Here is a 56,211-nt window from a genome sequence, read left to right on the forward strand (position 1 = left end):
GGGATCAGGTATTCGGCATAGCTGTACGCGGGGTGTCCGCGCGGCGGCCGTCACTCAGTGTGCGGGGCTGACCGCCGCGAGGATGCGGCCTTCCTCGTAGGTGAGGGCGGTCGCGGGCAGCGCGCCCTCCTGTCCGGCTAGCAGCACCGTGACGGTGGAGCGAGCGGGCGCCGCGGGATCGGGCCGCGCGCCGATCCGGCGCAGCGCCTGGGCGGCGACCGCGCCGGCCGAACCGTGCAGGACGAGGGGCGGGAGTCCGGGACGCTGCAGGGCCGCACGGATGCGTTCGGCGACCAGCTCGTAGTGCGTGCAGCCGAGGACGACGGCTCGCACGTCCTTGGGGGTGCGCGCCGCCGCGGCGGTGATGGCGGCGTCGACGGCGGCCTCGTCGGCGTGCTCCACCGCGTCCGCGAGTCCGGGGCAGGCGACCTCGGTGACCTCGACGTCCCCGGCGAACTCCTCGATGAGTCCCCGCTGGTAGGGGCTGCCGGTGGTGGCGGGTGTGGCCCAGATCGCGACGGGTCCGCCGCCCGCGGCGGCGGGCTTGATCGCCGGGACGGTGCCGATGACGGGCACGTCCGGCTCCAGCCGGGCGCGCAGCGCGGGCAGGGCGCGTACGGAGGCGGTGTTGCAGGCGACGATCAGGGCGTCGGGCCGGTGCAGTGCGGCGGCCTCGGCGACGGCCAGGGCGCGGGCGGTGACGTCCTCCGGGGTACGCGGTCCCCACGGCATGCTGCCGGGGTCCGAGGAGAGGACGAGATCGGCGTCGGGCCGTAGTCGGCGCACCACCGCGGCAGCAGCGAGCAGTCCGATTCCGGAGTCCATGAGCGCGATCTTCACCCGGTCACCATAGACGATCCGCCTCGGACGCCTTCCGCGGTGGGGCAGACTGCGGCGGATGAGCGCCCTCGTGTGGATCGCCTTCGGATCGCTGGCCGCGTGGCTGTGGCTGCTCCTCGGTCAGGGCTTCTTCTGGCGTACGGACATCCGGCTGCCCGCGCGCGAGGAGCCGGCCGAGTGGCCCTTCGTCTGTGTCGTGGTGCCGGCCCGGGACGAGGCCTCCGTGCTGCCCGAGAGCCTGCCGTCGCTGCTCGCCCAGGACTATCCGGGCCGGGCCGAGGTGTTCCTCGTCGACGACGGCAGTTCGGACGGCACCGGAGAACTGGCCCGTGAACTGGCGCGGCGGCACGGCGGCCTGCCGCTCACCGTCGGCTCGCCGGGCGAACCCCCGGCGGGCTGGACGGGCAAGCTGTGGGCCGTGCGCCACGGCATCGGTCTGGCCCGCGCGCGGGGGCCCGAATACCTCCTGCTGACGGATGCGGACATCGCGCACGAGCCGGGGAGCCTGCGGGAGTTGGTCGCGGCGGCCCGTACGGGCGGTCTCGACCTGGTCTCCCTCATGGCACGGCTGCGCGTGGAGAGCGTGTGGGAACGCCTCGTGGTGCCGGCGTTCGTCTACTTCTTCGCCCAGCTCTATCCGTTCCGCCGGATCGCGGTGGAGGGGTCGCGGACGGCGGCCGCGGCGGGCGGCTGCGTGCTGCTGCGCGCGGACGCCGCCGAGCGGGCGCGGATCCCGGACGCGATCCGGCACGCCGTCATCGACGACGTGGCACTCGCCAAGGCGGTCAAGCGCGGCGGCGGCCGGATCTGGCTCGGGCTCGCCGACCGGGTGGACAGCGTGCGCCCCTATCCGCGTCTGCACGATCTGTGGCGCATGGTCTCGCGCAGTGCGTACGCGCAGCTGCGGCACAGTCCGCCGCTGCTCGCCGGGACGGTCGCCGGGCTCGCCCTGGTGTATCTCGTGCCGCCGGTCGCGCTGCTGGCGGGGCTCGTCACGGGAGCCGCCTGGGCCGCGGCGGCCGGAGGGCTCGCCTGGGTGCTGATGGCGGCGACGTACCTGCCGATGCTCCGCTACTACCGGCAGCCCCCGTGGCTCGCTCCGCTGCTGCCCGTGACGGCGTTCCTCTATCTCCTGATGACGGTCGACTCCGCGGTGCAGCACTACAGGGGGCGCGGGGCCGCGTGGAAGGGCCGCACCTACGCGCGGCCCGACACCGCCCTCGACGAGAGCTGACGAACATCCGGACGGCGCCGCGCGCTCACTTCCTGCCGGGCGTCCAGTTCATGCCCCAGCCGTAGACGTGGTCGATGGTGCGCTGGGGGCTGACACCTCGCTCGGGGACCAGGTACCGGGCCTCGCGCTGGACGACCAGGTCGGCGCCGTTGCTGGAGATGAGGGCGAGCGCGCAGACGGTGGAGGGGACCGTGCACTCGTCGAGGGAGAAGTCGATCGGTGCACCGTTGAGCGGCTGGAGGGTCACCGTGGCGTGCAGGTCGGCGAAGGAGCGGGCGCCCTCGTAGATGGTCACGAAGATGAGGATGCGGCGGAAGTCCTGTTTGCGGTCGAGGTTGATGGTGAGGTTCTCGCCGGTGTCCACGGCTCCGGTGCGGTCGTCGCCGTCGAGGTGGATGTACGGCGGCTGGTTCAGGGCGCCGAAGGCGTTGCCCAGTGCCTGGACGACTCCCTTGCGCCCGTCGCTCAGTTCGTACAGGGCGCACAGGTCGAGGTCGAGGTCGGCGTGCATGGCGACGGCCCGGCCGCGCTTGCTGCCCCACCCGGAGAACTGCTTGCGCACCTGCCAGTTGAGGTTCACGCGCAGGGCACCGGAGGTGCCGCCCTGCTTGCTGAGCGAGACGGAGGGCGCCTCCTTGGTGAGCGTCACCTTGGACAGGCGGACCGGCGCCGGAGGGGCCGCGGGCTGCCACGGGTTCGCGGGGGGAGCCTGCGGCGGGGGCATGGTCACGGGCGGGGCGACCGGCGGGGCCACGGGAGGCGGCGGTCCCTGCACGCGCGTGGCGGGTGAGGGCGGTGCGGGCGCCGGGGCCGCGTGCTGCGGCTCGTCCACGGAGATGCCGTAGTCGCTGGCCAGCCCTTCGAGTCCGCTTCCGTAGCCCTGTCCGACGGCACGGAACTTCCAGGCGCCCTGGCGCCGGTAGAACTCACCGAGCACGAAGGCGGTCTCCACGGTCGCGTCGGCGCTGTCGAAGCGGGCGATCTCCGTGCCGTCGCGCGCGTCGAGCACCCGGACGTACAGACCCGGGACGCGTCCGAAGGAACCGCCGTCCGCGGAGGCGGCCAGGACCACCTTCTCGATCACGGGCTCGACGCTCGGCAGGTCGACGAGCAGGGCGTCGGTGACCTGGCCGGCCGCGGTCCGCTTCCCCTCGTGACGCACGGCGCCCGAGCTGTGTGCCGGCTGGTTGTAGAAGACGAAGTCGCCGTCCGAGCGGACCCTTCCGTTCACCAGCAGCAGTGCGGAGGCGTCCGCGTCGGGCACCCCGGGGCCCGGACGCCAGCCCAGCTCCACCCGCAGCGTGCTCGTCGGGACAGGAACATTCGATCCCTTGGACATGGTCATGTGCGCCCCCATCGCGTGTCTCCGCGCCGGGTACGAGCCCCGCGCGGCCCGCCGGCTCCGTTCCCGCCCAACCTAATCCCCCGGCCCGCCGAACTCCCCTGACTCGGGCCGGAAGATCCCCGGCCAACCGCCGGTAACCCGCGAGGAACTCGCCCTTTACACGATCTGAACCCGCTTTGGCGTCCTTTTTTGCCGAGTTCGCTCGCATTGGGGATCCCGCGTCACCGCGGACACGGAAAACAACCCTCTTATCGGTCTCCCCAACCAGCACATCGTGGGCTTAACTTATGTGCCATGACCTCCCCCCGCTCCACCTATGGCGGCGGTTACTACTCCGCCTTCCAGGACACCCCGATCTACGACTCCCTCGTCGCTGAGCGGGGCACCCCTCAGATCGCCCCGATTCGCGTTCCCTCCGCGTACGACTCGGGCAGCCACCTCCCCGCACTGCCGTCCGCTCTCCCCGCACTGCCGGCCGGCCCCTCGCACCACCAGGCCTCCTCGTACGGCTATCAGCAGCCCCAGCAGCCCGCTCCGCTGCACCAGGCCCCCGGTCCGTACATCCCGCAGCAGGCCGGTGCCCAGCGCGGCTACCCCGGCCAGCAGCCGCAGCAGCCCCGCCCCATGTCGGGCAACACCGGCTACGAGGCGATGCGGCCCGCCGCTCCCCGCCCCGCGCCGGCTCCGTACCAGGACCCCTACAACGGTCAGCAGTACCGCGGGTACTGACCCCTTGGCACCGGATTGTCGGTGCCTCCTGGCACCATGGCGGTCATGGGGAACGCGGTACTGCACTCGATTCACGTCCATCCGGTCAAGGCGTTCCGGGCCCAGTCGCCCCGGGAGGCCGTCGTGGAGCCCTGGGGGCTGGCCGGAGACCGACGCTGGGTCCTGATCGACGACGGGGGAAAGGTCGTCACGCAGCGCGAGCAGCCCCGTATGGCGCTGGCCGCCGCCGAGATCCTCTCGGACGGCGGCCTTCGTCTGTCCGCCGAGGGCAGCGGCCCGGTGACCGTTCCGGTGCCCGCGCCCGTCGGCACGACGACCGTGGAGATCTTCGGCGACAAGGTGGAGGCGGTGCTCGCCGATGCCGCCGCCCACGCGTGGTGCAGTGCCCATCTCGGTGCCGACGTGCGTCTGGCCCACATGGACGACCCCGCCGTCCGCCGCCCCGTGGACCCGAGGTTCGCGCTGCCGGGCGAGACGGTCAGCTTCGCCGACGGCTATCCGCTCCTCGTCACCACCCTGGGCTCGCTCGACGCCCTCAACGCGTTGATCGCGCGGGGTGACCACCCCGACGAGGGGCCCCTCCCGATGACCCGCTTCCGGCCGAACGCCGTCGTCTCCGGCACCGACGCCTGGGCCGAGGACGGCTGGTCCCGGATCGCCGTCGGGGACGTCACCTTCCGCGTCGCCAAGATGTGCGGGAGATGCGTCGTCACCACGACCGACCAGGACACCGCCCGGCGCGGCAAGGAGCCCCTGCGCACGCTCGCGCGCCACCGGCGCTTCGCCGGCAAGCTGGTCTTCGGGCAGAATCTGGTGCCCGAGTCCCGCGGAACGCTGCGCGTCGGCGACCCGGTCACGATCCTCGAATAGCCCCCGCGGGCCCGCCCCGCCGGAGACCGGTCGCACGGGGAACCCCGGCCGCGGGCAGGATCGTTGAAGGCGTGCGGGACGTTCGCGGAGGCCGTGCGGGAGAGGTGATTTCGCTCTCTCTTCCCCGGCCGACGGCGTGAACGGCTCCGCGGGGGGTTATCACGGACGCGGGAGGGGGTGCGGGACGGTGCGTTCGATCATCGGAATCTGGCGCTGGCGGCACAATCCGCTGCGCCGCACGACGGATCTCGTCGAGGCCTGGCTCGCCCTGGCCACCCTTCTGATCGTCCTTGTCGGAGCGCCCTTCGTCGGAGCCGCCGTCGGCGCCTCGGCGGAGCACGCGCTGCAACGGGCCGTCCGGCACCAGCGCGCCGACCGCCACGTGGTGGCGGCCACCGTCGTCAGGACGCTCACTCGCGGCCCCCTGCAGTCCGATCCCGAGACGTCGACGGCGCGGGACGTCCGCACCCGGGTCATGGCCGCCTGGACGGCCCCGGACGGCACCCGGCAGCGCGGCGTCGTGATCACCCTCCTCAAGTCTCCTCGTCCGGGCGCCCACTTCGCGCTCTGGACCGACCGGCACGGCCGCTTGGTGGGCCGCCCGCTGGACGGTGCCACCGCGGCGACGCACGCCGTTCTGGCCGGTTTCGGCGCGGCCGTCCTGACGGCCGGCTGCGTGGAGTGCGGCAGACGGCTGATCGTCTGGCACATGGTCCGCCGGCGGTACGCGCGCTGGGACCGGGCCTGGGACAAGGCCGGTCCCGACTGGGGCAAGGCGGGCACCGGCAGCTGACGGCCCGCCCTCAGCGGTCAACCGCCCCTGTCCGTGCACGCTACGGTGGACCGGCCGCGCTGACCCGCACCGTCATGAGAGGCTGTCCGGCAGGGGCCGGAATCCCCGCCGACGGGGTATCAGCACGGCCTCGCAGAACCCGCGTACGACGAGGTGGGGGCACGACAGCGCCATGGCACAGGGCACGGTCCAGGTGACGCACACCGGAACCTCGCGGTGGCGGCGCCGCACGGGTGAGTACGCATCGCTGGCCGCCGCCCTGGAGGCAGCGGCCGACGGTGACGTCCTCACGGTCGCTCCCGGCACCTACCGCGAGAACCTGGTGGTGGAGCGGGCGGTGACGTTGCGCGGCCCCGAGGGCTCACCGGGCTCCGTGCGCATCGCGCCGGTCGACGGAGTGCCGCTGACCGTCCGCGCCTCCGCCGTGGTCCAGGACCTGCACGTGGAGGGCCAGGACTCCGCGGCGCCCGCGCTGCTCGTCGAGGAGGGCACACCCGAGCTGCTGGACGTGCGGATCGTCACGCGCTCCGCGGCCGGGATCGAGGTGCGCGGCGGCGCCCGCCCGACCGTGCGCCGTTGCACGGTCGACAACCCCGGCGGCGTCGGCATCGCCGTACTGGACGGCGGCGGCGGGGTGTTCGAGGAGTGCGAGGTCGTCGCGGCCGGCCAGTCGGGCGTCCTGGTCCGCGGGGGCGCGCATCCGCGCCTCGAGCGCTGCCGGGTGCACCACACCTCCGGTGCCGGCCTGTCGGTGACGGGCGAGAACTCGTCGCTGGAGGCGGTGGGTTGCGAGGTGTACGAGGTCAAGGGGTCCGGGGTTCAGGTCACCGCCCGGGCCACGGCCCACCTCACGGACTGCGACGTGCACCGGACCACGGCGGACGGCGTCACCCTGGACACGGACGCGGTCCTCACCCTCGCCGACTGCCGTATCCACGACATCCCGGAGAACGCGGTCGACCTGCGCTCCCGCTCCGTGCTGACCCTGACGCGCACCACCGTGCGGCAGTTCGGGCGCAACGGCCTGTCGGTCTGGGACCCGGGCACCCGCGTCGACGCCAACCAGTGCGAGATCTTCGACAGCACCGGCGACTACCCCGCGGTGTGGGTCAGTGACGGCGCGACGGCGGTGCTCGACTCGTGCCGGGTGCACGACGTGCCGGACGCGCTGTTCGTCCTCGACCGGGGGTCGCGCGCGGACGTCGTCGACAGCGACATCTCGCAGGTGCGCAACACGGCGGTGTCGGTGAGCGACGGCGCCACGGCGCAGCTCGACGACTGCCGCATCCGGGACGCCGCGACAGGTGCCTGGTTCCGTGACCACGGCAGCGGCGGCACGCTCTCCGGCTGCACGGTGGACGGCACCCAGACGGGCGTGATCGTCACCAAGGGCGCCGATCCGACGATCGAGCGCTGCACGGTCACCTCGCCCGCCGAGGCCGGCTTCTACGTGTCGGCCGACGGCCGGGGCAGTTTCCTGAACTGCCGCGTGGCGGACAGTGGCGGCTACGGCTTCCATGTGATCGACGGCTGCCGCGCGACCCTGCGCAAGTGCCGCACGGAGCGGTGCGCGCGCGGAGGGTACGAGTTCGCCGAAGGCGGAGCGCCCGGCGCGGGCCCGGTCGTCGAGGACTGCGCGAGCGACGAGAGCACCGGCCTGCGTGCCCCGGCGCACGAGACGGCCGTCGAGACGTCGAGCCCGTCGACGAGTCTGATCGGGGCGATCCCCGGCCAGCGCACCACCGAGCGGGAGCCGCTCACGACCGGGACGGAGGTCACCCCGCAGGCCCGCGCCTCGAAGGCCGTCCTCGGTGAACTGGACGCACTGGTGGGCCTGGAGAACGTCAAGCGTGAGGTGCGGGCGCTCACCGACATGATCGAGGTGGGCCGGCGCCGGCAGCAGGCGGGGCTGAAGGCGGCGTCCGCCCGCCGGCATCTCGTCTTCACCGGCTCCCCCGGCACCGGAAAGACGACCGTGGCCCGGTTGTACGGCGAGATCCTCGCCTCGCTGGGTGTGCTGGAGAAGGGGCATCTCGTCGAGGTGTCCCGGGTGGACCTGGTCGGTGAGCACATCGGGTCGACCGCGATCCGCACCCAGGAGGCGTTCGACCGGGCGCGCGGCGGCGTCCTGTTCATCGACGAGGCGTACGCGCTGTCGCCGGAGGACTCGGGCCGTGACTTCGGGCGTGAGGCCATCGACACGCTGGTGAAGCTGATGGAGGACCACCGGGAGGCGGTGGTGGTGATCGTCGCGGGGTACACCGCCGAGATGGAGCGGTTCCTCTCGGTCAACCCCGGTGTGGCGTCCCGTTTCTCACGGACCATCACCTTCAACGACTATCTCCCCGACGAGCTGTTGCACATCGTGGAGCAGCAGGCCGAGGAGCACGAGTACCGGCTCGGCGCGGGCGCGGCCGAGGCGCTCCTGAAGTACTTCACGGCGATCCCGAAGGGCGCCGCGTTCGGCAACGGCCGTACGGCACGGCAGACGTTCGAGGCGATGGTGGAGCGGCACGCGGGCCGCGTCGCCCAGCTGGCCGAGCCGAGCACGGACGATCTGACACTGCTCTACTCCGAGGACCTGCCGGAACTGTCCTGAGCGATCCCGTGCGGGCGCTGGCCGGGTACCTCGGTCCGCAGCCGGGCCAGCAGCAGTTCACGCTCGGCGGCGAAGGCCGGGTCCGCCCGGTAGTCGGAGTGGCCGAGGATCGGTGCGGGGAGCGGTTGCCGTGCGGTGCGACCGTAGGCGAGCGGGTCCTTCAGGGGCTCGTGGTCGACCTCGGGTCCGCAGTCGCCGGGCAGCCGGACGGGGCCGCCGATCGGGTCGGTCGGGCGATACAGATTGCGCCAGCAGGCGACCTCGCGATGCAGTGAGGCGAGCGCGGCGGGTCCGAAGTGGGCCGGGAACCAGCGCCCGTACAGGCGCTCCAGCGGGGAGCCGTAGGTGAGCAGCGCGATCCGCCGGCGGGTCGCGGGCCGTAGCTGCCAGGCCGCGGCGGCGGCCAGCACGCTGCCCTGGGAATGTCCGGAGAGCACGAGCCGTCCGCCGGTGGCGCGGGTCCAGGTGGCCATGCGCCAGGTGAGGTCGGGCACGGCACGCTCGGCGTAGCAGGGCGGTGCGAAGGGGTGGGCGGCGCGCGGCCAGAACGTACCCACGTCCCAGAGGATGCCGATGGTGCGGCGGGCCGCGGGGTCCTTGTAGGCGCGGCGGCCCCAGGTGACGAAGAGTATGAAGCCGAGCCCGATCAGCCAGGAGCCGAGTGCCTGGGCGGTCTCGGCCGCGCCGCGGACGACGCCGTACGTCCCTCGCGCGGCCTCGCTCGGTGCGTCGCCGGTGGCGAACGCCCCGGCCACGGCACCCGCTCCGAGCAGGAGCGTCGCGAACGAGACGACGCCGACCATGAACGGCGCCCGGTCGGTGAGGCCGGCCATCACGCGCGTGCTCGCGATGCGGCGGGTACGGGTCGTGTCCTTGGGCTCGCCCGGGTAGTCGCGCTCGACGGCACTCATCTCGCGGCGCCGCAGCAGCCAGGTACGCCGGCCGAGGCGGGCGACGACGGCGAACAGGACGAGGAGGAGCGGCGGGATCGCGGAGGCCTGCCAGGTGAGCAGGACGGGCGGGCCGGGGATCGAGTGCCGGGTTCCGTCCAGCCAGTCGGCGACCCGCTGGGAGACGCCTCCGGACATCACGCCGCCCAGCGCGCAGGCGAGCATGGCGACGGCGGGTCCGGCGAAGCCGCGCATCGCGGTGCGGGTGTCGACGGGGGCGTCCGGCCTCCCCGGGGTGCCCCAGGTCGCGGGGTTCGTGCGGTACAGGGTGTGGGCGACGACGCCGAGTGCGATGACGAGCAGGCCCTGGACGAGGGCGAGGCCGCCGAACGTGGCGTCGCCGGGGAGGCGCCCAGTCGCGTGCCACTCGGGGCGTGACCAGCCCGCGTACACCAGGGCGAGGGCGAGGAGCAGGATCGCGCCCTGGGGCAGCAGGCGGACCGGTGTCCGGTCGCGCCCCCGGTCGATCCGGTTCTCGCTGCGGCCCCGGCGGCAGACCACCCAGAGCACAACGGCCGCTCCCAGCATGAGGGTTGCGTTCAGGAGGGTGCCCAGCGCGTCGAGTGCGCCGGGTCCGCCCGGTCCGCGGTCGTGGCGGGACGCCGAGGCGGTCACGGCGGCGGCGACGGTGAGGAAGCCGGCGGCGGTGTGCGCCGCGCGCAGCCGGGCCACCAGGCGGCGCCCGTACCAGAAGCCGGGGCGGTTGAGTCCGGTGCCGTCGGTCTCCTCGTCGGGTTCGGCCTGGCGGGACATCGGCTGCTGGGACTCGTACGCGCTCCAGGTGCGGTGGGAGAGGTACCAGAGGAGCGCGGTGAGCGCGGCGGGGACCAGGGCGGCCAGGGCGAGGCGGCGGCCCGGCTGGCTCCACCAGCCGGCGTCGGGGCGGTCCGGCGAGAGGAATCCGAGCCACGAGTGGTTGCGGACGCACGCGCGCGTGCCCGCGCACTGCCAGGCGGCCAGGTCGAGCGCCACCTCGCAGGCGGCGGCGACCAGCAGGACGGTGAGGGTGAGCCCGGCGAGCCGGACGAGCAGGCCGTACAGGCGCACCGTGCGCGGGCGGTGGTGGGAGGCCGGGCGCATCCAGTGCGCGAGGTTGACCACCATGAACGGCAGCAGCAGGAGCCACAGGGCGCGGGCGCCGTTGCCGGAGGTGAGGTTGCACCACACGTACGCCTCGCGCACCGGGCCGCCGCGGTGGGTCTCCGGGTGTTCCTCGGCGTCGGCGTCGTCCGCGCGGCGGAAGACGGCCGCGGTCGCGTCGCCGGTGACGCGGACGGTCCGCGGATCGTCCAGCATGTCCTCGGGTGTGGCGCCGCCCACGCCGTGGACGAGGAGTTCCAGGGCGATGTCGTCCGCTTCGGCCCGGGGTAACGCTCTTCCGTTCTCCCCGCCGGCGGTCTGTTCCGGTGCGTGTTCCACTGTTCCGCACTCCCCCGGGCAACGCGTGCCACATCTGTCATGTCCAGACACAAGGATCGCGGCTGGACGGCGCCAGGCACAGCCGAACGCACGGAATCTCCCCGATACGTGTGAAAGTGACGCCTCTGGAGGGTCGGAACGGGCGTGCGGGCAGTGGCGCGACTGGCGGTGGGCCGTGCGAGGATGGGACCTCCTCCAGACCTCGGACAAGGAGAATGTCCACGTGGGAGTGGGTTCGGACGGAGTGTCGGGCAGGCAGCGGCGAAAGGACCGGAGCGGTCGTGAGTGAGAATCAGAACCTCCTCGCGGAGCAGCGTCGCGCCCTGATCCTCGACGAGGTGCGCCGCCGCGGCGGCGTCCGTGTGAACGAACTGACGCGCAAGCTCGGTGTGTCCGACATGACGGTCCGCCGCGACCTCGACGCGCTGGCCCGTCAGGGTGCCGTCGAGAAGGTGCACGGCGGTGCGGTCCCGGTGGCCGAGGCGAGTACGCACGAGCCGGGCTTCGAGGCCAAGTCGGGTCTGGAGCTGACCGCCAAGGAGGACATCGCGCGGGCGGCGGCCGAGTTGGTCGCGCCCGGGTCGGCGATCGCGCTCTCCGGCGGCACGACGACGTACGCGCTGGCACATCGGCTGCTGGACGTCCCGGACCTGACGGTGGTCACCAACTCGGTGCGGGTGGCGGATGTGTTCCACTCCGCGCAGCGCACCGCGGGCCAGCGCCAGGGCGGCGCCACCGTGGTCCTCACGGGCGGTGTCCGCACGCCGTCCGACTCGCTCGTCGGGCCGGTGGCCGATCAGGCCATCGCGACTCTGCACTTCGACGTCCTCTTCCTCGGCGTACACGGCATATCGCTGGAGGCGGGGCTGTCGACGCCGAACCTCGCGGAGGCGGAGACCAACCGGCGGCTGGTGCAGTCCGCGCGGCGCGTCGTCGTGGTCGCCGACCACACCAAGTGGGGCACGGTGGGCCTGAGTTCGTTCGCCGCGCTGGAGCAGGTCGACACCCTGGTGACCGACGGGGGCCTTCCGGCCGGTGCCCGCTCGGAGATAGCGGAGCATCTGCGGCGGCTGGTCGTGGCCGGTGAGCCCGAGGACGATACAGACATCTGACGGGCTGCCAGCTAGGGTGTCGCTGCCCTCGTCGCCGATCGCTCCGCCGGAGCCGTCCGCGGTGCCGGGCGCCGAGGTCATCGATCGCTGCCGACCGGGACTCGTTCCCGCTGGGGGGTTCGCTCATGGCACGCCGTCTGCGTCCGGTGGGAACGGACTTCGTCGAGACCGCTCCGGTGCGTCTGGTGTTCGCTCGGGAGGTGACCGCCGCTCCCGAGGCGGTCTTCCGGGCGCTCGCCGAGGACGTGTCCGGCTGGAGCGACTGGTTCCCTGCGGTGACGCTGGCCCGGCCCTCCGCCGGGGGCGCGGGCCGCGAGGTGCGGCTGCGGGGCGGCACGCGGTTCGAGGAGACGGTTCTGGCCGCCGAGGCGCCCCGGATATACGCGTACCGCGTGGACGCCACGAACGCGCCGGGGATGCGGGCGCTCGTCGAGGAGTGGCGGCTGACGCCCGCGGTCCGGGGCACGCGAGTGCAGTGGACCTTCGCCGCCGACGGTACGGCGCTGTTCCGCGGCGGCCTCACCCTGGGGCGGGCCGGTCTGGGCCGCGCCTTCCGCGGCGCGGTGACGGCACTGGACCGGCGCCTGGCGCCGGCACACGCCTGAACTCCGGCTCCGCGCCGGTCAGTCCGGCCAGACGCCCGTGTGCAGCAGGCTGGTGATCGCCTCGGTGTACGGCGCGATGTCCAGGCCCTGCTCCTCCAGCCACGTGTCCGAGTAGTACTTGTCGAGATAGCGGTCGCCCGGGTCGCAGAGCAGGGTCACCACGCTTCCCGTGCGCCCCGCGGCCACCATCTCGGCGACGATCTTCAGGGCGCTCCACAGGCCGGTTCCGGTCGAACCTCCCGCCTTGCGGCCGATGGCCTGTTCCAGCGCGCGCACGGCGGCGACGCTGGCGGCGTCGGGGACCTTCATCATGCGGTCGACGGCCCCGGGAACGAAGCTCGGCTCCATGCGCGGCCGGCCGATGCCCTCGATGCGCGAGCCGCAGTCGCAGGTGACGTCCGGGTCGCCGGTGGTCCAGCCCTCGAAGAAGCAGGAGTTCTCCGGGTCGGCGACACAGATGCGGGTGTCCGCCTGCATGTAGTGCACGTAGCGCGCGAGGGTGGCCGAGGTACCACCGGTGCCGGCCGTGGCGACGATCCACGCGGGCTCGGGGAACCGCTCCAACTCCAGCTGGCGGAAGATGGATTCGGCGATGTTGTTGTTGCCGCGCCAGTCCGTGGCGCGTTCCGCGTAGGTGAACTGGTCCATGTAGTGGCCGCCGGTCCCGAGGGCGAGGGCGGCGGCCTCCTCGTACATCCGGCGCGAGTCGTCCACGAAGTGGCACCGGCCGCCGTGGAACTCGATGAGGCGGCACTTCTCGGGGCTCGTGGTGCGGGGCATGACGGCGATGAAGGGGACGCCGATGAGCCCCGCGAAGTAGGCCTCGGAGACGGCGGTGGAACCGCTGGACGCCTCGATCACCGGGCGGTCCGGACGGATCCATCCGTTGCACAGGCCGTACAGGAACAGGGAGCGGGCGAGGCGGTGCTTGAGGCTGCCGGTGGGGTGGGTCGACTCGTCCTTCAGGTACAGGTCGATGCCCCAGGCCTCGGGCAGCGGGAAGCGGAGCAGGTGGGTGTCCGCCGAGCGGTTGGCGTCGGCCTGGACCTTGCGGACGGCTTCTTTGAGCCAGCTCCGGTAGCCCTCGTCGGTACGGTCGACGTCGAGGGTCTCACCGGTCCGGATCTGCTGGGGAGTGCTCACGGCAGGGCTCCTAACGCCTGGTGCCGACGCCGTTTGAACTGGTCGGACGCTTCGATCATAAACACCTTCCGCACGCTTCTCACCTGCATAAACACACCTTTGGGTGCCCCAAAGGCACCCCTGGGTACGGCGCGCGGGCGCCTGCGAGGGGGGCGCATACCGGCCTTTGCGCCCGGCGCCCCGACCGCCTCGCCATGCGCACTGGTGCTGGGCGCCACCTGCGGGCAGACTGCCCCACGGGGCGATCGCCCCCGCCGGGACGGACACCGGGAATCACGACGGGGCACAGCCGCGGCGCACAAGGGGGCGGAGCAGCATGGCGGAGCCGGAGTTCACGGCCACGGGCGTGCGGATCGGGAAGCGGCTGCGCTCGCTCACCCGGGCCGGACAGGTCCGGATCAGCGACGGCAGGCTGCAGTTGCTCACCAGCTACGGCAGTGAGATCGACAGTGCCCCGGTGCAGGCGGTGCGCGCGTCGAAACCCTGGTTCGCGCACGAGGACCGGGCGTCGGCGGACGTCAACGGCACCCGCTATTCGCTCACCCTCGGCGAGCACGATCCCGCCCCCGGAAAGCCGGGACCGCCTTCGGCGCGCCGCTTCATCGAAGCGGTCCGCAGGGCGGCGGGAGGCGGCCGCTGAGGCGGCCCACGACGGCCTGGAAGGCACCGCGAGTTGCAGGACGGCGCCCCCTGGGTCACTCTGATGTCACTTCACTACTCTGGGTCAACCGGCGATAACGCTGCGAACCAGCCCGCCGGTCACCACAGCAGGCGGCCGTTCCACTCAGCCACCCTGCTGGATCCGATCTCCGTCTTCTTCCGGACCTCAATTCGGGGAGTCGCAGCCGTGATCAGCCAGCCAAGCAGGCATTGCACGGTGGAGCTCCAAGCCCTGCCGTCGCGGATCGGCCAGGTCCGCAGAATCGTCTCTGCACAATTGCGTTACTGGCATCTGGACCCCTTGATAGACCGGGCCGCGCTCGGAGTCACCGAGCTGCTCACCAACGTGCACCTGCACGCCCAGCCCGACAAACAGTGCACCGTGAAGATCGAGCTGCTGCTCGACACCCTCACGGTCTCGGTGCGCGACCACGACCCGCGACTTCCCGAGGTGCGGGAGGCGGACACCGGCGCGACCTGCGGACGCGGCCTCGCCATGGTCGCCGCGGTGAGCGAGAACTGGGGCGCGCGGCCCGACGGCGAGTCGGGCAAGGTCGTCTGGTTCACGCTCTTGGCGAAGGCGCCCGTGGTGCCGTCCACGCTCCGCGCGCCGTACGAGATCTCCCGCGAGGCACCGCTGCGGCAGACCGTCGACGTGCTCATGCCGGAACATGCTCCCGCCCGGTCGGCCGTTGCCGGCTGACCGGGCGGTGACCCCCGTCGCGTACGCCGCTCCGTCAAGGACGTCGTACGGGTCCGGACGCTTCACTCGGTGGCGATGGCGCGCAGTACGTCCAGTCGCGCCGCCCGCCGAGCCGGACGCAGCCCCGCGAGAGCCCCGGCGGCGAGGCCCACCAGGGCCACCACCACGAGCCGGAGCGGCGGTACCGCGAAGGCGAACGCCGTGTCGGACACCCCGTCGGAGGCCTCGACAAGAACCCAGCCGAGGAAGGCACCGAGGGCGAGACCGCCCGCCGTGCCGAACGCGGCGACGAGGACCGACTCCCAGCGGACCATGGCGCGCAGCTGTGCCCGGGTCTGTCCGACGGCCCGCAGCAGTCCGATCTCCCGCGTGCGTTCGTGCATCGCGAGCGTCAGCGTGTTGGCGATGCCCAGGAGGGCGATGAGGACCGCGAGGGCGAGCAGGGCGTAGACCAGGGTCAGCATCATGTCGATGCCGCCCGCGGAGGACTGCGCGTACTCGTCTCGGGTCTGCACCTCGGGGTTGCCGTAGCGCTCGGCGACCTGTCGCACGGCGGCCTTGCCCTGCGCCGTGCTCACTCCGCCCTTCAGGGAGACGGCCACGAGCGTGTCGGAGTCCTGGGTGCGGTGCGGGGCCCAGGCCGCGCGGGTGATGACGTACTCGCCCGCGAGTTCCGACTGTCCGTAGACGGCGCGGACGGTGAAGTCCTTCTCCCGCCCGTCGGTGAAGGTGAGGCGGGCCGTGTCGCCGGTCACCAGGTGCTGCCGGTCGGCCTCCTTACGGGTGATGGCGATGCCGTCGGCACCGAGGCCGCTCAACGAGCCCCGCACCTGGCCGAGATCGAAGACCTTGCCGAGGGCGACCGGATCGGTGACCGTCAACGCCTCCCCGCTGCCGTTGACTTCGGCGACGCCCTTGCCGAGCCCGACGGCGTTCTCGACCACCGGCACCCGCGCGACGGCGGGGGCCAGCCGGGGGCTCAGCCCGCTGCCGCCCGCGCCGAAGGAGGGCGCGCTGACGGCGATGTCGCCCGCAAAGGAGCGGGAGACCGTCTGGTCCATGGTGGCCTTGAGCGAGGCGCCGAACACGGTGAACAGCGAGACGACGGCGACGCCGATCATCAGGGCGCCTGCCGTGGCCGCCGTGCGCCTCGGGCTGCGCAGCGCGTTGCGCCGGGCGAGTGCGCCGGTGACACCGCGCAGCCTGGCGACGGGTGCGCCGAGGACGCGTACGGCGGTGCTGGACGCGACGGGACCGAGGACGACGAAGGCGGCGAGGGCGAGCACCGCGCCGAGGCCGGCGAGCCAGAGCGAGGGGGTCAGCAGGACGCCGGTCAGGGTGACGGCCATGGCGAGGGCCGACAGCCCCCCGCCGGTGATCGCGCGTCCTCGGGAGGCGCCGGACTCGTCGACTGCGGTCTCCCGCAGGGCGGCGAGCGGAGCGGTGCGTCCGGCCCGCGCGGCGGGCAGCAGCGCGGAGGCGAGGCAGACCACGACGCCGACGACGAGCGGCAGCAGCATGGACAGACCGCTGATCACCAAGTCACCGTCGGGGAAGGGGAATCCGATGGCCGGGAACAGCGCCTGGAGTCCGGCCGCGATCCCGACGCCACCGGCGATTCCGACGGCGGAGGCCGTCACGGCGACGACGGTCGCCTCGGCCAGGGTCGACGCGGTGATCTGTCGGCGTGAGGCACCGAGAGCACGCAACAGTGCGTTCTCGCGGGTGCGTTGGGCGACGACGATGGCGAAGGTGTTGTGGATGGAGAAGGTGGCCACGAGGAGCGCGATCCCGGAGAAGACGAGCAGCAGCGTGGTGAAGATCGTCAGGAACCGGCTGGAGATCATGTCGGTGTTCTCCTGCGCGGACTCCTGTCCGGTTATGGCCTCGACTCCCTCGGGCAGCACGGGAGTCAGGCGGGTGACGAGGTCGTGCTGGCCTACTCCCGGACCGGCCCGCACCCGGATGCTCGCGGCCTCGCCGGGCTTCGGGGTGAGGTACCGCTCGGCGTCCGCCTGGGTCATGCCGGTGAACGTCACCTGCGCCATGCCGTCCTCGCCGCCGAAGGTCGTGAGGCCCACGATCGTCACCCGGACGGGATCGGGGGTGCGCAGGACCGTCGTGTCACCGATCCTCAGGTCGCCCTTCTTCGCGGCGCCCCGGTTGACGACGACCTCGCCGGACCTCGCGGGTGCCCTGCCCTCGGCGAGGCGGTAGGCGTTGAGTTCCGGGTCGTCGATCCAGTTGCCCGCGAGGGTGGGCGGTCCCTGCCCGCCGACGGGCTTGCCGTCGGCGCCGACCAGTTGGCCCGCGCCCTGGATGTCGGGCACCGCGGCGGCGACCCCGGGAGCCCGCTCGATCGTCCGCACCAGGTCGGTGCCGACGGGGCTGCGCACGCCCTGGCTCTCGCCCGGCGCCGTGATGGTCGCGGCGCTGCGGACGACGGCGTCGGTACCCTTGGTCGCGTTGCCGAACATGGTGTCGAACCCGGCGCGCAGGGTATCGCCCATGACGAGCGTGCCGGCCAGGAACGCGACGCCGAGGAACACCGCGAAGAACGTGCCGGCGAAGCGCCGCCGGTGGGCGCGCAGCGACGAGACGCTGAGGCGCAGTGCGGCGTTCATGCCGGGGCCGCCGTTCCGTCGAAGGCCTTCATACGGTCGAGGACCCGGTCGGCCGTCGGGTTCTCCATCCGGTCGACCAGACGTCCGTCGGCGAGGAAGACCACCTCGTCTGCGTGTGCGGCGGCGACCGGGTCGTGCGTGACCATGACGACCGTGCGGCCGGTCCGGCGCACCGTCCGGCCGAGGAGGTTCAGGACCTCTCCGCCGGATCGGGAGTCGAGGTTGCCGGTGGGTTCGTCGGCGAAGACGACATCGGGCCGGCCGGCGAACGCCCGTGCCACGGCGACGCGTTGCTGCTGTCCGCCGGAGAGCTGACTTGGCCGGTGGTGCAGCCGGTCGCGCAGGCCGACGACGTCGACGAGCGAGTCGATCCACTCGCGGGAGCCGCCGGTGCCGGCCAGGTCCAGGGGCAGGGTGATGTTCTCCGCGACGGTGAGGGTCGGGATCAGGTTGAAGGCCTGGAAGACGAACCCGACGCGGTCGCGGCGGAGCAGGGTCAGGCGGCGGTCGTCCAGGGTGCCGATCTCGGTGTCGCCGATGTGGGCCGTTCCCGAGGTGAGGGTGTCCAGGCCCGCGGCACAGTGCATGAGCGTGGACTTGCCGGACCCGGACGGGCCCATGATCGCGGTGAAGCGGCCGGCCGGGAAGCCGACGCTCACCCCGTCGAGGGCCCGGACGGCCGTGTCGCCGCTGCCGTACACCTTCACGGCCTCGGTGACCCGGGCCGCGTCGCGGGCGGTGGTCTCGGCGGTCATGCCGCACCGCCCTTGCCCGTGCGGCCGAACTGCTCGTCGAGGACGGACAGCCGGCGCCAGTACTCGTCCTCGTCGATCTCCCCGGAGGCGAAGCGCCGGCCGAGCACGGCGACCGGCGAGTCGCCCGTCGGGCGGGGGTCACCGGGGCCGAAGCCGCCCACGGCCCGCCACGGTCCACGGCGGCCACGCCAGGCGGTGCGCCGCAGGACGGTCACGACGCCGATCACGACGGCCGCCCAGATCAGCGGGAAGAACAGGATCCACGGGCCGGGGCCGCCGTCCCAGTTCGCCAGGGTCTGCATCTCGGGTCATCTCCTCGGTGGGACCGCGCTGTCGCGCGGGATCTGCTGATGCTTCGAGACTCGCTCCGCGAGGGGGTCCGAGTCGTCGTACGGCCAGCGGCCGTCGGCGTACCTCCGCGGGAGTACCTGCGGCGCCCGCGGCTGCTCCGCACGACTGCCGCCCGCGCCGGGACCCGGTGGATCCGCCTTCCGACCTGGACCGCTGTACCTACTGGTATGTACAGTGCAGGCATGGACACTGCGGACCGGCTGATCGAATCCACGCGGGAGCTGTTGTGGGAGCGCGGATACGTGGGCACCAGCCCCAAGGCGATCCTGGAGCGCGCCGGGGCCGGTCAGGGCAGCATGTACCACCACTTCCGCGGCAAGCCCGACCTGGCGCTCGCCGCGATCCGCCGCACGGCGGCAGGGATGCGGGCCGCCGCCGAGGCCGTACTCGACGCGCCCGGCTCCCCGTTCGAGCGCATCGAGGCCTACCTGCGCCGTGAGCGGGACGTCCTGCGCGGATGTCCGGTGGGGCGGCTCACGATGGATCCCGACGTGATCGCCGACGCCGCGCTGCGCGCACCGGTCGACGAGACGCTCGACTGGCTGCGCGGACGGCTGGCCGCACTCGTCGAAGAGGGCAAGGAGCAGGGGCAGTTCGCGCCCGCGCTCGACGGCGGCGACATCGCTGCGACGATCCTCGCGACCGTCCAGGGCGGCTATGTGCTGGCCCGCGCCTCCGGCTCCCCGGCCGCCTTCGACGCCGGGGTCCGGGGGCTGCTCGCCCTGCTGGGCCCGGCCGCCTCCGACACCGCGCACGGATAAGGACACCGCCATGCACGCCATGCAGTACGAGATCACGCTCCCCGCCGACTACGACATGACCGTCGTCCGCGACCGCGTCGCCCGGGTCGGTCATCTGCTCGACGCGTGGGACGGCCTCGGGTTCAAGGCGTATCTGATGCGCGAGCGCGGGGTCGACGGCTCCCCGGTCAACCAGTACGCGCCGTTCTATCTGTGGAACACCGCCGAGGGCATGAACTCCTTCCTCTGGGGAGGGCCGTTCCAGGGCCTGGTGAACGACTTCGGGCGCCCCGTCGTCCAGCACTGGACCGGACTCGCCCACGAGGAGGGCGGCGCACAGGGATCGGCGGCCGTGACAGCGGTCCGCGCCCGTCGGCCCGTCGCCGAGGGAGTGGAACTGGCGGAGGCGATGGCGGAGGCGGTGCGCGAGACCGCGCGGCTCGCGTCCCTGGACGGGGTGGTGAGCGCGGCTGCCGCCGTCGATCCGCGCCACTGGGAGATCGTCCACTTCTCGCTCTGGGCCGACGCCTCTCCCAAGGCGCCCGGCGAGGTCTTCCAGGTGCTCCATCTCTCGCAGCCGGAGCGGGAGTCGCTCCCCCGTGGACGGCAGTGGTGAGCCCGGCCGCGACCGTCCGCACGGTGCTCGGGGACCTGTCTCCCGAGACCCTCGGGGTGTGCGACGCGCACGACCACCTCTTCTTCGGCAGCCCCCGACTGCCGGGCCAGGAACTGCGGGACGCGTCCGCCGCCCGCGCCGAGCTGGCCGCGTTCCGCGAACAGGGCGGCGCCGGTGTGGTCCAGTGGACGCCGTACGGACTGGGCAGGCGCGCCGCCGATCTGCCGCTGCTCTCCCGCGACACGGGGGTGCACATCGTGGCGGCGACCGGACTGCACCAGGCAGCCCACTACGCACCGGAGTTGCTGCGCCGGCTGCGCGGCGGACTGGCCGCCCTCTTCGTCTCAGAACTCACCTCGGGCATCGGTCCGTCCGGTGTCCGTGCCGGGCTGATCAAGGTGGCGGGCGCCTTCCACGCGGTGGACGCGCACGCCCGCTGGACGATGACGGCGGCGGCCGAGGCCCACCACGCCACCGGCGCGCCGATCGCGGTCCACCTGGAGCTGGGCACCGCCGCACTCGACGTACTCGACCTGCTGTGCGGGGAGTTGGGTGTGCCGCCGCACCGCGTGATCCTGGGACACCTGAACCGTTCGCCGGACTTCGTGGTCCAGCGCGAGGCCGCCGAGGCGGGCGCCTACCTGGCGTTCGACGGCCCTTCCCATGCCAACCACGCCACCGACTGGCGTATGCCGGACGCCGTACACGCCCTGGCCGAAGCCGGGTTCGGAGAACGCCTGCTGCTCGGTGGCGACACGACGACCGCGGCGGCCCGGTCGGTCGACGGCGGCCCGGGTATGCCGTATCTGCTGCGCCGCGTCCGCCCCCGGCTCGAACACGCCCTGGGAAAGGACCTGGTGGACCGGATCCTGACCGGCAATCCGGCACGCGCCTTCGGCGTTGCCTGGCGTTCCTGAGCGGGGCGACGGCCGGCGGTCAGGCGGACAGGGCCGTCAGCGGGTCGTCCAGGACGGGCTGCCACGCCAACTCGGCAGCGCCCACCAGGCTGTTGTGGTCCAGCGTGCAGGCGAGGATCGGCACCACACCGCTGCGGCCCCACAGACTGCGGTCGGCGACGACGGCGCGCAGCCGGTCCGGGTCGGCGTCCAGCAGGCTGCGGTGGAGGCCGCCGAGGATGATGCGGTCCGGGTTGAGGATGTTGACGAGGCCCGCCAGCCCGAGGCCGAGCCGGTCGATGAGCGCCTCGGTGGCGCGGCGCACGGACGGATCGGTGTACTCGTCGCGGATCAGCTCGTTCGACTGCTGGAGCAGCGACACCTCGGGGCCGGGGGCACGGCCCGCGGCCGTGAGGAAGGCCAACGGGTCGGCCTCGACATCGAGACAGCCGCGGCTGCCGCAGTAGCAGGGACGGCCCTCGGGGTTCACGGTGAGGTGACCGACTTCGAGGGCGAGCCCCGAACTGCCGGTGTGCAGGCGGCCGTCGAGAACGAGCGCGCCGCCGACGCCGCGGTGTCCGGTGGCCACGCAGAGCAGATCGCGGGCGCCGCGGCCCGCTCCGTGCCGGTGCTCGGCGAGCGCGGCGAGGTTGACGTCGTTGGCGGCGAACGCGGGTCCCTCGATGCCCGCCGCGCGCACCCGCTCGGCGAAGATCTGCCGGACGGGAGCTCCGGCGGGCCACGCCAGGTGCAGCGGGTTGAGAGCGAGTCCCTCGGGTTCGGCGACGGCGGACGGCACGGCGAGACCGGCGCCGACGCAGCGGCGGCCCGTTGCCCGGAGCAGCTCGGCGCCGGCCTCGACGACCGAGCCGAGCACCTTCGCCGGATCGGCGTCGACCGCCTCGCAGCCGGGCGCGGTGGCCACGATCCGGCCGCCCAGGCCGACCAGCGCGGCACGGAACCCGTCGGCGTGCACCTGCGCGGCGAGCGCGACGGGCCCGTCCTCGGCGACCTCCAGGCGATGCGAGGGGCGCCCCTGGGAGCCGGCGGCGGCGCCGGGCCGGGCGTCGACGCGGATCAGCCCCAGCGCCTCCAGCTCGGCGGCCACGGCGCCCGCGGTCGCCCGGGTGACTCCCAGCTCGGCGGTGAGCACGGCACGCGTCGGCGCACGCCCGGTGTGCACGAGCTCCAGGGCCGGTCCGAGCGCCCCGCGCCCCCGGTCGAGCCGCGTCCGCGTGTTCCCGTCCCCCGCCGTCCGGGGGCCCGCCTTGCCGTTCATGAGGGTGAGTCTCCCATGATCCGCTCCCGCGGTGGCCCGGCCGGTCACCACGGCCCGTGCGGCGCGTGGCGCCGGGCCGAGCCGGACGTCCCCGTCCACCGCTCGCCGCCCGGCCGGCCCGGCGGGCGGACTACACGGCGCCGCGGGCTCCGCTCAGAACCCGCTGACCCGGAGCGTGACGTTCAACCGGCCGGTCAGCCCCAACTCGGGCGGTGCCGTGCCCCCGTACACGCGTGGCACTCCGTGGTACGCGAGCCGTGACGCGCCGCCGAACACGAACAGGTCACCGCTGCGCAGTTCGACGTCCGTGTAGGGCCGGGTCCGGGACTCCGTGTTCCCGAACCGGAAGACGCAGGTGTCTCCGAGGCTGAGGGACACCACCGGGGCGTCGGACGACTCGTCGCTGTCCCGGTGCATGCCCATGCGCGCCTCGGCGTCGTAGAAGTTGATCAGCGCGATGTCGTACGCCGGTCCGTCGGCGCCTGGCACGCTCCCGCCGAGGGCGTCCACGGCCGCCGCGCGGGCCAGCTCTCCGAGTTCGTCGGGGAACGCCTTCACCGGGGAACCGTCACCGTCGACGACCCTGCGGGCATAGCCGTACGGGTACCAGTGCAGGCCCAGGCACACCTGCCGGGAGGTCATCGTGCCGCCGCCGGGGGTACGGACCGTGCGCAGGCCGGCCGGCGGCCTCGCCCAGGCGCGGCAGTCCTCCAGGAGCAGCCGCTGGCGGCCCGCGTCCAGCCAGTCCGGGAGGTGGACCGCGCCGGGCGCGATCTCCCGACGGCTGCGGGGGAAGAGCTCCGCGTCCATCGACATGCCTCCATCCTCGCGCAACCTCCCCCGCCTGTGTCGCTTAGCCTTGACCCACGATGACCGACCGTATGACCACCCCCTGGGGCGACCACGAGCTCGCCCGATTTCCCGAGGACCCCCGCGACCCGCTGCGCGCGTGGGACGCCGCCGACACCTATCTGCTCCGGCACCTCGCGGACAGCGGGACCGCTCTGACGGGTTCCGTCGTGATCGTCGGCGACCGGTGGGGCGCGCTCGCCACCGCGCTGTCCGCGGCCACGCCGACGCAGATCACCGACTCCCACCTGGCCCAGCAGGCGACCAGGGCGAACCTGGCGCGGGCCGGCGCCGACGAGTCGGCGGTCCGGCTGCTCACCACCCAGGACCCGCCGCCCGAGCGGATCGACGTGCTGCTGGTCCGGGTGCCGAGGAGCCTCGCCCTGCTGGAGGACCAGCTGAACCGGCTGGCGCCCGCGGTGCACGACGGGACCGTCGTGGTCGGCACCGGGATGGTCAAGGACATCCACACCTCGACGCTGCAGCTCTTCGAGCGGATCCTCGGCCCCACCCGCACCTCGCTCGCCGAGAAGAAGGCCCGGCTCATCTTCTGCACCCCGCTGCCGGGGATCGCCCGGGAGGCCAACCCCTGGCCGTACAGCTACCGGCTGCCCGAGGACATCGGAATCGTCTCCGGGCGCACGGTCGTCAACCACGCGGGCGTGTTCTGCGCCGACCGGCTCGACATCGGCACCCGCTTCCTCCTTCAGCACCTGCCGCGCAGCCGGGGCTCCGAGCGCGTCGTCGACCTGGGCTGCGGGAACGGAGTGGTCGGTACGGCGATCGCGCTCGCCAATCCGGACGCCGACGTGCTCTTCGTCGACGAGTCGTACCAGGCGGTCGCCTCGGCGGAGGCGACGTACCGGGCGAACGCCGACGGAGACGCCGAGTTCCGCGTCGCCGACGGTCTGGCGGGTGTCCCCGCCGCAAGTGTCGATCTCGTCGTGAACAACCCGCCGTTCCACTCGCACCAGGCGACGACGGACACGACCGCCTGGCGGATGTTCTCGGACGCCCGCGACGCGCTGCGGCCCGGCGGCGAGCTGTGGGTGATCGGCAACCGCCACCTGGGCTACCACCTGAAGCTGCGCCGGCTCTTCGGCAACAGTGAACTCGTCGCCGGGGACGCGAAGTTCGTGATCCTGCGAGCCGTGAAGAAGGACGTCAGCCGGTAGCGCCGCGCAGAACCCGGGGCGGGGCGCCGAGTTCACGCCGGCACGCCTTGTTGAACGCCTGCAGGTCGGGGATGCCGACGGCGGCGGCCACGGCCGGGATGGACAGGGTGGAGGCGCGCAGCAGGTGATGGGCGCGCTCCAGTCTGCGCCGGCGGATGTACGCCACGACGGTGCTGCCCGTCTCGGCGCGGAACAGCCGGGTGAGGTGGTTGTGGGAGATCCCGGCGACGCGCGCGACCTCCGGGATGGTCAGCGGGGCGGCGAGACGGGCCTCGATGTGGGCGATCGCGGTGCCGACGGCGGGGTGCGGTCCGGGTCGCGTCGCGGCGGCCGGCGCGAGGTCGGCGACGCGCCACAGTGCGGCCCAGATCTCCGCCCGGGTGCGGTCGGGCTCCGCCGGGGCCGCCGCGACGGCGTTCAGCAACAAGGCCGAGAGCAGGGGTAGTCCGGGGCCGGCGTCCTGCACGACGGGAACGGTCCTCGGTGGGCCCGTGGGTGTGATCCGCAAGTGCGCGTAGAGGTGTTCGGAGCGACCCCGGTAGCGGAAACGGACCGTGGCACCGGGCGGCACGAGGCTGACCCGGCCGGGCCGGACGACGTGCACCGTGCCGTCGACGGTCAGCTCGGCCTCGTACCGGTAAAGATGCAGTTGCCACAGCTCCGGCAGCCGGAACACGTCCGTGGCACTCGCGACACCGTGCACACCGACGCCGACACCGGCCACGCCGGGCGGCTCACGGAGGTACAGCTCCGTCTCGCGCACGGGGGAAAAGTACCAGTGGCGGTCCGGGGCAACCCGGGCGGCATCGGTCGCGGGAACCACCCACGCCGCCCGGTCGCCCTGCCGTTTCCCCACGTAAGGGGCAACCCCGCGCTTCGCGGTGGCAGGCGGCGCTCCTCCGCTCCGACTGAACCGGTGCACTTTCCGATCTCCGATGAACATGGACTCGCGCGAACGTAGGGTGAGTTCGCCCACTCATGCAACGTCCATGACAACTAGGGGAACCATGTCGCGCCGTGCTGTCGTCATCGGGGGGAGCGTGGCCGGGATGCTCGCCGCCGCGGCCCTGTCCAGGTCCGTGGACGAGGTGACCGTCGTCGACCGCGACGAACTCCCGGACGGGCCACGGCCGCGCAGGCGACTCCCGCAGGCACGGCACGCGCACATCCTGCTGCCCAGCGGCCGCGCGGCCATCGAGGAACTCCTTCCCGGGACCGACATCCGCAAGCAACTGCTCGCCGCGGGTGCGCGCGAGCAGTCCCTCACCGGCATGCTGGGCCTCGGCCCGCAGGGCTGGTTCCGGCGGTGGCCGCAGGTGACCGACGAGCTGCTGCTGACCTGTTGCAGCCGTGACCTGCTCGACTGGACGATCCGTGACGCCGTGCTGAGGACCACCCGGGTCACGGTGCGCCAGGGCGAAGCGGTGGCCCTGCTGGGCGACGCCGGGCGCGTCACGGGTGTACGCGTCGTGGCGGGCGGCGACGAGGAGGAACTGGACGCCGACCTCGTCGTCGACGCGAGCGGCCGGGGCTCACGGGCCGAGCAGTGGCTCGAGACGCTCGGGGTGACGGGGACACCCAGCGACGACGTCGACTCGGGTCTCGTCTACGCCAGCCGTGTGTTCCGCATCCCGCCGGGTGCGGAGACCATTCCCCTGACCCAGGTCGGGGCGGACCCGGTCGACAACCTGCCGGGACGCTCGGGAACCCTCGTGCCGATCGAGGACAACCGCTGGCTGGTCAGTCTCGGAGGCACGCGGGGCGGTGAACCCACCGCGGATCCGGAGGAGTTCACGCGCTTCGCCCTGGATCTGCGGCATCCGGTCATCGGGCGGCTGATCTCGCGCGCCGAGCCGCTCGGCGAGGTGTCCCTCAGCCGCAGCACCCGCAACCGACGCCGTAGCTTCGAGAAGGCGGCCCTGCCCGAGGGGCTGGTGATCCTCGGCGATGCCGTCGCCACCTACAACCCCGTCTACGGACAGGGCATGTCCGTCGCCGCACTGGGCGCGCTGGCCCTGAGCCGCCGGCTTCAGGACGCCGACCTCGCCGCACCCGGCTTCGCCCGCGGAGTCCAGCGCGACGCCGCCCGGTCCGTCGCGGCCGCCTACGCGTTGAGCACCTCGCAGGACCAGTGGTTCCCGGACGTCATCGGCAAGGCCCCGACGCTCGTGGACCGGATCCTCAGCCGCTACATGGGCCGGATGGCGCGCGTGGCCACCACCTCGTACGAGGTGTCCGCCGCCATGTGCGCGGTCACCACTCTGCAGGCCGACGCGAGCCGTCTCGTCCACCCGCGTCTCCTGCTCGCGACCCTCAAGGGGCCCGTCCTGGAACCTCTGTCGGGGCCACCGCTGACGCCCGAGGAGAGTGCCTTCCTCGACGGCGTCGACGCCTCCGGCGCCTGACGGCGAGGCGCCGCGCCGGTCCCCGCCGCGGCGCCTTCCGGTCGGACCCTGCGAACCGCCGGCGAAGCCGGGCCCGTTCAGGGCTGACGCACCGTGGTCCTCCGTGACTGGACCGCGGCGTCGACGATGGGGGTGCGCACGGCCCTGGACAGGCTCAGCAACGACGGCTGCCCCGTGTCCAGCGCCCCTGTTCCGGTGCCGGAACGTCTCATGAACGCGCTCACCGACACCACCACGTCGATGTCGCCGACCGTGATTCCGACCGTGCCGGTCTCCGCGGCACGGGACGGGGCCTCGGCCAGCGCGGCGACGGCGACCATCGCGGCCATACCGATGACTTCGGCGTCCGCGGCACGGAATCCGGCGGCGAGCGCCTCCCGGTAGGCGCATCGCCGGACCTGGTCGTCGAGTTGACCGGCGAGCCGCTTGAGTCCGTCCCGGATGGCTGTCTCCCGGGCGGTGAGCCGCAGATCGACGTCACCGACGGTCCGCCACGACAGGGGCGCGACGAAGCGCCGGCCACCGGTGGGCCCGGCCAACAGCCGGAACAGCGGGCGCAGGCGGACGAAGGTGATGGCCGAGTCGACGCGCGGTCCGACGACGGGAAGGATGTAGCCCGCCGACACCAGGCACGCGCCGACCGCCACCAGGGGTGCGACGCTGGTGCTGAGGCCGTCCCAACGGTGCCCGAGCCAATGAGCGGTCAGGGCGACGAACTTGACGACTCCGTAGGCGCTGGTGAAGAGCCAGCCCACGACGAGCAGGGCCAACGACCTGCGGGCCCAGCGTCTGACCTGCCTGGTCCAGCGCCAGCACAGCACGGTCGTCGTCACCGCGGCCACCAGATGGGCCGCCAGGTAGAGCACGATCATCTCGCGGATGAACGGCGTCGCGGCGTAGTAGGTGTCGAAGTCCGCGCGGCGCTCGACAGGGGTGTCGCCCAGTGCGAACAGGACGCCCTGGGCCGCGATCACCCCCAGGTAGCTGAACAGCCAGGCGCGGGCGGTGCGGCGCACCCGGACGGGATCGGTGCCCCGCCAGTGCACGATGAGGATGAGGGATGCCGCGCTGAAGGCGGTCACCGTCGCATAGGCGAGGGGTGCCGCGACGTTGGGTATCCCCGTCAGACCGTTGACCAGGGCCACGGTGGGCGGCGCGCCGAGTACGAAGCAGAGTCCCGACAGGAGGATGACGGCGCAGAAGGACTGCTTGAGGGGGTCTCTCCTGTGGCGCCACAGGTCGGGCAGCTGAGCCGCGAGCCCCGTCCAGAGGATGGCGGCGGCGAGGTAGTAGATGAGTCCGCTCACGTCAGCCCACTGACCCTGGCCGTGCGGCGACTTCACGCGTCCCGCGATCCAACGTCCCTTCGGAAGCCGCCGGTTCACTGCCGCCATCGGCGCGCAAGTGTCCCGCACCCCCCGCCGATGTGCGGAAACCAGCCACGAGCCGGTCGGTCGACGCCGCAGTCGCGCGCTGGGTCCGGTGTCGGCTCCGCCCTCTACGAATCACCGCCAACTCCTGCTCCTCGCGTCAACGGGGTATGGGGACGCCTGCCCGAGAGGCCTCCAGAAGGGTGCCTCACGCGCGAGCCTGCCGTGCCCTTTCGGCCTTCTCTCATACTTGTTCACACTAGCCACGTTGTCACCCACGCGAACGGCCGCATGCGGAACTCGGTCCGGGCCGGGCACGCGAAAGGGCCTCCCGCGCGGCTCGTGGTGGATCGTCACCCGAGCGGCGGGAGGCCCTGCTTTCGTGTTCGTCGCCCGTCAGGGCGCCGTGCGTCGCCTATCCGTCGAGGGAACCCCGCAGAACGCCGATGAGTCCGGCCACCGTCCGCGCCATGGCCTCCCGCCCCACGCTGAGGTACTTCCGTGAATCCACGGCCTCGGGGTGCGCGGCGAGGAACTCCCGGACGGCGGCGGTCATCGCGATGTTCAGCGCGGTGCCGACGTTGACCTTGGCGATGCCGCCCTCGACGGCCGCCCGCAGTTCGCCGTCCGGCACCCCTGAGGAGCCGTGCAGGACGAGCGGGACGCCGAGCGACGCGCTCAACCGCTTGAGCAGGCCGTGGTCGAGAGCGGCCGTGCGGGTGGTCATCGCGTGCGAACTGCCGATGGCCACGGCGAGGGCGTCGACCCCGGAGTCGCCTACGAAGGCGCGGGCCTCGCCGGGTTCGGTGCGGGCGCCCGGTGCGTGCGCGTCACGCGGCGGCTCGCCGTTCTTGCCGCCGACCTCACCCAACTCGGCTTCGATCCACAGCCCTTGGGCGTGGGCCCAGTCGGCGGCGGCCCGGGTCGCGGTGAGGTTCTCCTCGTAGGGCAGGCGGGACGCGTCGTACATCACGGAGCTGAACCCGGCTCCGGGCGCCTGCCGCAGCAGGTCGTCGCTCTGCACGTGGTCGAGGTGCAACGCGACGGGGATCGCGGCGCGTTCGGCGGCTGCGGTGGCGGCGCGGGCCAGCGGGAGCAGCCGGCCGTAGCGGTAGGTGACGACGTTCTCGCTGACCTGGAGGACGACGGGCGCGTCGGCCGACTCGGCTCCCGCGATGACGGCCTCGACGTGCTCCAGGGTGATGACGTTGAACGCGGCGACGGCGGTCCGCGCCGCCGCGGCCCGGGCGACCAGCTCACCGGTTGCTGCGAGGGGCACAACTCCTCCTTCTCGGTGGGTGAGTGGGTGAGCGTCAGTTGCTCAGGATCACCGAGCGGGTGAGGTGACGCGGCTGGTCGGGGTCGAGGCCCTTGGCCGCGGCGACGGCCACGGCGAGGCGCTGGGCGCCGACGAGTTCGGCGAGCGGATCGAGTCCGCCGCCGACCCACAACGCGCCGGTTTCCCGGACCTGTTCGGCCAGGCCGTCGGGTGCCTCACCGAGCATCCAGGTGGCGGTGCCGCGGGTGGTGACGCTGATGGGGCCGTGGCGGTACTCCATCGCCGGGTAGGCCTCGGTCCAGGCGAGGGACGCCTCCCGCATCTTGAGCCCGGCCTCGTTCGCGAGGCCGACGGTCCAGCCGCGGCCGAGGAAGGTGAACTGCGCGCAGTCGACGAGCCCTTCGGGCAACGGCGTCTCCAGCGCGGTGCGCGCGTCGGCGACGACGGCGTCCGTGTGCAGGCCGAGGTGGGCCCGGAGCAGGGTGAGCGCGGTGGTCGCGAACCGCGTCTGCACGACGGACCGCTCGTCGGCGAAGTCGAGCACGACGATGTCGTCCGCCGCTTCCATCACCGGGGTGTGCGGGTCGGCGGTGACGGCGGTCGTACGGGTGTGTCCGCGCAGGCGACCGAGAAGCTCCAGCACCTCGGTGGTCGTCCCGGAGCGGGTGAGGGCGATCACGCGGTCGTAGAAGCGGCCCCCCGGGTACTCCGAGGCGGCGAAGGCGTCCGTCTCGCCCTGCCCGGACCCTTCCCGCAGCGCGGCCACGGCCTGCGCCATGAAGAAGGAGGTGCCGCACCCCACGATCGCGACCCGCTCCCCCGCCGCGGGCAGCGCGGCCCCGTGTCCGGCCGCCTCTTGGGCGGCGCGGATCCAGCACTCGGGCTGGCTGCTCAGCTCGTCCTCGACATGGGTCATGCCGTACCCCTCCCACTGATGCTTGTTCCTGCAAGATATAGCGACCTTTCAAGCACAATCAAGCATTTGAGGTGAGGTGGGGTGCGCTAAGGTCGCGAAGGAACGAGCAAGGGAGAGGCGGATGTCGCGCGACGCCCGTTGGAAAGTGCTGCTGGAACTGCTGGTGGAGCGGGGCCGCCTCGACGTCGAGGAGGCCGCGACCCTGCTGGAGGTGTCGGCGGCGACCATCCGGCGCGACTTCGACCAGCTCGCGGAACAGCAGATGCTGGTGCGCACCCGGGGCGGCGCCGTCGTCCACGGGGTCTCCTACGAACTCCCCCTGCGCTACAAGACGGCCCGGCACGCCTCCGAGAAGCAGCGTGTCGCCAAGGCGGTGGCCGACCTCATCGCTCCGGGCGAGGCGGTCGGGCTCACCGGCGGCACGACCACGACCGAGGTGGCACGCGCCCTGGCGGTGCGCCCGGATCTGGCATCGGGCTCCCCCGCGCTCACCGTCGTCACGAACGCCCTGAACATCGCGAACGAACTGGCTGTGCGCCCCCAGTTCAAGATCGTGGTCACCGGTGGTGTGGCCAGGCCCCAGTCCTACGAACTCATCGGCCCTCTCGCGGACGGCGTGCTCGGGCAGATCACCCTCGATGTCGCGGTGCTCGGCGTGGTCGCCTTCGACGCGGCCCACGGTGCCGCCGCGCACGACGAGGCGGAGGCCGCGATCAACCGTCTTCTGTGCGAGCGCGCCGAGCGCGTGATCGTCGCCGCCGACTCCAGCAAGCTCGGGCAGCGCGCGTTCGCCCGCATCTGCGCTGCCGAGGCGGTGGGCACACTCGTCACCGACGTGTCGGTGGCGCCGGCGACGGTACGGCAGTTCGAGGAGGCGGGAGTCGAGGTCGTCACGGTCTGACGGCCGGCACGACACCTCGCCGCCCGATCCGAAGCCCCGCACCGCGCCTCCCGTCAGCCGATCCGACGGGCGGCACCACGCGCCTCCTCGCACCGTCCCCTGCCCGGCACCGCGCACGTCGTCGCCCGATCCGGCGCCCGGCAGCGGGCGTTCACCCGACTTTCGTCACGGCCCTCGGCACCCGTCGCGGCCGTGACCGCCCGTCATTCCCCCCGTGGACGCTCGGGACACGCGAGGCCCGGCCGGTCCGGGCCGGCGTGCGGAGGCGGCCTCGGCGGGACGGCCTCGGCGCCTCCGCACCAGTGCTCCCGTTCCCCCCCGCCCCTCAGTTCCCGCGCGGTCCGGCGCCGGACCCCGCGCGGCCCGAGGCACGCAGGTTGCCCACCGTCTTGAGCAGCCGGTCGGCCGGGTCGCGCAGTTCGGGATGGGCGAGAACCGTGTTCCGCAGGCCCCGCACGGGCCGGCGCCACAGCCGGTGCGCCGCCGCCACCGGGTGGGGGCGATAGGCGAAGCCCTCGGCCACGCGCAGCTCGCGCGTCTTGAGCCAGTCCTTGTACTCCTTGTCCCCACGCCCCAGGTCCAGCACGCTGACGCCGTTCCGGCCGGCCGCCTCGGCGGTCCGCAGGTGCATCATCAGGCCGGGCGAGTAGCGGTGGAACTCGGGGTCGTACGCCGTGAACCAGGCCGCGAGAACACTGCGGGACCTGGGTCCGAAGTGGGCGGCGACCGGCCTGTCCCCGGCGTAGAGGACGGACAGCACACCGGTGAAGTGCTCCTCGCGGACGTCGAAGAGGTGATCCACCAGGTCCACGATCCAGGGCCGCGCGAAGCGGTCCATCCGTCCGGTCCTGCGGTACTGGGCGGACTTCCAGCGCATGAGCGTGCGCAGCATCCGGGGATCGCGCTCGTCGAAGACGAACCGCACCTCACCCGCGTCGCGGGCGAGCCGCCGCTCCTTCTTCAGAGTCGTCTTGGCCTGTCCCGGGTAGGCGCTGCGCAGCCACTCCGGATAGCCGCTGTCCCCCGGCTTCAGATCGACGACCGGGGAGGCGAACGTCCCCGTGACGAACCTGCCGAACGGCTTCTGCTCCTCGACGAGATGATCGAACTCGAAGATGGACAACCCGCAGGCGCGCAGCACCTCCTGGGCGTCCCAGGTGATCCCCGGTCTGTGCACCAGTGCCTGACAGTCGGAGAGTCCGAGGCCGATGGCTCTGCCCGCCCCGAGGATGTTGCGCTCGTAGGGCAGGAACCCGACGGGCTCCCCTCCCTCGTGCAGGACGGCGACCTGGGCGCCTTTCCGGAATCTGCCGACCCCCGTCGCGAACTCGGGTGCCAGGAACGGATTGGCGTACTCGGGCGACTCCTCCATCGCCCGGTGCCAGGCCTCGCGCAGCGGGACACTCAAGCCGTCGAGTCTGTGGTTCGTGATCTCCACCTCAGATCAACCGCCCTTCCGTGGGTGCTGCGAGAGACGTACCGGTCACAACACAGGCCGTTGGGGCGTGTGGATCTTCGTTGATGGATCGCATGGGCGACAGCTCCCCCCCATGACGCGCTGTCCGCGTCCTGCCACTTTCCTGATGTCTGCCGTTCCGCGCCGCACTGCGACTCGCCCCCCGGTCGAGCGCCGAGATCCGAATCGACCGGCGGGGCTCAAACGTCGCGAAACAGTACGCACGCTGTCAAGGGTGCCTACCGCAATGAAAGAGTCCAGAACGGCGGACGCGGACTTTCCGCAACCGGCGACCGGCTTTCACGGGATCACCGGCAAGCCGGCGGAGCACCGCCCACCAGGTTCGCGAACGTCACCCCGAGCCCCGGGTTCCGGGCGAGTGGACACCGCGTGAACGATCACCCCGAGAGAGCGGGTTAGCATATGAGCGCCACCTAGCTCGAAAGATGATTCTGTGACTGTCAACGACGACGCGTTCACCAACTGGAAGACTCGAGAAGAGATAGCGGAGTCGATGATCCCGATCATCGGCAGGCTGCACCGGGAGCAGGACGTCACGATCCTCCTGCACAGCCGTTCCCTGGTGAACAAGTCAGTGGTCAGCATTCTCAAGACCCACCGCTTCGCCCGGCAGATCGCCGGGGAGGAGCTCTCGGTCACCGACACGCTGCCGTTCCTGCGGACGCTCAGCGCGCTCGACCTCGGGCCCTCGCAGATCGACCTCGGGATGCTCGCGGCGACCTACCGGACGGACGACCGCGGCCTGTCGGTCGAGGAGTTCACCGCCGAGGCGGTATCCGGCGCCACGGGCGACAACAAGATCGAGCGCCGCGAGGGCCGCGACGTCGTCCTCTACGGCTTCGGCCGGATCGGCCGCCTCCTCGCCCGCCTGCTCATCGAGAAGACCGGCTCCGGCAACGGCCTGCGGCTGCGCGCCGTCGTCGTGCGCCGCGGCGGCGCCCAGGACATCGTCAAGCGCGCCTCGCTGCTGCGCCGCGACTCCATCCACGGCCAGTTCCAGGGCACGATCACCGTCGACGAGGCGAACAGCACGATCATCGCCAACGGCAACGAGATCAAGGTCATCTACGCCGACGACCCGTCCCAGGTCGACTACACGGCGTACGGCATCCGCGATGCCATCCTCATCGACAACACCGGCAAGTGGCGCGACCGCGAGGGTCTCTCGAACCACCTGCGCCCCGGTATCGACAAGGTCGTACTGACCGCGCCGGGCAAGGGCGACGTCCCGAACATCGTGCACGGCGTCAACCACGACATGATCAAGCCGGACGAACAGATCCTGTCCTGCGCCTCCTGCACGACCAACGCGATCGTGCCGCCGCTGAAGGCGATGGCGGACGAGTACGGCGTCCTGCGCGGCCACGTGGAGACGGTCCACTCGTTCACCAACGACCAGAACCTGCTGGACAATTACCACAGTTCCGACCGCCGGGGCCGCTCCGCGCCGCTCAATATGGTCATCACGGAGACCGGCGCCGCCTCCGCGGTCGCCAAGGCGCTGCCCGACCTCGACGCGCCGATCACCGGCAGTTCGATCCGCGTACCGGTGCCGGACGTGTCGATCGCGATCCTGAGCCTGCGCCTGGGCCGCGAGACGACCCGCGAGGAGGTCCTCGACCACCTGCGTGACGTCTCGCTGACCTCGCCGCTCAAGCGCCAGATCGACTTCACCAACGCGCCCGACGCGGTGTCGAGCGACTTCATCGGCTCGCGCCACGCCTCCATCGTCGACGCGGGCGCCACCAAGGTGGACGGCGACAACGCGATCCTCTACCTCTGGTACGACAACGAGTTCGGCTACTCCTGCCAGGTCATCCGCGTGGTGCAGCACGTGTCCGGGGTGGAGTACCCGACGTACCCGGCTCCGGCGGCCTGACCCCGCCGGCGGGACCGCGGTTCGCCGTCCGGGCGGGTGGGACGGCGAACCGCGGACTTCCGGGCGACCCGAGCGGTGACGGCCCGGGCCGCCTTCCGGCTCCCGCCGGTCCGCGCGGAACGCGGTGCCGACCCCGTCGACGCTCCCCTTCTTCCCTTGCTCTGAGCGGAGCAGCGGCCTAACGTGAGTTTGTGCCGCTAATAAACAAAACCCGTCCGCACAGTGTCGTGCCGGATCCCACCCTCACCGGCCTCCGTATCGCGATCACCACCTTCTTCGCCCTCGACGGATTCGTCTTCGCCGGGTGGGTCGTCCGCATCCCGGCCGTGAAGGAGCAGACCGGCGCCTCGGCCAGTTCGCTCGGCCTCGCCCTGCTCGGTGTCTCCGCCGGGGCCGTCGTGACCATGGTCTTCACCGGGCAGCTCTGCCGGCGTTACGGCAGCCGCCCCGTCACGCTCGCCTGCGCCGTCCTGCTCTGCCTCAGCGTCGTCCTGCCGCCGCTGACCCACTCGGCGGCCGCGCTGGCCGCGGTGCTCCTGGTGTTCGGCATGGCCTACGGCGGGATCAACGTCGCCATGAACAGCGCGGCCGTCGATCTCGTGGCCGCGCTGCGGCGCCCGGTGATGCCCAGCTTCCATGCGGCGTTCAGCATGGGCGGCATGATCGGGGCGGGACTCGGCGGGCTGGTGGCCGCCCATCTGTCACCGACGCGCCACCTGCTGGCCCTCGCCCTCATCGGCCTGCTCGTGATCGCCCTCGCGGGGCCCGCCCTGCTGCGGCACGACATGCCCGCACCCCCCGACCGGCCCCGGAGCGACGACAGAGCGGTACCCCGGCGCCTCGAGGGCCGCACCCGTGGCCTGGTCGTCGTCTTCGGCCTGATCGCCCTGTGCACGGCGTACGGCGAGGGGGCGCTCGCCGACTGGGGCGCGCTCCACCTGGAGCAGGATCTGGAGGCCCACCCGGGGATCGCCGCGGCCGGCTACTCCTGCTTCGCCCTCGCCATGACGATCGGCCGGCTGAGCGGGACGACGCTGCTCGAACGGCTCGGCCGCACCCGCACGCTCGTGACGGGCGGCACGACGGCCGCGCTCGGCATGCTGCTCGGCGCGCTCGCCCCGTCCGTGTGGGTGGCACTGCTCGGCTTCGCGGTCACCGGACTGGGCCTCGCCAACATCTTCCCCGTCGCGATCGAACGGGCCGGCGCCCTCGCGGGCGCGAGCGGCATCGCCGTCGCCTCCACCCTCGGATACGGGGGCATGCTGCTCGGGCCGCCCGCGATCGGGTTCATGGCCGACTGGTACTCGTTGCCGACGGCCCTGACGAGCGTCGCCGTGCTCGCCGCAGTGGCGGCGCTGATCGGTTTCGCGACGCGCCGGGCCGCCGTGGGGTGAGCGGCCCGTGGTCGGACCGGGCGCCGCCGCACCCCGCAGCATGCCCTTCACGCACTCCCTCGACCACCTTCCATCGGGCACACTCGCCGCATGAAGACTGCGGAGCACGTGGAAACCCTGGACCGGGAGGGCCGGTTGCTGCTCGATGCCGCCGAGGCGGCGGGCGTCGACGCCGAGGTCGCGACCTGCCCCGAGTGGCAGATCAGGGATCTGGTGCGGCACACGGGCATGGTCCACCGCTGGGCCACCGCATTCGTCGCCGAGGGCCACACCTCGTACCACCCCGACGGCGGGCTGCCCGACCTGGACGGCGACGATCTCCTGGCCTGGTTCCGCGAAGGGCACGGCCGGCTCGTGGAGACGCTCGCCGGCGCCTCACCGGACCTGGAGTGCTGGAGCTTCCTCCCCGCACCCTCCGGACTCGCCTTCTGGGCCCGCCGTCAGGCGCACGAGACGACCGTGCACCGGATCGACGCCGCGTCGGCGCGCGACGGTGAACCGGATCCGATCGCACCGGAGTTCGCGGTGGACGGCATCGACGAGCTGTTGCGCGGCTTCCACGGGCGCCCGAAGAGCAGGGTGCGCAGCGAGGAGCCGCGGGTGCTGCGGGTGACGGCGACCGACGTACCGACGGCCGTGTGGACCGTACGGCTGTCGGATCACGCACCGGTCAGCGACCGTGCCGGGTCCGCGGCGGACGCACCGCCCGCCGACTGCGAACTGGCGGGACCTGCCGCCCTCCTCTACCTCGCACTGTGGAACCGCGCGCCGTTTCCGCGCGTGACCGGCGACGCCTCGCTCGCCGCCCTCTGGCGGGACAAGTCCGGGATCACCTGGAGCTGACGACGCCGGTACGGGACCGGGCCTGCGTCGGTGGCCCCGTTCGGCAGGCCGACACCGGGCGAGAGGCGCCGACCGGCATCGGGGGGAGACGGGTCCGCGCCTCAGTCGCGGCGGCCGGCCGGGCCGGCAGCCAGCATGCGCGTGAGGACGGCACGCTGCAACGGCAGTACCTCGCCGTGGAGTTGGCGCCCTCGGGCGGTGAGGCAGACGCGCACGCCCCGCCGGTCCTCCGCACACATCCCCCGCGTCACCAGGCCGTCCTTCTCCAGCCGTCCGATCAGGCGCGACAGCGCGCTCTGGCTCAGGTGGACCCGCTCGGAGATCTCCTGGACGCGGTAGGAGGAACCGCCGTCCGCCGCCGCGCACCCGGCCAGTACGTCGAGCACCTCGAAGTCGCTGGCACCCAGGCCGTGCCGGTGCAGTTCACGGTCGAGTTCGCACTGCGTGCGGGCATGCACCGCGAGGATGTCGCGCCACTGGTCCACGAGCCCTTGCTCGGCATTCGTCCCCGCCATGGCCGCACCGTAGCAAACGATCCACTTTGTTGCATCGTCATTAAATGCATTTGCATTGAATGCGTGTGCATGTAATCTCTCCTCCATGACCTCTCCGCTCACCCGTCCCACCCTCCAGGACCGCTGGACCCCCCGGCTGTGGGGAACCCTGCTCGTGCTCTGCGCCGCGATGTTCCTGGACGCCCTCGACGTGTCGATGGTCGGCGTCGCCCTGCCGTCCATCGGTTCGGAACTCGACCTCTCCACCTCGACGCTCCAGTGGATCGTCAGCGGCTACATCCTGGGATACGGCGGACTGCTCCTCCTCGGCGGACGCGCCGCCGACCTGCTCGGCCGCCGGCAGGTCTTCCTGGTGGCCCTCGCCGTCTTCGCGCTGGCGTCGGTGCTCGGCGGGCTCGTCGACTCGGGACCGCTGCTCATCGCGAGCCGCTTCATCAAGGGCCTGAGTGCCGCGTTCACGGCGCCCGCGGGGCTGTCGATCATCACCACGACCTTCGCCGAGGGCCCGCTGCGCAACCGCGCTCTCTCCATCTACACCACCTGCGCGGCCACCGGATTCTCCATGGGCCTCGTCCTGTCCGGCCTGCTCACCGAGGCGAGCTGGCGGCTGACCATGCTGCTTCCCGCGCCGATCGCCCTCGTCGCGCTGTTCGTGGGCCTGAAGCTCATCCCGCGCAGCGACCGCGAGAAGAACCACGGCGGCTACGACATCCCGGGCGCCGTCGTCGGGACGGCCTCGATGCTGCTGCTCGTCTTCACCGTCGTCCAGGCACCCGAGGCCGGCTGGGGATCGGCCCGCACGCTGCTCTCCTTCGCCGCCGTCGCCGTCCTGCTCACCGCCTTCGTCGGCATCGAGCGGCGCAGCCCGAGCCCGCTGATCCGGCTGGGCGTGCTGCGTTCCGGCAGCCAGGTCCGGGCCCAGCTCGGCGCGATGGCGTTCTTCGGCTCGTACGTCGGATTCCAGTTCCTGGTGACGCTGTACATGCAGTCGCTGCTGGGCTGGTCGGCCCTGCACACCGCGCTGGCGTTCCTGCCGGCCGGCGCTCTGGTGGCGCTGTCCTCCACCAAGGTGGGCGCCGTCGTCGACCGGTTCGGCACCCCCCGGCTCATCGCGACGGGCTTCGCCCTGATGGTCGCGGGCTACGCGCTGTTCCTCCGCGTCGATCTCCACCCGGTCTACGCGTCGGTCATCCTGCCGACGATGCTGCTGATCGGTGCCGCCTGCGCCCTCGTCTTCCCGTCCCTCAACATCCAGGCCACCAACGGCGTCGACGACCACGAGCAGGGCATGGTCTCCGGTCTCCTGAACACCTCCGTCCAGGTCGGCGGCGCGATCTTCCTCGCCGTCGTGACCGCGGCCGTCACCGCGAACTCCTCGGAAGGATCCTCACCCCAGGCGGTCCTGGACAGCTACCGTCCCGGCCTCATGGTGGTGACCGGCATCGCTCTCGCGGGCCTGCTCATCACCCTCCCGGGCCTGCGCACCCGGCGGCCGCAGGAGTCCGTCGTCGTCGCCCAGTCCGTGCCGAGCGCGGCGGAGCAGGAACGCGTGGTCGTCCGCGACTAGGGCCTCACCCGAACGTCAACGGTGCGGTGCCCGGCGGAGCCTTGCTCCGCCGGGCACCGCACGGTTGACTCCGGGGATGAACAACGACGGGGACCCCATGGACCATCGCCGCGCCGCCGCGGACGACGCGGGCGGGCGGCGCACCCAGGCGGACCGCGATGCCGTCACCGTCGAGATCGGGTACGCCCTGGCCAGCGCGGCGTTCGTCGCCGCCGTCGCCTTCGGGGTCGTCGCCGGACCCGCCCTCTTCCTGGACCTGTCGCGAGGCACCGTACGCGCTCTCGTCACCTCGGGCGGCGGTCTGGCCGTCGCCCTCTTCACCCTCCGGGTGGCCACGGTGCTGTTCCGCTTCACCGGCGGGGACGCGGCCGCTCAGCCCAGCCAGCCCGGGCGCACCAGGCCCGACTCGTAAGCGAGGACGACCAGTTGGGCGCGGTCACGGGCGCCCAGTTTCACCATCGTGCGACTGACGTGGGTCTTGGCCGTGAGGGGGCTGACGACCAGACGGCGGGCGATCTCGTCGTTCGAGAGCCCGATGCCCACGAGCGCCATCACCTCCCTCTCCCGGTCGGTGAGTTCGGCGAGCGAGGCGGCCGGTTCGGGTTCCTTCGAGCGGGCCGCGAACTCGGCGATCAACCGCCGCGTCACTCCGGGCGAGAGCAGGGCGTCGCCGCCGACCACCGCCCTTACCGCACGCAGGAGTTCCTCGGGCTCGGTGTCCTTGACGAGGAAGCCGGAGGCGCCGGAACGGATCGCCTCGAAGACGTACTCGTCGAGTTCGAAGGTGGTGAGCATGACCACCTTCACGTCCCGCAGAACGGCGTCGCCGGTGATGCGGCGGGTTGCGGCGAGTCCGTCCAGAACGGGCATCCGGATGTCCATCAGGACGACGTCCGGGCGCAGTTCACGCACCGTGCGCAACGCCTCCTCACCGTCCGCGGCCTCTCCGGCCACCTCGATGTCCGGCTGCGCGTCGAGCAGGGCCTTGAACCCGGCCCGGACCAACGACTGGTCGTCGGCGAGCAGTACGCGGATCACCGGTCCTCCTTGGCCTTCCACGGCAGCACCGCCAGCACACGGAAGCCTCCGTCGTCGCGCGGTCCCGCCTCGATCGTGCCACCCAGGGCCGCCGCCCGCTCCCGCATCCCGGCGAGTCCGTTGCCGCTGCCGCCCGCGTCCGCGCCGGTGGCCGGTCCGTCGTCGTCGATCAGCAGCCGCAGCACGCCCTGCGCGTGATCGAGCCGCACGCGCGCGTGCCGCGACCCCGAGTGCCGCACGACGTTGGTGAGGGCCTCCTGGACGATGCGGAACGCGGCCAGGTCGGTACCGGGCGCCGACGGGGGAACCTCCCCCTGGACATCGACCGTCAGGCCGGCACGCGCCGCCTGTTCGACCAGCTCGGGCAGCCGGTCGAGTCCGGGTGCCGGAGTGCGCGGTGCCTCGCCCGGCGCGCGCAGCGTGTCGAGCACCTGGCGGACCTCGCCCAGGGCCTCCTTGCTGGCCGCCTTGATGGTGGTGAGCGCGGTCCGCGCCTGCGCGGGGTCGGAGTCGAGGAGGGCGAGACCCACGCCGGCCTGGACGTTGATCACCGAGATGCTGTGGGCGAGTACGTCGTGCAGTTCCCGGGCGATCCGCAGCCGTTCCTCGTCCGCGCGGCGCCGGGCCGCCTGCGCCCGCTCGGCCCGTTCACGGGCCCACTGCTCACGGCGCACCCGGACCAGTTCCGAGAGCGCGACGACCGCCACCACCCAGGTCGCGACGCCGACCTCCTGCGTCCAGGACGGCGGACGGTCCCCCGTCGGCGGCAACCAGCGGTACAACCAGTGGGACACCAGCAGATGCCCGGCCCAGAGCAGCCCGATCGCCGTCCAGGCGGCCCTGCGGTGGCCCGCGACGACCGCGCTGAAACAGCCCACGGCGACAGGCAGGAAGACCGGCCCGTACGGGTAGCCCGCGGCTACGTAGATCAGGGCGACCGCGGCCGTGCCGAACGCGACCGCCACCGGGTACCGCTGCCGCCAGAGCAGCAGACCGGAGCCCGTCACCAGCAGCACCCGCGCGAAGACGTCCAGGCCGACCCGGTCGCCGTGCTGGGCGTGGGCGGCGAAGGTCGAACCGAGCAGCACGAAGGCCGTAAGCAGCAGCGTGGAACGCCAAGGCCACCGCGCCCCGCGCTCCTCCTCGCTCCAGCGGTCCCACCCGGGCGGCCCGTGCCGCCGCGGCGGACCGTCCCCCGCCGGGGCCACGGGCGTGCGCTGCTCTTCCATGACCGTCACGCTAGACGGCGGGGCACACCGGCGGCGTCCGCCGGGCGAGGTGATCACCCGTACTCCCCCGGGAGTACGGCGCGAAGCCCGAACGGGAGCACGGCGTGCCGGAACACGACGGGAGCCGGGCCGGTGCCGGGCCAGTGCCGGGTACGGCCCGGCGCCGGATGCCTTGCCTCGGGCGCCTCAGGCGATGGTGCCCGGCTCCGGATGGACGAGCCCCACGTCGTGCGCCAGCCGGCCCACCGCCTGCCGGAAGAACGGCTCGCGGTCCTCCACGACCCGGTTGAACTGGCCGAACAGCTCGAAACCGATCAGCCCGTGGAGCTGCGCCCACGCGGCGACCAGCGGCACGATCACGTCGGGCGGCAGGTCGGGCGCGAGATCCGCCGACATCCGCCGCGCCTCGGCCGTCAGCTCCGCCGACAGTTTGGTCCGCGCAACGCCCTTGCCGCGGTACGCGTCCCGCACCACGCCGATCAGCAGCAGACCGACCCGGGAAGCGGCCGGCACGGTCTCCTGCGGCGCGACGTAGCCGGGGACGGGCGAGCCGTAGATGAGCGCGTACTCGTGCGGATGATCCAGCGCCCAGCGCCGGGCCGCCAGGCACACGGCAATCCAGCGCTCTCGGGGTCCGGCGTCGCCTACGGCGGCGTGCGCGGACTCGGCGGCCTCGCCGAGGGAGTCGTAGGCGTCGATGATGAGGGCCGTCAACAGGTCGTCACGGCTGGGGAAGTAGCGGTAGAGCGCCGAGGAGACCATGCCGAGTTCGCGGGCCACGGCCCGCAGGGACAGCTTCGCGGCGCCGTCCGCGGCAAGCTGTCTGCGTGCCTCGTCCTTGATGGCCGCGGTGACCTCGATCCTGGCTCGGGCGCGTGCCCCTCGTGCGGTGCTCATGTGGGGCAGTCTCCCACGTTTCCAGAGCAGTGCACACAAACGAGAGCAGCGCTCCGTGATGCGATCGCCGCTCCACACCAGGACAGGTGCTCCAAAACGAGAGCGGTGAACAAAAACGAGAGCGGTGCTCTTGCATTCCATCACCGACCTCCGGCAGACTTACCTCAAGCGAGAGCAGTGCTCACAAAAGAGAGCGGCGCTCCCACCATGGATCTCAAGGGGTCACCGTGTCGACACATGTCCAGAAGCCGGGCTGGTTCACCGTCAACGTCCTCAACCGCGCCGTGGCCTGGGCGACCCGGCGGGGCCTGAGCGTCTGGGGTTCCCGGGTGCTGGCCGTCCGCGGCCGCAAGAGCGGCGAGTGGCGCACGACGCCGGTCAACCTGCTCACGGTCGACGGGAAGCAGTACCTCGTGGCCCCCCGCGGTCACGTCCAGTGGACGCACAACATGCGGGCGGCAGGCGGTGGCGAGCTGCGCCTCGGCAAGAAGGTGGAGACCTTCACCGCCGTCGAGGTCGCCGACGACGACAAGGTCCCGCTGCTGCGCGCCTACCTCAAGCGCTGGAAGGCCGAGGTCGGCGTGTTCTTCGGCGGTGTCGGCCCCGACTCGTCCGACGAGGAGCTGCGCCGCATCGCCCCCGACCACCCCGTCTTCAAGGTCGCGGTCGGGAGCTGATGTCGTCCGGCGCGCTTATCCCTCCGTGCCCTTGGACTCCGTGCCCTTGGACTCCGCGCTCTGCGGCTCGACGTCCTTGACCTCGGCGTCCGAGGGATCCGCGTCCTTGGCCTCCACGCCCTGCGGCGCCCGGTCGAGAGCGGTCAGGGCGCGCCCCACCATCGGGCGCGACCGCACGATCTCGCCCAGTGTCGTGGAGCCGCGGGTGATCCCCGCGAAGGCCTTCCACACGGGGCGGATCCCGGTGAGCCCCGCGTGGAACAAGCCGGGGCGGCGCTCGAAGGCGGCGAGCAGCCGCTTGCCGACGCTCATCTCGACGCCGAGACCCGCCTTGATCGCGAACGCGTAGTTCAGTGCCTGGCGCCGGGCGTCGACGGCGTCGTGCGCCTCGGCGATCCGCACGGCCCACTCCCCCGCCAGCCGGCCGGAGCGCAGCGCGAACGAGATGCCCTCTCGGGTCCACGGTTCGAGCAGTCCCGCCGCGTCGCCGCAGACGAGCACCCGGCCGCGCGACAGGGGCGAGTCGTCGGCGCGGCAGCGCGTCAAGTGACCCGAGGAAATGGCCGGTTCGAAGCCTGCGAGGCCGAGCCGGGCGATGAAGTCCTCCAAGTACCGCTTGGTGGCAGCGCCTTCACCACGGGCGGAGATGACGCCGACGGTGAGGGTGTCTCCCTTGGGGAAGACCCATCCGTAGCTTCCGGGCATGGGGCCCCAGTCGATCAGGACGCGGCCCCGCCAGTCCTCGGCGACCGTCTCCGGCACGGGGATCTCGGCCTCCAGGCCGAGATCGACCTGGTCGAGCTTCACCCCTACGTGTGCCCCTATACGGCTGGCGCTTCCGTCGGCGCCGACCACCGCGCGCGCCAGCACGGTCTCACCGCCCTGCAGGACCACGGCGACGGTGCGCCGGTCCGGCACGGCAGAGCCGTGCTGCTCGACACGGGACACCGTGGCGCCGGTGCGCAGTTCGGCACCCGCCTTCTGGGCGTACTCGACGAGCTGCTGGTCGAACTCGGGCCGGTTGATCAGCCCGAACAGCATCTGCCGGGACCGCCGGGTGCGGGCGAATCTGCCGTCCATCGAGAAGGTGACCGCGTGCACGCGGTCCTTGAACGGCAGTTCGAAGCCGGGTGGCAGGGCGTCCCGGGAGGGGCCGATGATGCCGCCGCCGCATGTTTTGTAGCGGGGCAGTTCGGCTTTCTCCAGGAGCAGGACGCTGCGTCCCGCGACCGCTGCCGCGTAGGCGGCCGAGGCGCCCGCGGGCCCCGCGCCGACGACTACGACGTCCCACACCTGCTGCCCGTCGTCCGCCGCACGCCGCACGTCGTCCGCCGAAGAGTTCTCGCTGCTCACGTTGGTCTACTGCTCCCAGTCCAGCCGTCTGCCGCACCTGTCCCCCGCATCCTACGGCGGGCATCGCCGCAGGCCACTGTGGGAGGATCGGCAGCGCACCCGTCCCGCACACCGGGACGTGTGCACGCATCACCGATCACTTGTACACAGAAGTACAACGTCGGACCTACGAGGAGCGTGCCCATGTCGTCGAATCCGGTCGCCGAGACCGTCGCCTCGCTCATGCCCCGGGCGAAGGCGGAGCTCACCGAGCTGGTGGCCTTCAAGTCGGTGGCGGACTTCGACCAGTATCCGAGGAGCGAGAGCGAGGGCGCGGCGAACTGGATCGCCGACGCGCTGCGTTCCGAGGGCTTCGAGGACGTGGCCCTGCTGGACACCCCGGACGGCACCCAGTCCGTGTACGGCTACCTGCCGGGCCCCGAGGGCGCCAAAACGGTTCTGCTGTACGCGCACTACGACGTGCAGCCGCCGCTGGACGAAGCGGCGTGGGCGACCCCGCCGTTCGACCTGGTGGAGCGCGACGGCCGCTGGTACGGGCGAGGCAGCGCCGACTGCAAGGGCGGGGTCATCATGCACCTGCTGGCGCTGCGCGCGCTGAAGGCGAACGGCGGCGTGCCGGTGCACGTCAAGGTGATCGTCGAGGGTTCCGAGGAGCAGGGAACCGGCGGTCTGGAGCGGTACGCCGAGGAGCACCCGGAGCTGCTCACCGCCGACACCGTCGTCATCGGCGACGCGGGCAACTTCCGGGCGGGTCTCCCGACGGTCACCGCGACCCTGCGCGGCATGACCCTCGTACGGGTTCAGGTGGACACCCTGGAAGGGAACCTGCACTCGGGACAGTTCGGCGGTGCGGCGCCCGACGCGCTGGCCGCGCTGATCCGCCTGCTGGACTCGCTGCGCGACCAGGACGGCTCGACGACCGTCGACGGTCTGGACGGCGACTCCGTCTGGGACGGCCTGCAGTACGAGGACCAGGCGTTCCGTGAGGACGCCAAGGTGCTCGACGGGGTGGAGCTGATAGGTTCCGGCACCGTCGCCGACCGCGTCTGGGCGCGTCCGGCCGTGACCGTCCTCGGGATCGACTGCCCGCCCGTCGTGGGCGCGACGCCGTCCGTGCAGGCGGGCGCGCGAGCGCTGGTCAGTCTGCGGGTTCCGCCGGGCGTGGACGCCGGCGAGGCGACGAAGCTGCTCCAGGCGCACATCGAGACGCACACGCCGTGGGGCGCGCGCGTCAGCACCGAGCAGATCGGCCAGGGCCAGGCGTTCCGCGCCGACACCTCCAGCCCCGCGTACGCGTCGATGGCCGAGGCCATGGCCGTCGCCTACCCGGGCCAGCAGATGCAGGCGTCGGGCATGGGCGGCTCGATCCCGCTGTGCAACACCCTCGCCTCGCTGTACCCGGAGACGGAGATCCTGCTCATCGGCCTGAGCGAGCCGGAGGCGCAGATCCACGCGGTGAACGAGAGTGTCTCCCCGGACGAGCTGGAGCGCCTGTCGGTCTCCGAGGCCCTGTTCCTCCAGAACTACGCGGCGAGCTGACCCACGCGCCGAGACCGGAGGCCCGCACCACACGGTGCGGGCCTTCCGCATGTCCTCCCCGAAGGCACGCGGCACGCCAACCGGCCCCGAACGAGCAGCCGTTGCCCGGGGTCCGCCCGGATCACGGCCGCTCGACACGGGAAGGGTCACCCCACCACTCTGCCGTGGACTTGCGGCGGGGCCGGCCGCTCGTCACGGCCCTGGCCGGGGTGTCAGCCGAGGGGGACGCCGGCCTCCAGGTAGAGCGCGGCGCCGCGCTCGCGGGCGCGCAGGGCCCAGCGGAGCCGTTCGTAGCGGACGGGCGGCAGGAGGTCGGCCGCCTCCTGCTCGGTGACGAAGCGCCACTCGCGCAGTTCGGGGCCGGGCAACAGCAGTCCCCGGGCGGCCCGTTCGTCGAGGTGGCCGCCGTCGAACAGGAGTCGCAGGCCGCCGTAGCCGGGCGGTGCGGGTGACTCCCAGTCGACGACGAGGAGCGTGGGCACCTCGTCCAGGACGAGACCGGTCTCCTCGGTGACCTCGCGCATCCCGGCGCGGGCGGGTGCCTCCCCGGCCTCGACGACCCCGCCGGGGAACTCCCAGCCGGCCTTGTACGTGGGATCGACGAGCAGGAAGCGTTCGTGCTCGTCGAAGAGGAGCACCCCGGCGGCGACCGTCTCGGCGGTGGGTTCCGGGGTCTGCACGATGTCGCACACGGGCGCGTCGCCGGCGCGTACGGCGTCGGCGATGCGGACGGCGGTGTCGTACGGGGTGAGCGCGCTGGTGTCCACGGGGTGGGCGTCGGCGGTGAGCCAGCCGAGCGCGGCCCGGTAGGGCTCGATGTGGTCGTAGGACCACTGGCGCACACGCGTCTCTCCGTCGGGTTCCGGGGGCACCTCGCGCCCGGCTATTCGCTCGCGCAGGATCGTTTCCGCCGGGGCGAGGAGCACGTGGTGCACCGGAATTCGGCGGGCGGCGAGTCCGCCGAAGATCTCGTCCCGGTACTCCTGGCGGAGCAGGGTCATGGGGACGACGAGGACGCCACCGAGTTCGGCGACCATCGCGGCGGCCGTGTCGACCACGAGCCGGCGCCAGATCGGCAGGTCCTGGAAGTCGCCGACCTCGGCGAGGTGTTTGGCGGGGAGCAGGTGCGTGAGTGCGCCCCCGACGACCTCGGGGTCGAAGAGCGTGCTGTTCGGGATCAGCTCGATCAGTTCCCGTGCGGTGGCGGTCTTTCCCGCACCGAACGCACCGTTGATCCAGACGATCACGATTCCCCCTCTTCTGTTGGCCCCCTGAGGCTTGCCCGCTCCACCCTGCCACGGAAACCAGCCGCTGATGAGGGGCACAGACGGCGTGGCGCCGGTGCCCCCGCCCTGGGGTCACCGGCGCCGGAGGTCCGGGTGTTCAGCCGTTCCGGCCGCCCAGGGCCCCTTCGTCGACCGCCAGGCTGTCGCTGCCGACGGTGTGGTCGACGGCGCTGAGCGTGTCGTTGACGTTGAGGTCGCTCAGGGCGTCCGCGTCCAGGGCGTGCGACGGGGTGATCGCCGCGACGACGAACCCGGTGGCGAGGGAGGCGATGGCGAGCATGCTGCGCTTCTTCATGCCCGGTTCAACTACGAAGGCGGGGAGGGGGTCACGGGTGGATGACCTTCCGCGTCGCGCCCCGGTGGCGAGCGGTGCGCACCCTCGGCTCATCGAGTGATGCGATCACACACCTTCCAACAGAGTCCGACAGGTCCTACCGTAAACGCGCACCATTGTCGCGGACATGAAGAGACTCCATCTGTCGCGAGTTCGGAGGAACGTAACGATGCGTCACCTTCACACCCGCACCACCCCCACACCCCGCCCCACCCCCACACCCCGCAGCACGCGCGCGACGCACCCGGGCCGCACCTCGGTGGCCGGAGCGCTGGCCGCAGGACTGTTGTGCGCGGCCGCCCTGACCAGCCCCGCGCTCGCCGCGCCGGGCGGTGCGACCTCGGCGGCCCCCGCCGTGCGGAGCGCCTCCCCCACGTCCGCGGACGGGCTCGCCCTCACCCCGCCGATGGGCTTCAACAACTGGAACTCCACGCACTGCCGAGCCGAGTTCGACGAGGCGATGGTCGAGGGAATCGCCGACCTCTTCGTGGAGAAGGGGCTCAAGGACGCCGGGTACCAGTACGTCAACCTGGACGACTGCTGGGCGCTGCCGTCCCGGGACGCGAACGGCAAGCTCGTGCCGGACCCGGTGCGGTTCCCGGGAGGGATCAAGGCGGTCGCCGACTACGTGCACGCCAAGGGGCTCAAGCTGGGCATCTACACCAGCGCCGGCACCAAGACCTGCGACAGCGTCGGATTTCCCGGCGCCCTCGGCCACGAGTACAGCGACGCGCAGCAGTTCGCGGACTGGGGCGTCGACTATCTCAAGTACGACAACTGCAACAACCAGGGCGTGGACGCGAGATCGCGGTACACCACCATGCGTGACGCGTTGCGGGCCACGGGCCGGCCGATCGTCTACAGCATCTGCGAATGGGGCGAGAACAAGCCCTGGGAGTGGGCCACGGACGTCGGGCACCTGTGGCGGACGACCGGTGACATCAGCGACAGTTGGGGCTCGATGCTCTCGATCCTCAAACAGAACCTGCCGCTCGCCCCGTACGCCGGACCGGGACACTGGAACGACCCGGACATGCTGGAGGTCGGCAACGGCGGCATGACGGACACGGAGTACCGCTCGCACTTCTCCATGTGGTCGGTCATGGCGGCGCCGTTGCTCATCGGTTCCGACCTGCGGACCGCCTCCGCCGCGACCTTCGACATCCTCGGCAACAAGGAGGTCGTCGCGGTCGACCAGGACCCGCTGGGCAAGCAGGGCGCGGTCGTCTCCTCGGCGGACGGACGCTGGGTCGTCGCCAAGGAGATGCGGGACGGCAGCCGTACGGTGGCGCTGTTCAACGAGTCGGGCACGGCGCAGCGCATCGCGACGACCGCGGCCGCCGTCGGGCTGCCCGACGCGGACGCCTACACACTGCGCGACCTGTGGCGGCACCGGAGCTCCAACACGGCGGGCACGATCGCGGCCACCGTACCGGCACACGGCACCGTGCTCGTCCGGGTCTCCACGGACCCGGCATGGGCCAAGAACCCGCCGGCCGTCGAACTGGGCCTGGAGGGAAGCCCGTTGGTCGAGGCGGGCAGGACGGCCACGCTGACGTCCGCGGCGACCGACCTCGGGCGCACCTCCGCGACCCGGGTGGCGGTGACCCTGCGCGGCCCCGCCGGCTGGACGGTCGCCGCGACGGGACCGACGACCGCGGCCTCGCTCCCCACAGGGCGCTCCCTGCGCACCAAGTGGCGGGTCACCGCGCCCACGGGGGCGGCGCCGGGGTCGTACGACCTCGCGCTGAAGACGGTCTATCGCTCGCCGACCGGGATCGTCGCCGACGCCGAACTGCCGGTGCGGGCCTCCGTGGTGGTGGCTCCGCCGTCGGGCACGTCCGGACTCGGGGACCTGCCCTGGCTCTCCACGACCAACGGCTGGGGGCCGGTCGAGCGCAACACGAGCAACGGTGAGGAGGGCTCGGGCGACGGAGGGCCCCTCAGCGTCGGCGGCGTGACCTACGCCCGAGGACTGGGCGTGCACGCCGGGAGCACGGTCGAGTACTACACCGGCACGGCCTGCGAGCGGGTCACCGCCGACGTCGGTCTCGACGACGAGAAGGGCACCAAGGGCACCGTCGCCTTCGAGATCTGGGCCGACGGGACGAAGGTCGCCTCCACCGACGTCCTCACCAACGCGATGCCCGCACGGCCCCTCAGTGCCGACGTGACCGGCGCCCAGGTGGTCCGGCTGGTCGTCACGGACGGCGGCGACGGCATCGACTCGGACCACGCGGACTGGGCCGACGCGCAGCTCAGTTGCTGAGGCCCGCCGCTCTGCCGGGCCCAACTCCCGTATGAGAAGGGCGTCGTGGTCCCGGCGACGGGACCACGACGGTCAGACGCGGGCCGCGGCCGTGCTCGCCTTCCGTGTGAGCGCGGCCGAGGCGGCGCCGACCAGGCCGGCGTCCGTACCCATCAGCGCGGGCGCCACGGTCAGCCGCTGGACGAAAGAGAGCGTCGCGTAGTCGGCCAGCGCCTTGCGCAGCGGGGTGAACAGCACGTCACCGGCCTTGCCGACGCCGCCGCCGATCACCGCGATGTCGATCTCCACGAGGGTCGCGGTCGCGGCGATTCCCGCGGCGAGCGCCTGCGCGGCCCGCTCGAAGGAGGCCACGGCCACCGGATCGCCCGCACGGGCCGCCTCGGCCACCGCGGCGGCCGAGGTGTCACCGTCGGGACCGGGCTGCCAGCCGCCCTCCATCGCACGGCGGGCGATGTTGGGGCCGCTCGCGATGCGCTCGACACAGCCGCGGGAGCCGCAGGGGCAGAGATCGCCGTCCAGGTCGACGCTGATGTGCCCGATGTGACCCGCGTTGCCGGTGGGGCCGGGGTGCAGCTGTCCGTTCAGTACGAGGCCGCCGCCCACGCCGGTGGACACCACCATGCACAGCGCGTTGTCGTGACCGCGGGCAGCGCCCTGCCAGTGCTCGGCCGCGGTGATGGCGACGCCGTCGCCGATCAGCTCGACGGGCAGCCCTCCGGCGGCCTTGGCGGCCCGCTCGACCAGCGGGTAGCCGCGCCAGCCGGGCACGTTCACGGGGCTCACCGTGCCCGCCGAGGCGTCGACCGGGCCCGCGCTGCCGATACCGAGGGCACCGGCCCTGCTCCACAGCGGGGAGTCGGACAGCTCGCCGATCACGTCCTCGACGGCCCGCATCACGGTGTCGCCGTCCTCCTGCGCGGGCGTCGCGCGCTGCACGCGCAGCATGATCCGGCCGTGGCCGTCCACCAGCGCTCCGGCGATCTTGGTGCCGCCGATGTCGAGCGCGGCCACGAGGTCGGTGTGCATCAGAGTCAGATCTCCCATGGGGTGTCGTGACGGACCCGCCGCGCCGCGGGTCCAGGTGCGTGTCTCAGGCCGAAAAACCGAGCAGGATCGGGCCCCGTCGTTCGCCGCGCGGCAGGCGTCCGCGGACGACGGGAACCGTGCGCCCTGGGGAAGGCGCAGGCCGGAGATTGCGGTGGACAGTGTCTCTCGCATCTGACAACGTTGTCCAGGCTCTATGCTCGACGCCACATCCTCATACAACCCCATGGACCTACGCATCCCCGTGGACGACAGGACAGGACAGCACATCGTGGCCGAGACCGCCCGCCGATCCGAGAACCGCTACGGCAATCGTCCGACCATGAAGGACGTGGCGGCGCGTGCGGGAGTCGGCCTGAAGACGGTCTCCCGTGTCGTGAACGGCGAGCCCGGCGTCACCCCCGACACCGAGCGGCGCGTCCAGGAGGCCATCGACGCCCTGGGGTTCCGGCGCAACGACAGTGCCCGGGTGCTCCGCAAGGGCAGCACCGCGAGCATCGGTCTCGTCCTGGAGGACCTCGCCGACCCCTTCTACGGACCGCTGAGCCGCGCGGTCGAGGAGGTGGCACGGGCCCACGGGGCGCTGCTGATCAACGGTTCCAGCGCCGAGGACCCGGACCGCGAGCAGGAACTGGTCCTCGCCCTGTGCGCACGCCGCGTGGACGGCCTGGTCGTCATCCCGGCCGGCGACGACCACCGCTACCTGGAGCCCGAGATAAAGGCGGGCGTCGCCACGGTCTTCGTGGACCGCCCCGCCGGGAGGATCGACGCCGACGTCGTCCTGTCCGACAGCTTCGGCGGCGCACGCGACGGCGTCGCCCACCTCATCGCGCACGGACACCGCAGCATCGGCTTCATCGGCGACATGCCGCGCATCCACACGGCAGCCGAGCGTCTGCGGGGCTACCGGGCCGCCATGGAGGACGCCGGGATAGTCGTCGAGGACGGCTGGATGTCCCTGGGCGTCACCGATCCGCAGCGGGTGCGCGAGGCGGCCGAGGAGATGCTCTCGGGCCCCTCCCCCGTCACCGCGGTCTTCGCCGGCAACAACCGTGTCACCGTGACCGTCGTCCGCGTGATCGCCGAACGCGGCCGCCCCGTGGCCCTCGTCGGCTTCGACGACATCGAGCTCGCCGACCTCCTGGAGCCGGGCGTCACGGTCGTCGCCCAGGACGCCGCCGCCCTCGGCCGCACCGCGGCCGAACGCCTTTTCCGCCAGCTCGACGGCACCCTGCTCGCCCCGGAACGGATCGAACTCCCGACCCGCCTCATCACTCGCGGCTCGGGCGAACTGCGCCCCGCGCGCTGAGGACGACGGCGCGGAACCGGGCACACCGAAGGCGCGGCGCCTCGGGGAGGCACCGCGCCACGGTCTACTGACCCGAGATCGTCAGATCCCCCCGCCGCGGCGACGCGAAAGCCTCCAGGTCTGCCCGGGTCTGGCCGGTCGCTCGGGCGACCTCCGCGATGTCGAGCGCGCCGCAGTCGAGGCCGCGCAGCAGATAGCCGCTGAGGGCCTTGGCGGTGGCGGGCTCGTCCATGACGTCGCCGCCCGCGTGGTTGGCGTAGCGGGCGAGGCGGCCTGCGGCCTGCTCGAAGCCCTCCCGGTAGAAGGCGAAGACGGCGGCGTAGCGGGTCGGGATGTGGCCGGGGTGCATGTCCCAGCCCTGGTAGTAGGCGCGGGCCAGGGCACGCCGGGTGAGGCCGTAGTGCAGGCGCCAGGCGTCGTGCACCTTCTCGGTGGTGCCGACGGGCAGGACGTTGGTGGAGCCGTCGGAGACGCGGACGCCGGTGCCCGCGGCGGCGACCTGCATGATCGCCTTGGCGTGGTCGGCGGCCGGGTGGTCGCTCGCCTGGTGGGCGGCGGAGACACCGAGGCAGGCGCTGTAGTCGAAGGTGCCGTAGTGCAGGCCGGTGGCGCGGCCCTCGGCGGCCTGGATCATCCGGGCGACGGTCGCGGTGCCGTCGGTGGCGAGGATGGACTGGCTGGTCTCGATCTGGATCTCGAAGCCGATCCGGCCGGGCTCCAGGCCGCGCGCCTTCTCGAACTGCTCCAGGAGCCGGACCATCGCGGTGACCTGCTCCGGGTACGTCACCTTGGGCAGGGTGAGGACGAGGCCCTCGGGCAGGCCGCCGGCCTCCATCAGGCCGGTCAGGAAGATGTCGAGGGTGCGGATGCCCCGGTCGCGTACCGGCGCTTCCATGCACTTCATGCGGATGCCCATGTACGGGGCGGCGGTGCCGTTCTCGTAGGCGTCGGCGATGAGCCGGGCGGCGCGGGCCGCCGCGGCGTCCTCCTCGGCGTCCGGGCGCGGGCCGTAGCCGTCCTCGAAGTCGACGCGCAGGTCCTCGACGGGCTCGCGCTCCAGCTTGGCGCGGACGCGGTCGTACACGGGCCCGGCGAGTGCGTCGGAGAGGCCGAGGACCGCGGCGAAGGAGGCGGCGTCGGGGGCGTGTTCGTCGAGAGCCGCGAGGGCGCGGTCGCCCCAGGTGCGGATGGTGTCGGCGGCGAACGCGTCGCCGGGCACGTACACGGTGTGGACGGGCTGGCGGGTGCCGGGGTCCCCGGGGTAGCGGCGCTCCAGTTCGGCGTCGACGGGGGCGAGGGACGCGCTGATCTCCTCGCTGACGGCTCCCGCGAGGCTCGTCGCCACCTTCTCCTGCTGGCCCTGACCCATTCCACACCCTCCTGTTTTCCGCACTACGGAATCAATAATCCGTAGAGCGAAGTTATCCGGCGAGCTTCTCGCGGGTCAACACCCTCTTGGATCCTGGGACACGGCCGCGGCCCGCGCGCCCGGCCTCCCCAGGATGCACCGAGGCCCCCGGGACCGGCGCGCGGTCACGGGGGCCTCGTGGAGCACGGAGCGATCAGCCCTTGCGGGACTTGATCTCCTCGGTGAGCTGCGGGACGACCTCGAAGAGGTCGCCGACCACGCCGTAGTCGACGAGGTCGAAGATCGGCGCCTCGGCGTCCTTGTTGATCGCGACGATCGTCTTCGACGTCTGCATGCCCGCGCGGTGCTGGATCGCGCCGGAGATGCCGGAGGCGATGTAGAGCTGCGGCGAGACGGACTTGCCGGTCTGGCCCACCTGGTTGGTGTGCGGGTACCAGCCGGCGTCGACCGCGGCACGCGAGGCGCCCACGGCGGCACCGAGCGAGTCGGCGAGGCCCTCGATGATCGAGAAGTTGTCCGCGCCGTTGACGCCACGGCCGCCGGAGACGACGATCGCGGCCTCGGTCAGCTCGGGGCGGCCGGTCGACTCGCGCGGGGTGCGGGAGGTGACCTTGGTGCCGGTGGCCTTGTCGGAGAAGGAGACCGTGAGGGCCTCGACGGTACCGGCGGCCGGGGCGGCCTCCACGGCGGCCGAGTTCGGCTTGACCGTGATGACCGGGACACCCTTGGCGATGCGGGACTTGGTGGTGTACGAGGCGGCGAACGCCGACTGCGTGGCCACCGGGCCCTCGGCGCCGGCCTCCAGGTCGACCGCGTCGGTGATGATGCCGGAACCGATACGGACCGCGAGGCGGGCCGCGATCTCCTTGCCCTCGGCGGAGGACGGCACGAGCACGGCGGCCAGGGAGCCCCCGGCGGACACCGCCTCGTACGCGGCCTGGAGCGCGTCGACCTTCGGTACGACCAGGTAGTCGGCGTACTCGGCGGCGTCGTGCGTGAGGACCTTCACCGCGCCGTGCTCGGCGAGCGCGGCGGCGGTGTTCTCGGCACCGGAGCCGAGCGCGACGGCGACGGGCTCGCCGATGCGGCGGGCCAGCGTCAGCAGTTCCAGGGTGGGCTTGCGGACGGCACCGTCCACGTGGTCGACGTAGACGAGAACTTCAGCCATGGGGATGCTCTCCTGCGGATTGCGAAGTCTGAGGGGCGGTAAGCGGGGTGGGCCTCGGCCGCTGTGCCGGTCCGGGGACGCGCCCCGGACCCGCGGCGACTAGATGAACTTCTGGCCCGCGAGGAACTCGGCGAGCTGCTTGCCGCCCTCGCCCTCGTCCTTGACGATCGTGCCCGCGGTGCGCGCGGGGCGAGCGGTAGCGGTGTCGACCTTGGTCCAGGCGCCTGCGAGACCGACCTCGCCTGCCTCGATCTCCAGGTCCTCCAGGTCCCAGGCCTCCACCGGCTTCTTCTTCGCGGCCATGATGCCCTTGAAGGACGGGTAACGCGCCTCGCCCGACTGGTCGGTCACCGACACGACCGCGGGGAGGGAGGCCTCCAGCGACTCGGAGGCGGTGTCTCCGTCACGGCGGCCCTTGACCACGCCGTCCTCGACCGACACCTCGGAGAGCAGCGTGACCTGCGGGACACCGAGACGCTCGGCCAGCAGCGCCGGCACGATACCCATGGTGCCGTCGGTGGACGCCATGCCGGAGATGACCAGGTCGTAGCCGGCCTTCTCGATGGCCTTGGCCAGCACCAGCGAGGTGCCGACGGCGTCCGTGCCGTGCAGGTCGTCGTCCTCCACGTGGATGGCCTTGTCGGCACCCATGGACAGCGCCTTGCGCAGGGCGTCCTTGGCATCCTCGGGGCCGACGGTCAGCACGGTGATCTCGGCGTCGTCCGCGGCATCGGCGATCTGCAGCGCCTGCTCGACGGCGTACTCGTCGAGTTCGGACAGCAGGCCGTCCACGTCGTCACGGTCGACGGTCAGGTCATCGGCGAAGTGCCGGTCGCCAGTGGCGTCGGGCACGTACTTCACAGTGACAACGATCCTCAAGCTCACGCCGGCTCTCCTACTGCATCGTCATTTCTGGGCTGCCTTCTTTCAGGCAGCATAGGCGCCTGAAGCGGGCGATCCCGGTCGGGGCGGCCCGCGCTCCGAACGAAATATTACTCGCCAGTACATCCATTGGGTGCCCACTAAGCAAGCGCTTTGAACTGTGACCTTCGCAACGCTGTGTAACCGGCGAGTAGAACCCGCGAGTAGCGCCGCTCCGCCTCAGTCGCGCAGGCCGTTGAAACGCCCCTGGTGATACAGGAGCGGGCCGCCCTCGCCCGAGGAGTCGCCGAGCACGACCTCCGCCAGGACGATCCGGTGGTCCCCGGCGGGCACCCGCGCCACCACCCGGCACACCAGCCAGGCCAGGACTCCGTCGAGGACGGGAACGTGCTCCGGGCCCTTACGCCAAAGGGTGGGCGCGCCGAACCGGTCGGCCCCGCTCAGCGCGAAGGTGGCGGCCAGGTCCTGCTGGTGCTCGCCGAGTATGTGGACACCGACGTGGTCGGACTCCGCCACAGCGGGCCAGCTGGAGGCGCCGGTGCCGATGCCGAACGAGACGACCGGTGGGTCGGCCGAGACCGACGTGAGCGAGGTGGCGGTGAAACCGACGGGACCCCGCGGGCCGGGGGCGGTGATCACGGCGACGCCGGCGGCGTGCCGGCGGAAGACGGAGCGCAGCAGGTCCGGGGAGGCGGGACGGGTGGTGCCGAGGCCGGGCGTGGCCGACATGGAGTTGTCCTTCTGCGAGGGCTGACGTGGAAGTCCCGACGCCCGGGCGGAACCGGGTGCGGGAAAGGGTCCTTGGCTGCTCAACAGCCCGGACAGCGCGCACTCGCGGTGCGAGCCGGATCCACTGGGAGACGCTCGGGGTGAAGGAGTTCCGGGGGCATACGGTCAGGCTGACGATAGGTGGTACGTGCAGTCAAGCGCGTACGGGTATCTGCGAGATGCCTCACCATGATCGCCACGTTCAGACGGCCTCTC

Annotated in this window: 51 protein-coding genes (1 of these 51 running past the window's edge); 24 read left to right on the forward strand and 27 right to left on the reverse strand. The window is 72.3% G+C overall.

What is annotated here, in order from left to right; all coding sequences use genetic code 11:
- Positions 1–54: 54 nt before the first annotated feature.
- Complete coding sequence (locus ACIRQH_RS16835) at positions 55–840, reverse strand: aspartate/glutamate racemase family protein (RefSeq protein WP_358820489.1); 786 nt, start codon at positions 838–840, stop codon at positions 55–57.
- A 58-nt stretch (positions 841–898) separates the two neighbouring features.
- Here ACIRQH_RS16835 and ACIRQH_RS16840 point away from each other — a divergent pair, with 58 nt between their 5' ends.
- Positions 899–2,074: a glycosyltransferase gene (locus ACIRQH_RS16840; protein ID WP_388870333.1), complete on the forward strand. Its 1,176-nt coding sequence runs from the start codon at positions 899–901 to the stop codon at positions 2,072–2,074.
- A 25-nt stretch (positions 2,075–2,099) separates the two neighbouring features.
- On the opposite strand, the gene ACIRQH_RS16845 is transcribed toward ACIRQH_RS16840, so the two are convergent.
- Positions 2,100–3,419 (reverse strand): TerD family protein, encoded by a 1,320-nt coding sequence (locus ACIRQH_RS16845; protein ID WP_388870336.1) that lies wholly within the window; start codon positions 3,417–3,419, stop codon positions 2,100–2,102.
- A 294-nt stretch (positions 3,420–3,713) separates the two neighbouring features.
- Here ACIRQH_RS16845 and ACIRQH_RS16850 point away from each other — a divergent pair, with 294 nt between their 5' ends.
- The 4 genes from ACIRQH_RS16850 to ACIRQH_RS16865 all read left to right on the forward strand — a co-directional run bounded on the left by ACIRQH_RS16850 (position 3,714) and on the right by ACIRQH_RS16865 (position 8,410).
- On the forward strand, positions 3,714–4,148 hold the full coding sequence (locus ACIRQH_RS16850; RefSeq protein WP_404226409.1) for a DUF6643 family protein: 435 nt from the start codon (positions 3,714–3,716) through the stop codon (positions 4,146–4,148).
- Positions 4,149–4,193: 45 nt separating this feature from the next.
- Positions 4,194–5,018, forward strand: coding sequence for an MOSC N-terminal beta barrel domain-containing protein (locus ACIRQH_RS16855; protein ID WP_358820485.1), 825 nt, complete (start codon positions 4,194–4,196; stop codon positions 5,016–5,018).
- A 187-nt stretch (positions 5,019–5,205) separates the two neighbouring features.
- Complete coding sequence (locus tag ACIRQH_RS16860) at positions 5,206–5,811, forward strand: hypothetical protein (RefSeq protein WP_358820484.1); 606 nt, start codon at positions 5,206–5,208, stop codon at positions 5,809–5,811.
- 172 nt (positions 5,812–5,983) lie between these two features.
- A complete protein-coding gene (locus ACIRQH_RS16865) occupies positions 5,984–8,410 on the forward strand; it encodes a right-handed parallel beta-helix repeat-containing protein (RefSeq protein WP_404226412.1) in 2,427 nt (808 codons plus the stop codon).
- On the opposite strand, the gene ACIRQH_RS16870 is transcribed toward ACIRQH_RS16865, so the two are convergent.
- Complete coding sequence (locus ACIRQH_RS16870; RefSeq protein ID WP_404226414.1) at positions 8,380–10,779, reverse strand: hypothetical protein; 2,400 nt, start codon at positions 10,777–10,779, stop codon at positions 8,380–8,382. The genes ACIRQH_RS16865 and ACIRQH_RS16870 overlap by 31 nt on opposite strands.
- Before the next feature lie 281 nt (positions 10,780–11,060).
- Between ACIRQH_RS16870 and ACIRQH_RS16875 the strand changes: the two genes are divergently transcribed.
- Positions 11,061–11,891: a DeoR/GlpR family DNA-binding transcription regulator gene (locus tag ACIRQH_RS16875; protein WP_388933439.1), complete on the forward strand. Its 831-nt coding sequence runs from the start codon at positions 11,061–11,063 to the stop codon at positions 11,889–11,891.
- 125 nt (positions 11,892–12,016) lie between these two features.
- Positions 12,017–12,496 (forward strand): SRPBCC family protein, encoded by a 480-nt coding sequence (locus ACIRQH_RS16880; protein WP_358820481.1) that lies wholly within the window; start codon positions 12,017–12,019, stop codon positions 12,494–12,496.
- 18 nt (positions 12,497–12,514) lie between these two features.
- Here the strand turns inward: ACIRQH_RS16880 and ACIRQH_RS16885 are convergent, their stop codons facing one another.
- Complete coding sequence (locus ACIRQH_RS16885; protein ID WP_404226416.1) at positions 12,515–13,639, reverse strand: PLP-dependent cysteine synthase family protein; 1,125 nt, start codon at positions 13,637–13,639, stop codon at positions 12,515–12,517.
- A gap of 316 nt (positions 13,640–13,955) precedes the next feature.
- Between ACIRQH_RS16885 and ACIRQH_RS16890 the strand changes: the two genes are divergently transcribed.
- Positions 13,956–14,279 (forward strand): hypothetical protein, encoded by a 324-nt coding sequence (locus ACIRQH_RS16890; protein WP_358820479.1) that lies wholly within the window; start codon positions 13,956–13,958, stop codon positions 14,277–14,279.
- Between the two features lie 207 nt (positions 14,280–14,486).
- Positions 14,487–15,002 carry an ATP-binding protein gene (locus tag ACIRQH_RS16895; protein ID WP_404226419.1) on the forward strand — a complete coding sequence of 172 codons (516 nt, stop codon included), beginning with the start codon at positions 14,487–14,489 and terminating at the stop codon, positions 15,000–15,002.
- 62 nt (positions 15,003–15,064) lie between these two features.
- Here the strand turns inward: ACIRQH_RS16895 and ACIRQH_RS16900 are convergent, their stop codons facing one another.
- The 3 genes from ACIRQH_RS16900 to ACIRQH_RS16910 are packed head-to-tail and all read right to left on the reverse strand — an operon-like array spanning position 15,065 to position 18,683.
- The gene (locus ACIRQH_RS16900; protein ID WP_404226421.1) at positions 15,065–17,626 is read right to left on the reverse strand and encodes an ABC transporter permease; all 2,562 of its coding nucleotides are present in this window, start codon (positions 17,624–17,626) and stop codon (positions 15,065–15,067) included.
- Positions 17,623–18,381, reverse strand: coding sequence for an ABC transporter ATP-binding protein (locus ACIRQH_RS16905; RefSeq protein WP_358820476.1), 759 nt, complete (start codon positions 18,379–18,381; stop codon positions 17,623–17,625). Before ACIRQH_RS16905 ends, ACIRQH_RS16900 begins: the two co-directional genes overlap by 4 nt.
- The gene (locus ACIRQH_RS16910; protein ID WP_356174870.1) at positions 18,378–18,683 is read right to left on the reverse strand and encodes an SHOCT domain-containing protein; all 306 of its coding nucleotides are present in this window, start codon (positions 18,681–18,683) and stop codon (positions 18,378–18,380) included. The genes ACIRQH_RS16905 and ACIRQH_RS16910 overlap by 4 nt, the downstream gene beginning before the upstream one ends.
- A 231-nt stretch (positions 18,684–18,914) precedes the next feature.
- Between ACIRQH_RS16910 and ACIRQH_RS16915 the strand changes: the two genes are divergently transcribed.
- Genes ACIRQH_RS16915 through ACIRQH_RS16925 form a run of 3 tightly spaced genes read left to right on the forward strand, consistent with a single transcriptional unit; the run spans position 18,915 to position 21,005 of the window.
- Positions 18,915–19,493: a TetR/AcrR family transcriptional regulator gene (locus ACIRQH_RS16915; protein WP_358820474.1), complete on the forward strand. Its 579-nt coding sequence runs from the start codon at positions 18,915–18,917 to the stop codon at positions 19,491–19,493.
- 10 nt (positions 19,494–19,503) lie between these two features.
- Positions 19,504–20,088 (forward strand): DUF4865 family protein, encoded by a 585-nt coding sequence (locus tag ACIRQH_RS16920; RefSeq protein ID WP_388933434.1) that lies wholly within the window; start codon positions 19,504–19,506, stop codon positions 20,086–20,088.
- Entirely contained in the window at positions 20,085–21,005 is a 921-nt protein-coding gene (locus ACIRQH_RS16925; RefSeq protein WP_388870364.1) for a phosphotriesterase, read from the forward strand. The genes ACIRQH_RS16920 and ACIRQH_RS16925 overlap by 4 nt, the downstream gene beginning before the upstream one ends.
- 19 nt (positions 21,006–21,024) lie before the next feature.
- On the opposite strand, the gene ACIRQH_RS16930 is transcribed toward ACIRQH_RS16925, so the two are convergent.
- Both ACIRQH_RS16930 and ACIRQH_RS16935 read right to left on the reverse strand, forming a co-directional pair.
- On the reverse strand, positions 21,025–22,263 hold the full coding sequence (locus tag ACIRQH_RS16930; protein WP_358820471.1) for an ROK family protein: 1,239 nt from the start codon (positions 22,261–22,263) through the stop codon (positions 21,025–21,027).
- Between the two features lie 153 nt (positions 22,264–22,416).
- Positions 22,417–23,073: an alpha-ketoglutarate-dependent dioxygenase AlkB family protein gene (locus tag ACIRQH_RS16935; RefSeq protein WP_404226583.1), complete on the reverse strand. Its 657-nt coding sequence runs from the start codon at positions 23,071–23,073 to the stop codon at positions 22,417–22,419.
- A 59-nt stretch (positions 23,074–23,132) separates the two neighbouring features.
- Here ACIRQH_RS16935 and ACIRQH_RS16940 point away from each other — a divergent pair, with 59 nt between their 5' ends.
- Positions 23,133–24,287, forward strand: a complete 1,155-nt coding sequence (locus tag ACIRQH_RS16940; protein ID WP_358820470.1) for a methyltransferase — start codon at positions 23,133–23,135, stop codon at positions 24,285–24,287.
- On the opposite strand, the gene ACIRQH_RS16945 is transcribed toward ACIRQH_RS16940, so the two are convergent.
- Entirely contained in the window at positions 24,277–25,050 is a 774-nt protein-coding gene (locus tag ACIRQH_RS16945) for a helix-turn-helix domain-containing protein (RefSeq protein WP_404226424.1), read from the reverse strand. The two genes, ACIRQH_RS16940 and ACIRQH_RS16945, sit on opposite strands and share 11 nt — an antisense overlap.
- A 226-nt stretch (positions 25,051–25,276) precedes the next feature.
- On the opposite strand from ACIRQH_RS16945, the gene ACIRQH_RS16950 reads away from it, so the two are divergent.
- The gene (locus ACIRQH_RS16950; RefSeq protein WP_388933431.1) at positions 25,277–26,692 is read left to right on the forward strand and encodes an FAD-dependent oxidoreductase; all 1,416 of its coding nucleotides are present in this window, start codon (positions 25,277–25,279) and stop codon (positions 26,690–26,692) included.
- A 77-nt stretch (positions 26,693–26,769) separates the two neighbouring features.
- Here ACIRQH_RS16950 and ACIRQH_RS16955 read toward each other — a convergent pair whose 3' ends face one another.
- The 3 genes from ACIRQH_RS16955 to ACIRQH_RS16965 all read right to left on the reverse strand — a co-directional run bounded on the left by ACIRQH_RS16955 (position 26,770) and on the right by ACIRQH_RS16965 (position 30,257).
- Entirely contained in the window at positions 26,770–27,999 is a 1,230-nt protein-coding gene (locus ACIRQH_RS16955) for an MAB_1171c family putative transporter (protein ID WP_404226426.1), read from the reverse strand.
- Positions 28,000–28,477: 478 nt separating this feature from the next.
- A complete protein-coding gene (locus tag ACIRQH_RS16960) occupies positions 28,478–29,341 on the reverse strand; it encodes a ketose-bisphosphate aldolase (protein ID WP_388870376.1) in 864 nt (287 codons plus the stop codon).
- 34 nt (positions 29,342–29,375) lie between these two features.
- Complete coding sequence (locus ACIRQH_RS16965) at positions 29,376–30,257, reverse strand: SIS domain-containing protein (protein WP_404226428.1); 882 nt, start codon at positions 30,255–30,257, stop codon at positions 29,376–29,378.
- Between the two features lie 121 nt (positions 30,258–30,378).
- On the opposite strand from ACIRQH_RS16965, the gene ACIRQH_RS16970 reads away from it, so the two are divergent.
- A complete protein-coding gene (locus ACIRQH_RS16970) occupies positions 30,379–31,158 on the forward strand; it encodes a DeoR/GlpR family DNA-binding transcription regulator (RefSeq protein WP_388870382.1) in 780 nt (259 codons plus the stop codon).
- Positions 31,159–31,483: 325 nt separating this feature from the next.
- Here ACIRQH_RS16970 and ACIRQH_RS16975 read toward each other — a convergent pair whose 3' ends face one another.
- Positions 31,484–32,596, reverse strand: coding sequence for a GNAT family N-acetyltransferase (locus ACIRQH_RS16975; RefSeq protein WP_404226430.1), 1,113 nt, complete (start codon positions 32,594–32,596; stop codon positions 31,484–31,486).
- A gap of 472 nt (positions 32,597–33,068) precedes the next feature.
- On the opposite strand from ACIRQH_RS16975, the gene ACIRQH_RS16980 reads away from it, so the two are divergent.
- From ACIRQH_RS16980 to ACIRQH_RS16990, 3 genes are all read left to right on the forward strand, one after another.
- Positions 33,069–34,514 carry a glyceraldehyde-3-phosphate dehydrogenase gene (locus tag ACIRQH_RS16980; protein WP_358820462.1) on the forward strand — a complete coding sequence of 482 codons (1,446 nt, stop codon included), beginning with the start codon at positions 33,069–33,071 and terminating at the stop codon, positions 34,512–34,514.
- Between the two features lie 227 nt (positions 34,515–34,741).
- Positions 34,742–35,908 carry an MFS transporter gene (locus tag ACIRQH_RS16985; protein WP_388870387.1) on the forward strand — a complete coding sequence of 389 codons (1,167 nt, stop codon included), beginning with the start codon at positions 34,742–34,744 and terminating at the stop codon, positions 35,906–35,908.
- Positions 35,909–35,998: 90 nt separating this feature from the next.
- Positions 35,999–36,751 (forward strand): maleylpyruvate isomerase family mycothiol-dependent enzyme, encoded by a 753-nt coding sequence (locus ACIRQH_RS16990; RefSeq protein WP_358820460.1) that lies wholly within the window; start codon positions 35,999–36,001, stop codon positions 36,749–36,751.
- 101 nt (positions 36,752–36,852) lie between these two features.
- On the opposite strand, the gene ACIRQH_RS16995 is transcribed toward ACIRQH_RS16990, so the two are convergent.
- Positions 36,853–37,266: a MarR family winged helix-turn-helix transcriptional regulator gene (locus ACIRQH_RS16995; RefSeq protein ID WP_388870390.1), complete on the reverse strand. Its 414-nt coding sequence runs from the start codon at positions 37,264–37,266 to the stop codon at positions 36,853–36,855.
- Positions 37,267–37,351: 85 nt separating this feature from the next.
- Here ACIRQH_RS16995 and ACIRQH_RS17000 point away from each other — a divergent pair, with 85 nt between their 5' ends.
- Positions 37,352–38,833: an MFS transporter gene (locus ACIRQH_RS17000; RefSeq protein WP_404226433.1), complete on the forward strand. Its 1,482-nt coding sequence runs from the start codon at positions 37,352–37,354 to the stop codon at positions 38,831–38,833.
- A 76-nt stretch (positions 38,834–38,909) separates the two neighbouring features.
- Positions 38,910–39,245 carry a DUF6332 family protein gene (locus ACIRQH_RS17005; protein WP_388870393.1) on the forward strand — a complete coding sequence of 112 codons (336 nt, stop codon included), beginning with the start codon at positions 38,910–38,912 and terminating at the stop codon, positions 39,243–39,245.
- Here the strand turns inward: ACIRQH_RS17005 and ACIRQH_RS17010 are convergent.
- The 3 genes from ACIRQH_RS17010 to ACIRQH_RS17020 all read right to left on the reverse strand — a co-directional run bounded on the left by ACIRQH_RS17010 (position 39,206) and on the right by ACIRQH_RS17020 (position 41,997).
- The gene (locus ACIRQH_RS17010) at positions 39,206–39,871 is read right to left on the reverse strand and encodes a response regulator transcription factor (protein ID WP_358822771.1); all 666 of its coding nucleotides are present in this window, start codon (positions 39,869–39,871) and stop codon (positions 39,206–39,208) included. The two genes, ACIRQH_RS17005 and ACIRQH_RS17010, sit on opposite strands and share 40 nt — an antisense overlap.
- A complete protein-coding gene (locus ACIRQH_RS17015; protein WP_388933418.1) occupies positions 39,868–41,100 on the reverse strand; it encodes a sensor histidine kinase in 1,233 nt (410 codons plus the stop codon). Before ACIRQH_RS17015 ends, ACIRQH_RS17010 begins: the two co-directional genes overlap by 4 nt.
- Before the next feature lie 186 nt (positions 41,101–41,286).
- The gene (locus ACIRQH_RS17020) at positions 41,287–41,997 is read right to left on the reverse strand and encodes a TetR/AcrR family transcriptional regulator (protein WP_404226436.1); all 711 of its coding nucleotides are present in this window, start codon (positions 41,995–41,997) and stop codon (positions 41,287–41,289) included.
- A 227-nt stretch (positions 41,998–42,224) separates the two neighbouring features.
- On the opposite strand from ACIRQH_RS17020, the gene ACIRQH_RS17025 reads away from it, so the two are divergent.
- Positions 42,225–42,674, forward strand: a complete 450-nt coding sequence (locus ACIRQH_RS17025; RefSeq protein WP_358816666.1) for a nitroreductase family deazaflavin-dependent oxidoreductase — start codon at positions 42,225–42,227, stop codon at positions 42,672–42,674.
- Between the two features lie 15 nt (positions 42,675–42,689).
- On the opposite strand, the gene ACIRQH_RS17030 is transcribed toward ACIRQH_RS17025, so the two are convergent.
- The gene (locus ACIRQH_RS17030) at positions 42,690–44,027 is read right to left on the reverse strand and encodes a geranylgeranyl reductase family protein (protein WP_404226438.1); all 1,338 of its coding nucleotides are present in this window, start codon (positions 44,025–44,027) and stop codon (positions 42,690–42,692) included.
- Positions 44,028–44,210: 183 nt separating this feature from the next.
- On the opposite strand from ACIRQH_RS17030, the gene ACIRQH_RS17035 reads away from it, so the two are divergent.
- Complete coding sequence (locus ACIRQH_RS17035) at positions 44,211–45,566, forward strand: dipeptidase (RefSeq protein ID WP_404226440.1); 1,356 nt, start codon at positions 44,211–44,213, stop codon at positions 45,564–45,566.
- Positions 45,567–45,778: 212 nt separating this feature from the next.
- On the opposite strand, the gene ACIRQH_RS17040 is transcribed toward ACIRQH_RS17035, so the two are convergent.
- Both ACIRQH_RS17040 and ACIRQH_RS17045 read right to left on the reverse strand, forming a co-directional pair.
- Entirely contained in the window at positions 45,779–46,816 is a 1,038-nt protein-coding gene (locus ACIRQH_RS17040; protein ID WP_404226584.1) for an NUDIX domain-containing protein, read from the reverse strand.
- Positions 46,817–46,949: 133 nt separating this feature from the next.
- Positions 46,950–47,147, reverse strand: coding sequence for a hypothetical protein (locus ACIRQH_RS17045; RefSeq protein ID WP_358816669.1), 198 nt, complete (start codon positions 47,145–47,147; stop codon positions 46,950–46,952).
- A 208-nt stretch (positions 47,148–47,355) separates the two neighbouring features.
- Between ACIRQH_RS17045 and ACIRQH_RS17050 the strand changes: the two genes are divergently transcribed.
- A complete protein-coding gene (locus ACIRQH_RS17050; RefSeq protein WP_404226442.1) occupies positions 47,356–49,455 on the forward strand; it encodes an NPCBM/NEW2 domain-containing protein in 2,100 nt (699 codons plus the stop codon).
- A 72-nt stretch (positions 49,456–49,527) separates the two neighbouring features.
- Here ACIRQH_RS17050 and ACIRQH_RS17055 read toward each other — a convergent pair whose 3' ends face one another.
- Entirely contained in the window at positions 49,528–50,481 is a 954-nt protein-coding gene (locus ACIRQH_RS17055) for an ROK family protein (RefSeq protein ID WP_388933561.1), read from the reverse strand.
- Between the two features lie 244 nt (positions 50,482–50,725).
- Between ACIRQH_RS17055 and ACIRQH_RS17060 the strand changes: the two genes are divergently transcribed.
- On the forward strand, positions 50,726–51,808 hold the full coding sequence (locus ACIRQH_RS17060; protein ID WP_358816670.1) for a LacI family DNA-binding transcriptional regulator: 1,083 nt from the start codon (positions 50,726–50,728) through the stop codon (positions 51,806–51,808).
- 64 nt (positions 51,809–51,872) lie between these two features.
- On the opposite strand, the gene ACIRQH_RS17065 is transcribed toward ACIRQH_RS17060, so the two are convergent.
- The 5 genes from ACIRQH_RS17065 to ACIRQH_RS17085 all read right to left on the reverse strand — a co-directional run.
- Positions 51,873–53,177: a DUF6986 family protein gene (locus ACIRQH_RS17065; protein ID WP_388870416.1), complete on the reverse strand. Its 1,305-nt coding sequence runs from the start codon at positions 53,175–53,177 to the stop codon at positions 51,873–51,875.
- A gap of 193 nt (positions 53,178–53,370) precedes the next feature.
- Positions 53,371–54,345, reverse strand: coding sequence for an electron transfer flavoprotein subunit alpha/FixB family protein (locus tag ACIRQH_RS17070; protein ID WP_358816672.1), 975 nt, complete (start codon positions 54,343–54,345; stop codon positions 53,371–53,373).
- 99 nt (positions 54,346–54,444) lie between these two features.
- Entirely contained in the window at positions 54,445–55,230 is a 786-nt protein-coding gene (locus ACIRQH_RS17075; RefSeq protein WP_388870422.1) for an electron transfer flavoprotein subunit beta/FixA family protein, read from the reverse strand.
- Between the two features lie 216 nt (positions 55,231–55,446).
- Complete coding sequence (locus ACIRQH_RS17080; protein WP_358816674.1) at positions 55,447–55,956, reverse strand: flavin reductase family protein; 510 nt, start codon at positions 55,954–55,956, stop codon at positions 55,447–55,449.
- A gap of 241 nt (positions 55,957–56,197) precedes the next feature.
- Positions 56,198–56,211 carry the final stretch of a thioredoxin family protein gene (locus ACIRQH_RS17085; RefSeq protein ID WP_358816675.1) on the reverse strand. Its footprint extends 400 nt past the window's final position, so 14 of the gene's 414 nt are visible here — the last part of the coding sequence; the start codon falls outside the window, past its right edge — the gene reads right to left on this strand; its stop codon occupies positions 56,198–56,200.

The sequence above is a fragment of the Streptomyces sp. NPDC102279 genome, from assembly GCF_044766365.1.
Lineage (GTDB): Bacteria > Actinomycetota > Actinomycetes > Streptomycetales > Streptomycetaceae > Streptomyces.

Bases quoted from the DNA above. Each gene is read 5' to 3' on its own strand.
- ACIRQH_RS17000 (WP_404226433.1), top strand. From the start codon at position 37,352: ATGACCTCTCCGCTCACCCGTCCCACCCTCCAGGACCGCTGGACCCCC.
- ACIRQH_RS16995 (WP_388870390.1), bottom strand. From the start codon at position 37,266: ATGGCGGGGACGAATGCCGAGCAAGGGCTCGTGGACCAGTGGCGCGAC.
- ACIRQH_RS17060 (WP_358816670.1), top strand. From the start codon at position 50,726: ATGGACCTACGCATCCCCGTGGACGACAGGACAGGACAGCACATCGTG.
- ACIRQH_RS17045 (WP_358816669.1), bottom strand. From the start codon at position 47,147: ATGAAGAAGCGCAGCATGCTCGCCATCGCCTCCCTCGCCACCGGGTTC.
- ACIRQH_RS16990 (WP_358820460.1), top strand. From the start codon at position 35,999: ATGAAGACTGCGGAGCACGTGGAAACCCTGGACCGGGAGGGCCGGTTG.
- ACIRQH_RS17020 (WP_404226436.1), bottom strand. From the start codon at position 41,997: ATGAGCACCGCACGAGGGGCACGCGCCCGAGCCAGGATCGAGGTCACC.
- ACIRQH_RS16970 (WP_388870382.1), top strand. From the start codon at position 30,379: ATGTCGCGCGACGCCCGTTGGAAAGTGCTGCTGGAACTGCTGGTGGAG.
- ACIRQH_RS17080 (WP_358816674.1), bottom strand. From the start codon at position 55,956: ATGTCGGCCACGCCCGGCCTCGGCACCACCCGTCCCGCCTCCCCGGAC.
- ACIRQH_RS17015 (WP_388933418.1), bottom strand. From the start codon at position 41,100: ATGGAAGAGCAGCGCACGCCCGTGGCCCCGGCGGGGGACGGTCCGCCG.
- ACIRQH_RS17070 (WP_358816672.1), bottom strand. From the start codon at position 54,345: ATGGCTGAAGTTCTCGTCTACGTCGACCACGTGGACGGTGCCGTCCGC.
- ACIRQH_RS17065 (WP_388870416.1), bottom strand. From the start codon at position 53,177: ATGGGTCAGGGCCAGCAGGAGAAGGTGGCGACGAGCCTCGCGGGAGCC.
- ACIRQH_RS17005 (WP_388870393.1), top strand. From the start codon at position 38,910: ATGAACAACGACGGGGACCCCATGGACCATCGCCGCGCCGCCGCGGAC.
- ACIRQH_RS16890 (WP_358820479.1), top strand. From the start codon at position 13,956: ATGGCGGAGCCGGAGTTCACGGCCACGGGCGTGCGGATCGGGAAGCGG.
- ACIRQH_RS17055 (WP_388933561.1), bottom strand. From the start codon at position 50,481: ATGCACACCGACCTCGTGGCCGCGCTCGACATCGGCGGCACCAAGATC.
- ACIRQH_RS17035 (WP_404226440.1), top strand. From the start codon at position 44,211: ATGTCGTCGAATCCGGTCGCCGAGACCGTCGCCTCGCTCATGCCCCGG.
- ACIRQH_RS16900 (WP_404226421.1), bottom strand. From the start codon at position 17,626: ATGAACGCCGCACTGCGCCTCAGCGTCTCGTCGCTGCGCGCCCACCGG.
- ACIRQH_RS16845 (WP_388870336.1), bottom strand. From the start codon at position 3,419: ATGACCATGTCCAAGGGATCGAATGTTCCTGTCCCGACGAGCACGCTG.
- ACIRQH_RS16865 (WP_404226412.1), top strand. From the start codon at position 5,984: ATGGCACAGGGCACGGTCCAGGTGACGCACACCGGAACCTCGCGGTGG.
- ACIRQH_RS16855 (WP_358820485.1), top strand. From the start codon at position 4,194: ATGGGGAACGCGGTACTGCACTCGATTCACGTCCATCCGGTCAAGGCG.
- ACIRQH_RS16965 (WP_404226428.1), bottom strand. From the start codon at position 30,257: ATGACCCATGTCGAGGACGAGCTGAGCAGCCAGCCCGAGTGCTGGATC.
- ACIRQH_RS16880 (WP_358820481.1), top strand. From the start codon at position 12,017: ATGGCACGCCGTCTGCGTCCGGTGGGAACGGACTTCGTCGAGACCGCT.
- ACIRQH_RS16930 (WP_358820471.1), bottom strand. From the start codon at position 22,263: ATGAACGGCAAGGCGGGCCCCCGGACGGCGGGGGACGGGAACACGCGG.
- ACIRQH_RS16935 (WP_404226583.1), bottom strand. From the start codon at position 23,073: ATGGACGCGGAGCTCTTCCCCCGCAGCCGTCGGGAGATCGCGCCCGGC.
- ACIRQH_RS16940 (WP_358820470.1), top strand. From the start codon at position 23,133: ATGACCGACCGTATGACCACCCCCTGGGGCGACCACGAGCTCGCCCGA.
- ACIRQH_RS16840 (WP_388870333.1), top strand. From the start codon at position 899: ATGAGCGCCCTCGTGTGGATCGCCTTCGGATCGCTGGCCGCGTGGCTG.
- ACIRQH_RS16905 (WP_358820476.1), bottom strand. From the start codon at position 18,381: ATGACCGCCGAGACCACCGCCCGCGACGCGGCCCGGGTCACCGAGGCC.
- ACIRQH_RS16915 (WP_358820474.1), top strand. From the start codon at position 18,915: ATGGACACTGCGGACCGGCTGATCGAATCCACGCGGGAGCTGTTGTGG.
- ACIRQH_RS16910 (WP_356174870.1), bottom strand. From the start codon at position 18,683: ATGCAGACCCTGGCGAACTGGGACGGCGGCCCCGGCCCGTGGATCCTG.
- ACIRQH_RS17050 (WP_404226442.1), top strand. From the start codon at position 47,356: ATGCGTCACCTTCACACCCGCACCACCCCCACACCCCGCCCCACCCCC.
- ACIRQH_RS16950 (WP_388933431.1), top strand. From the start codon at position 25,277: ATGACAACTAGGGGAACCATGTCGCGCCGTGCTGTCGTCATCGGGGGG.
- ACIRQH_RS16850 (WP_404226409.1), top strand. From the start codon at position 3,714: ATGACCTCCCCCCGCTCCACCTATGGCGGCGGTTACTACTCCGCCTTC.
- ACIRQH_RS16920 (WP_388933434.1), top strand. From the start codon at position 19,504: ATGCACGCCATGCAGTACGAGATCACGCTCCCCGCCGACTACGACATG.